Genomic DNA, 57,671 nt, shown 5'->3' on the forward strand with positions numbered 1-57,671 from the left:
GTAATAAAAGAGCTTTTTCTGCTTATACTATTGTTTACCATACGCTGGGGAAGAGGCGTTAGTTCCGAAAAACTGGAAGAGATTTTATGGGCAGACAAGTCTGTTGGCAGCGCCAGAAACAACAGATCTGTAAGTATTGCAAAGCTGAAACTGCTTCTGGAAAGCATGGATAGCTGTGAGGTATCTAAAGAGACAGGTTACTGGAAAATGCTGATAGATTACGATAAGATCAGAATAGATTATAAAGAATATCTGAATATTGTTAAGAGCAAAACCGACATCACCAAAATTAAGATCATGGCTCTAACAAAAATTGTATCTAGGGGTGGATTTCTGTCAAATGCAGAATACAGCTGGCTGGATCCTTTGAAGTATGAAATTTCAAACGAGATCATCGATACTTACCTCCATATGGCGGCAAGTATGAAGATCTCGGATGATCCTGAATTTTTAATCTCTTTAGCGGATTGTGTATTTAACTTTGATCCGGTAAATGAAGAAGCCATGGCAATTAAATGCCAGGCTCTTGTATTTTTGGGCAAGCACTCTCTGGCTAAATCTATCTTTGAGAACTTCAATAAAGAATATAAAGCCATTTATGCCGAAAGCTTTAATAAAACCTTTCAGGAAATACTGGGATAATGATTATTTGCCGTAGTTATAGTTCGGCTTACTTCCCATAGTAATTTTAAGCGCACCACCTTTCATAATATCGGCATGCTGTAAATAGCTTTTCTCATATTTTTTCCCGTTTAATAGAATGCTTTGGATATAAATATTTTTGTCGCTATTGTTTACAGATTCAACAATGAATTTTTTACCCCCCTCTAAATTAATTGTAGCTTTGTCAAATAGTGGACTTCCGATGGCATAAGTTCCAGATGCCGGAAATACAGGGTAGAACCCTAAAGATGAAAATACATACCAGGCGGACATTTGCCCGCAATCTTCATTTCCAATAATACCGTCTGGACGATCGTGGTACATTTCTTTTAAAATGCGCCTTACTTTTTCAGCTGTTTTCCATTGCTGCCCACCATAGTTGTACAGATAAGGAATGTGGTGTCCAGGCTCATTTCCATGAGCATACTGACCAATCAGACCCGTCATATCCTCCAACCCTCCCTCGTCCTGAAATGGAAGTGTAAAAAATTGATCAAGCCGCTCATTAAAGGCTTCCTTACCACCAAGTAAGCCGATTAAACCATTTACATCCTGAGGCACAAGCCAATTGTATTGCCAGGCATTTCCTTCTGAGTAAAGTACGTTTTTGCTTTTGAAAGGATCAAAGCCAGGCGTCCAGCTACCGTCTGATAGTTTTCCTTTAAAGAATTTATCAGCCGGATCAAAATATCGCTTATAGTTCTCAGCACGTTTTTTGAAGTTGTTATACTCCGCTGTCTTTCCCATCTTTTGTGCCATCAGAGCGATGCTTCCATCGCCTATTGCATACTCCATTCCTTTGGCGGTTGAAGCCCCTTCTTTATCACTTGGGATTACCTGAAGATTCTTCGCATACTCCAGACCAAGTAAATTCACTTCGGAACTATTCTTTAAAGCTTCAAAAGCCTTTTCACCATCAAATTTTATCCCCTTAAGATAAGCCTCGGCAACAATCTGTCTGCTGGCCATACCAACCATTGTTCCTGTTTCATTTCCCATAAGATGCCAGATCGGTAAGTGCCCCTGCTGATCATAAATGGCCAGCATTGAATTTATCATATCAGCAGCGCGTTTAGGTTGGGTAAGTACATATAGCGGATGAGCCGCCCGATAGGTATCCCAGGTTGAAAAAACACTGTAATTACCGAATATGGTGCTTTTATATACCTTTTTATCGGCTCCCAGATAATCGCCATTATGGTCATTGAACAATGATGGGTTGATCATGGTGTGATACATTGCTGTATAAAAGATCTTCTTTTCTGCGGTGTTTTTAGATTCAACTGTAAGTTTTGACAATTCCTTGTTCCACTTATCATCAGCTTGTTTTACGATCTGTTCGAAGCTCCATTTTGGGATTTCTGCAGTGATATTGTCAAGTGCATTTTCTGAACTTACAGGTGATATGCCAACTTTAAGTTCTAAAATTGTAGGTGCCTCATCAAAATTAAGGAGACCCTTTATGGCTTTATCTGTCGCCGTTTTACCTTGTAAAAGCGTATTGTTATTGTATAAGGAAAAGTTTTTTATGGCAACCGATGATTTAATGGCAAAATAGATCCATTGGTCTTTAGCCCAGCCAGATGATTTACGATAACCTTTGAATGTAAAATCATCTACCTGTTCAATATGGGTATCGGTAGATTGATCATTAATGCCCTCCTTTAAATCGATGATCACGTGTGCTTCTTTTCCTGCAGGAAAATGATATCGATGATAACCTACCCTTTCGGAGGCGGTTAATTCTACATTGATGCCGTTTGCCAGTTTTACTGAATAGAAGCCTGGTTTTACGTGTTCATCTCTATGGGAAAAAAGTGAGGCATAGCCACTTCCGGGAACTTTTTCCTGACCCTTATCTGTTTTAAGGCCTCCGGTGTAAGGCATGATGGCAATATCGGAAAGATCGCCTATTCCTGTACCGCTTAAATGGGTTTGCGCAAAGCCCCTGATTACACTATCCTGGTAGTTGTATCCGGAACACCAGTCCCAGCCTTTATAAAAATTGTCGGGGCCAACCTGTACGCCTCCGAAAGGAACACTGGCTCCAATAAAAACGTGACCGTGTGAGCCCGACCCAATAAATGGATCTACAAAATCCGTTAGCTTTTGACTGTTTTTGCTTTGTGCACTGACTGCATCGGTTATTCCGAAAAGGGCAAGGACTATACAAATACTAAATTTCGCTCTCGTTCTGCAATAAAAAAAATTCATGAATTCTAATTGATGGTTTATTAATGGTTTACATTTGGTGAACTACACAAATAAAGCATCGGGGATTAATTACATCATAATAAATCCTTAATTGCAATAGAATAATGAGAAAGTTTTAAGGGTTCTTAAGTTATTCTGGCAATGTTAAAGAAAATGTAACCATATTATCTACACTATCGTCATGCGAATTCGGATAGACTTTGCTGTCTCTTTTAAAACCCGCCATCTTTAAAACTTTTACTGAACTGATATTATTTGCCGAGGGGAAAGCCGTTATAGTTTTTATTTTTAATTCTTCAAATCCGTAATTTATCACAGCAGCAATGGCTTCTCTCATAAATCCTTTTCCCTGAAAATCGGGAAGCAGTTCGTAACCAATCTCAGCAATGGCATTTTCAGTATCAAAATTCCAGAGACAGATGGTTCCGATTAAAGAGGGGTTGTCAAGTAAAGAAATTGACCAGTAAATACTGGCATTGTTCTCTATAAGTTTTCCAATCTTATAAATATGAGCCAGGGCATCTTCTATGCCAGTAGAAGGTGTTCTGCCCGTCATGGCTGCAATTTTCGGATCAGATCTCAATGCATGAATTTGCAAGGCATCTTGTGCAGATAATTCTCTGAGTACTAGACGGAAGGTCTTTATGACGGGGAAAGTAGAAAAATCAAGGTTTTTCATGAGTAAATAGGGATGTAGGATTATATTAATAACTGCGAAAATGCAAATTTATTTTCTTTCAATTATACATTCCACAAAATAGGCGCTTTTCATTAACAGGGTATAACTGAGCTAATAACCAAGTACCTGCCAGACCACAACAAGATGGGACCAAGCTGTTTAAAAGCTTTAAACAACACTTCAATTTCTCATTCTAATAACTTAACTTTGCATCCTTAATTTTTGGAGATACTTGATTGATGTATAGGGAATTTAAACAGTTAGAACTAGCGAAAATAGGAAAAGAGATACTTGATTTTTGGAAAGCGGAGAACATCTTTGAAAAAAGCATTTCGACCCGCTCAAAATCAAACCCATTTACTTTTTATGAAGGACCCCCTTCTGCGAATGGAATGCCTGGTATTCACCACGTAATGGCACGCGCTATTAAAGATATTTTCTGCCGTTATAAAACTATTAAAGGATTTCAGGTAAAAAGAAAAGCAGGATGGGATACTCACGGACTTCCTGTAGAACTGGGAACTGAAAAAGAACTTGGCATCACCAAAGAAGATATAGGAAAAACCATTTCGATTGAAGAGTATAACGAGGCTTGCAAAAGAACCGTAATGCGCTACACGGATGTATGGAACGACCTTACTGAGAAAATGGGCTATTGGGTAGATATGGATGATCCGTATATTACCTATAAGTCGAAGTATATGGAATCAGTTTGGTGGCTTTTGAAACAGATCTACGATAAAGGTTTATTATATAAGGGCTATACCATCCAACCTTACTCTCCGAAAGCGGGCACAGGATTAAGCTCACATGAGGTAAATCAGCCGGGAGCATATCGCGATGTAACTGACACTACCATAGTTGCCCAGTTTAAATCATTACCAGATACGTTACCAGCTTTCCTGAAAGGGTTTGGAGACATCCATTTCATGGCATGGACAACAACCCCATGGACTTTACCTTCGAACACTGCGCTGACCGTAGGCCCAAAAATAGATTATGCACTGGTAAAAACCTTTAATCAATATACTTACCTTCCTGTTAATGTAATCTTAGCCAAGAACCTAGTAGGAAAACAGTTTAATAAAACATACTTTGAAAGCACTACTGAGGAAGATTTCCGTAATTTCAAAGAGGGGGACAAAAAGATCCCTTATCAGATCTTAACGGAGTGTAAAGGCGCAGACCTGGTAGGTGTTAAATATGAACAACTTTTACCTTATACTTTACCCTACCAAAACCCTGAAAATGCGTTCCGTGTGATCTCTGGAGACTTTGTGACCACAGAGGATGGAACAGGTATTGTACATACAGCGCCAACCTTTGGTGCGGATGATGCTAAAGTAGCTAAAGAAGCAACACCTGAGGTGCCTCCTATRSTANGWTYNGGAWGAGMRTSGATCTCCGGTTCCATTGGTAGACTTGCAGGGAAGATTTACTACTCACGTAGGTGATCTGGCAGGAAAGTATGTAAAAAATGAATATTATAACGAAGGTGAGGCTCCTGAGAAATCAGTAGATGTAGAAATTGCCATCCGCCTGAAAGAAGAAAATAAAGCATTTAAGGTAGAGAAATATGTTCACAGTTACCCACACAGCTGGAGAACTGATGAGCCGCTACTATATTACCCACTGGATTCCTGGTTCATCAAAGTAACTGACATTAAGGACAGGATGTTTGATTTGAACGAGACCATCAACTGGAAACCAAAGTCTACAGGCGAAGGCCGTTTTGGAAACTGGCTAAAAAATGCAAACGACTGGAACCTTTCGCGCTCTAGATATTGGGGAATCCCATTGCCAATCTGGAGAACGGAAGACAAAAGAGAAGAAATATTAATTGGCTCTGTTGAAGAGCTATACAATGCCATAGAAAAGTCTATAGAAGCTGGCTTTATGAAAGAAAATCCTTTTAAAGGATTTGAAATCGGCAACATGTCGGAAGCTAATTATGATTTGGTAGACCTGCATAAGAATGTAGTGGACGAAATTATATTGGTTTCGCCTTCGGGAAAATCTATGAATCGTGAAAGTGACTTGATCGATGTATGGTTTGACTCTGGCGCAATGCCTTACGCACAATGGCATTATCCTTTTGAAAATAAGGATAAAATTGATGAGCAAAAAGACTTCCCTGCTGATTTTATAGCTGAAGGAGTTGACCAGACCCGTGGATGGTTCTATACTTTACACGCTATTGGAGCATTGGTTTTTGATAAAATTGCCTATAAAAACGTAGTTTCAAATGGATTAGTGCTCGACAAAAACGGACAAAAAATGTCTAAACGCCTGGGCAATGCAGCTGATCCGTTTAAGACATTGGAAGAGTACGGCCCGGATGCTACGCGCTGGTATATGATATCTAATGCAAATCCTTGGGATAACTTAAAGTTCGATATTGAAGGAATTGCAGAGGTGCGCCGCAAGTTCTTTGGAACGCTTTACAATACCTATGCGTTCTTTGCCCTTTATGCAAATATTGATAAGTTTGAAATAGACCAGGATAACCTGACTCCGATTGTTGAACGCAGTGAACTTGACAGATGGATCCTATCGTTACTGCAAACATTAATTGCAGAGGTGGATGAGAGCTATGCTGCTTATGAGCCGACAAAAGCTGCAAGAGCAATTCAATCATTTGTGGACGAACACTTGAGTAACTGGTACATCCGTTTATCACGCCGCCGTTTCTGGAAGGGCGAAATGACCGCAGATAAGAAAGCTGCGTATGAAACTTTATATGCTTGCTTAACCAGTATCTCGCAACTGATGTCGCCTATAGCTCCGTTCTTTGCTGACTGGCTATTCCAGAATTTAACTGCAGGAGACGCCACTAATAATGTTGAATCGGTACACCTTGCCCTACTTAAAGAAGCGGACCAGAGCTTGATTGACACAGAACTTAATGAACGTATGCATCTGGCGCAAGACATATCGTCGATGGTATTGTCGCTGCGTAAAAAAACAAGCATCAATGTTCGTCAGCCTTTGGCTAAAATCCTGATCCCGGTACTGGATAATAAATTTGCTGAAAGGGTTGAATTAGTTAAAGAATTAATCCTATCAGAAACGAATATTAAGGATATTGAGTATATTACCGACACTGCTGGCTTCATTACCAAAAAGATCAAACCTAACTTTAAAGCCCTAGGCCCTAAGGTTGGTAAAGACATGAAAATGGTTGCCGAAGTGGTAAACAGCTTGACGCAGGAACAATTGAGTCAGTTTGAAAATGAGGGAAAATACCAAATTACTGGCACTAATTATGTTATCGAGTTGAGCGACGTTGAGATCATTGCTGAGGATATACCAGGATGGCAGGTAACTAATATGGGTAACTTAACTGTTGCTCTTGATGTTACGATAACTGACGAACTGAAACAGGAAGGATTATCACGTGAACTAATTAACAGAATTCAGAATTTAAGAAAAGAACTTAATTTCGAAGTTACAGATAGAATTACTGTGACTTTACAAAACCATAATTTAGTAGCTGCAGCTGTAGCTCAAAATAAAACATACATTTGCTCGGAAATTTTAGMARAWRARKTTWAAWTAAYNNARAMARWWTAGNTAATSGAWNAYRWWRWAKTAMWMRWTKMKRTTGNNAAWYAMWAATTWYKATKGMMAAANCWAYAAWNAWYAWGGWWWWNGNTAMARWMACNAGKWAYTCTRWCWGTNAACTNNAAGAATTTAAAGAATTGATTCAGGAAAAATTACGTATGGCCAGAGAAGAGTTTCTTGACTTAACGAACTCTCTAAGCAGTCCTAATTCTAACGGAACAGAAGATACTTCTGGCACTTACAAAACGCTTGAAGATGGTTCTGCAACTCTTGAAAAAGAACAATTAAACCAGCTGGCTGCACGTCAGAAAAAATTCATTGAGAATTTAGAGGCTGCATTGGTGCGTATTGAGAATAAAACTTATGGTATCTGCAGAGAAACAGGCAAACTGATTCAGAAAGAACGTTTACGCGCTGTACCGCACGCAACTTTAAGCATGGAAGCCAAACTGAAGCAGTCGTAATGAAAGGCTACACAAAACCTTTATTAATAATTTTCCTGGTTTTGCTTGCTGATCAGGTTTTAAAAACCTGGATCAAGACCAATATGTTTATGGGTCAGGAGTTCAAGATCATTGGCAATTGGTTTATTATTCATTTTACGGAAAATAACGGGATGGCCTTTGGACTTGAGTTTGGCGGGGAGTTTGGTAAGCTTGCCTTATCATTATTCAGAATAGCAGCCGTTGCCGGTATCGGTTATGGATTACACTACCTGATCCAAAGGAAATACCATCGTGGTCTTATTTTAAACGTGGCATTGATATTTGCGGGTGCACTGGGAAATATTATAGATTCAGTACTGTATGGCGTAATATATGGTTATGCAGGATGGTTTCATGGAAGAGTGGTAGATATGTTCTATTTTCCTATCTGGGAAGGTCATTTTCCTTCGTGGTTTCCAATATGGGGCGGAGAAGATTTTATCTTTTTCAGACCTGTATTTAATATCGCAGACGCGGCCATCTCGGTTGGTGTAATCATCATACTTGTATTCCAGAAGACTTATTTTAAGGAAGAATTTAAAGAAGAAATTGGCCCTAATAATGAGATAGTTGAAGAATAATTTTATGATTTGTGCAAATGATTTGTGGAATTGGTATGGTAATTTCATCTAACTATTAAATACACAAAAGAAAAACATTTATCATTATGAAAAAGTTATTAACCCTTGCCTTCGTTTCCTTATTAAGTATAAGCGCTATGGCTCAACAAGTAGATTTAAGAAAAAAGATTAGCGTTAGTGGTTCTGCGGAAACCGAAGTTACTCCAGACATTATTTACATCAGTATCTCTTTAAAAGAATATTTAAAGGATAACAACAGTAAGAAAAAAGTGGAGATCACAACTTTGGAAAGTCAGTTGTATGCTGCGGTTCAAAAAGCAGGTATCGACAAAGAAAATCTAACCATCAACAATTTATCAAGCTATGCTATCGTCACAGAGAAGAAGAAAAATCCTGATTATCTGGCGAGTAAACAGTATCGCTTAAAAGTATCTGATTTGAATAAATGGAATGACATCATTGGTTCTATTGACCCTAAAGGAATCGCTTATACCAATGTTGACAGTTATGATTATTCAAAAATTGAAACACTTAAAAAAGAACTGAAAATTAAAGCACTACAGGCTGCTAAAGAAAAAGCATCTTACCTGGTTGAAGCCCTTGGAGATAAGTTAGGAAGTGTAATTGACATTCAGGAAGTGAACAATGAACAATATCCGCAGCCAATGTATCGTAATGTGATGATGATGAAAGCTGAAAGTGCTGATATGGCAGGAGCTGCTGCACCGGAGATTGACTTTAAAAAAATAAAACTGAACTATATAATGAATACCGTATTCGAAATTAAATAGTATTAGTGACTACTTGAGTATACAGTTTTAATAAAATACCTTTAAAAAACCTATCAATAACTTTTGGTAGGTTTTTTGTTATTTAGATAATATCACAAAATTCAAATCGTATGAAAAGATTAATTTACTCTTTAGTGCTAGTTTTCACATTGGCAATCAGCGCAAACACAGTTTCTGCAGCAGGAAAGACAGACAAGATTAAAACTGAGATGACTGCCGAGCAGCAAATTCAGCTAAAACAGATCACCGACCGTGTTCAGGAGATCCGTTCAATGGACAAATCTCAGTTGTCAAAAACTGAGAAGAAAGAGTTACGTAAAGAATTGAGAGGATTGAAAAAACAAGCAAATGCGTTAGGTGGCGGTGTTTACCTTTCAGTTGGTGCAATCATCATCATTATTTTATTATTAATTCTTATTCTATAGAATACCTTATTTACATCTACCTATAAAAACAGCTTCCCAATTGGGAAGCTGTTTTTATTTTACGAGGTTTTGATCTTATTTAATCAATGTATTCAAACCCGGTATATTTTACCAAAGCTTCTGGAATTTTAACTCCTTTTTCAGTTTGGTTATTTTCAAGAATAGCCGCAACAATACGAGGTAGTGCCAATGCACTTCCATTTAATGTATGCGCCAATTGTGTTTTACCAGAAGCACCTTTAAATCTTAATTTAAGTCTGTTACTTTGGTATGTTTCGAAGTTAGATACTGAAGATACCTCTAACCAGCGCTGTTGTGCAGCGCTCCATACTTCCATGTCGTAAGTCATTGCAGAGGTAAAGCCCATATCGCCACCACACAAACGCAAAACACGATAGTGCAGACCTAGCTCCTGAAGTAATGACTGAACATAAGCGCTCATGTCTTCCAGAACTTCATAAGATTTATCAGGATGTACAACCTGTACTATCTCAACTTTATCGAATTGATGCAAGCGGTTTAACCCACGTACATGCGCGCCATATGATCCTGCTTCTCTACGAAAACATGGTGTATATGCTGTGTTTTTTATAGGAAGCTCTTCTTCCTTTAAAATCACATCACGATAAAGATTGGTTACAGGCACCTCAGCTGTTGGGATAAGATATAAATTATCTACTCCTGCATGATACATTTGTCCTTCTTTATCTGGCAACTGTCCGGTACCAAATCCCGAAGCTTCGTTAACTAAATGCGGCACTTGCATTTCCCGATAGCCCTTTTCTGTTGCATGATCTAAAAAGAAATTAATAAGTGCTCTTTGCAAACGCGCGCCCTTCCCTTTATATACCGGAAAACCTGCACCGGTTATTTTTGTACCAAGCTCAAAATCTATAATATCATATTTAGCAGTCAATTCCCAGTGTGGCAGTGCACCTTCTGGCAAATCGGCGGGATTGCCATGTTCATAAACAACTTCATTATCTTCAGCTGCACTTCCTTGTTTTACAAGGTGATGTGGCAGGTTTGGTAGTTGTACGATCAAACCATATAAAGCGTCTTCCACTTCTGTCAGTTGATCTGAAAGGTTTTTATGCTCTTCCTTATTTGACGTAGTTTCTGCTTTAAGTGCTTCTGCTTCTTCTTTCTTACCGCTACGCATTAGTTCACCAATCTGTTTTGCAGCTGCCTTCGCTACGGCCGAAAGGTTATCCAGCGAGGTTTGAACTTGTCTTCGTTCTTCGTCAATTTTAATAATTTCATCAACCAGTTCTGGGTGCTTAAAATTACGTACACTTAGTCCTTCTAAAACTTTCTCTCTATTTTCGCGGATATAGTTAACTTGCAGCATTATTTTATTTTTTAAACAAAGATAATAACTTAACTCGTCATTGCGAACGCAGTAGCACAATACGAGACCTAATAATTATGGAAGGTAAACTATTTCTTGTGCCCACCCCTATTGGAAATCTTGAAGACATGACCTTCAGGGCGATCCGGATTTTAAAAGAAGCCGATGTGATCCTTGCAGAGGATACCCGTACCAGTGCCCCTATGCTGAAGCATTTCGGGATCGATAAAAAAGCGTATTCACATCACCAACACAATGAACATCAGGCAACTTCAGAAATCATAAAGTTTTTGAAGGAAGGTAAAATGGTAGCTTTGATCTCCGATGCCGGAACACCTGCAATATCTGATCCTGGTTTTTTTCTGGTTCGGGAAGCAATTAAAAATGATTTGGCAGTAGAGTGTTTGCCTGGAGCTACAGCATTCGTACCTGCTCTGGTAAACTCAGGGTTACCTTCTGACTCTTTTGTTTTTGAAGGCTTTTTGCCGGTAAAAAAAGGACGCCAAACACGTTTTAAAAAACTGGCTGAGGAAGAAAGGACAATAGTATTGTACGAAAGCCCCCACAGGCTACTTAAAACACTTGAGGAATTCGCACAGTATTTGGGCGCAGATCGTCAGGCATCGGTAAGTCGTGAGTTAACCAAGCTTTATGAAGAAACTGTGAGAGGCACTTTAACCGAAATTAAATCACATTTTGAAAACAATATATTAAAAGGAGAATTCGTAATTTGTATTGCGGGAGCTGAAGAAGTAAAAAAGAAAGCTAAGTATGATCGCGACAATTAGGGTTCAATTTTTGATAGCTGACTACTGAAATGATTATAAGAAAATAACATGATATTAATAGATAGATTTTTAAGTGACGAACAGGATCCTAAAGCTGTAGAAAAAGTTTTAGGTAAACTAAATGATATGTTAACCAGCAATGAGGAACTGATTTACATGGCTGTACAAAAAAAGCCTGCAGTAAATCTTTTACCCGATTGTATTGCAGTAAGTAACAAGCGTATCTTCTATTGTGAACCTGGCAATTTTGGGATTACCATGAATTTTAAAGACATTTCTTGGAAGAGCATTAAAGAGGTTTCTTTTAAAGAAGAATTGTTTGGCTCTAAATTCATTTGTGTGCCTTTACATGGTGAAAACATCATTACGGAATACATTCCCAAAGTACAGGCCCGCAAGTTATACCAGGCTGCATATGAGCAATTAGAAAGTTTTAAAGAGCAACAAAGACAACTTGATCTTGAAGAAAGAAGATCATCGACGTCACCAGTCACTGTAAATACGCTACCTGCTCCAGAGCCCGTGGAGGAAGAAGAGCCCCAAGCATTCTTTTCTCCATCCCCTGCTGTGCCTGCAATACCGGTAGAAGAACCAGAAGATGAAACTACATTGAAGCTAAGAAAATTAAAAAGCCTGTATGATAAACACCTTATCACGCAGGAAGAATATGAAGCTAAAAAAGCTGATATTTTAGATAGCTTATAATGAAATTCAAAAACACTGCTCTCCTTGCTTTACTAAGCGCGTTTTTAATGTGGCTGGCATGGCCTCCTATTAAGTTTACAACTCCCTTATTACTGGTTGGTCTTGTTCCATTACTTATTGCCTTAGAAAGGATTATACAAAGCGATAATCCTAAAAAAGGGAAGCATGTTTTCCTAACCGCAGGATTAACCTTTCTGATTTGGAATACCGCATCTATTTATTGGGTGTATAATGCCATAAGTTCAGTAAATGGCCCTGTGGTATCTTTCTTTGTTTCGCTTATCCCTTATGGCTTAGGAGCACTGCTCATGACTTTTGCTTTCTGGTTATATTACAGACTGGGTAGGCTGGTAAATAAATACATTGCCTATTTGGGGCTAATATGCTTTTATATTGCAATGGAGTTTTTGCATCAGAGCTGGGACCTTTCTTTTCCATGGATGAATTTAGGGAATGGCCTATCAGGCATGCATCAGCTTGCACAATGGTATGAATACACTGGTGTTTATGGTGGTACATTCTGGATACTACTAAGTAACATTATTACTTTTGAGGCCTTTAAAGTGCTTAAGCCAGGTGCTGCTAATGGCTTTGCCCGATTCAAATTTGCACTTTTATGGGTTGTAATTATTGCAGTGCCGATTGCATTGTCCTTAACCTTATACTACGAGTACGAGGAAAAAGAGGTCCCTGTCAACGTAGTCGCTGTGCAACCCAATATAGATCCTTATAAAAAGTTTGGTGGTATTTCTGCAGGTGAACAGCTTAAAATCCTTACTCATTTATCCGACTCCGTTGCTCAGCCAAGTACCGAATATTTTATATGGCCTGAAACAGCAATTCCAACTGAATCTGATGAGGACAGAATTCGTACAAGTTCCGAATTCCTGGATGCCCAGAAATTCCTTGAAAAATACAAAAATGGCAGCATTATTAGTGGCATTGAGAGTATTAAGTTCTACAACGACAAACAAACACCTTCGGCCAGACAATATGATAACAGCACCTATGTAGATGTTTTTAATGCGGCATTACAGATAGAAAACTCCGCTAACGTGCAATTCTACCATAAATCTAAATTGGTCCCGGGGGTAGAGAAAATGCCTTTCCCGGAAGCGCTATCTGTATTGGGCCCTGTTTTCGAAGGCTTCGGAGGCACTGTCGGTGGTTATGGCTGGCAAAAAGACCCTCAAGTATTTTATTCGTATGGTGGAGTCGGTGCTGTGCCTGTAATTTGCTATGAATCGATTTGGGGAGGTTGGGTAGCCGAAGCTGTTAAGAATGGGGCACAGTTTATTGCTATTTTAACCAATGATGGCTGGTGGGGAAATACATCAGGAAAAGACCAGCACTTGTTATATGCCAAGCTAAGAGCTATAGAAACCCGCAGGTATGTAGTAAGATCTGCTAATACTGGTATTTCTTGCTTCATTAATCAGAAAGGCGACATTATACAGCAAACCAAATGGTGGACCAAAACAGCCATTAAAGCAGATATCAATTTAAATGATGACCTTACTTTTTATGTAAGAAATGGCGATTTTATTCCTAAAATCCTATCTGTATTGGCTGGCTTGTTTGCACTAATTATTCCTTACAGAAAGTGGGTTAGAAAGTAACTAAGAAAGATACTTTCCAACTATGGGCATTCTGCGACCCATACCAAATGCTTTTGGAGAAACCCTTAATATCGGCGGTGTTTGATAACGCTTGAACTCAGCCGTATTTACCATTTTAATGATCCTTCTTACCAGCGCATCATCATAGCCTTGTGCGATGATTGATGATGAACTTTGCTTTAGCTCTATATATTGAAACAGTATCTTATCAAGGATATCGTAATCAGGTAATGAGTCTGAATCTTTTTGACCTGGCCTAAGTTCTGCCGACGGTGGTTTAACAATGGAATTTTCTGGTATTACCACTCCGTCTTTATTAATATAATAAGCCAGTTGGTAAACCTGGGTTTTGTATACATCTCCAATTACGCCAATTGCGCCGCACATATCACCATATAGCGTACCATAGCCTACCGCGCATTCACTTTTGTTTGATGTATTTAGAAGGATATAGCCAAACTTATTAGACATAGCCATCACAATGATCCCTCTGCATCTTGCCTGAATATTCTCTTCTGTAAGGTTAAACGGTAATCCTTTAAAAGCAGACGCCATCATGTTGTCAAACGCATTGGCCGCTTCTTTAATTGGAATGATCTCATGCTGACAACCAATATTTTTAACCAGGTCAAGTGCATCCTGAATAGAATGGTCAGACGAGTATTTTGAAGGCATTAACACCGCCATTACATTTTCAGCCCCTAAAGCCCGACATGCCAGAGCGCATACAATAGCTGAATCTATACCCCCAGAAAGGCCCAATACTGCTTTTTTAAAACCCGACTTTACAAAGTAATCTTTAATACCCAAGACTAAAGCTTCGTAAATCTGCTCTATGTCTGTAATAGTTCTATGTGTTTTGGGCGTATATCCTTTAATTACATCACCTTCAACTTCATAGATTTTTAACTCTTCTTTAAAATAAGCCATTTCATCCAGAAGATTACCTTCTCTATCAAATGCTAGGGAACCACCATCAAATACGATCTCGGTTTGCGCACCTACCTGATTTACATACAATAAAGGAAGTTTATATTTTTTAGCATTATCGGCCAAAACCACTACCCTTTCATCATCATGGCAATATGAAAATGGTGATGCGGCAATATTGATCATCAGATCAGGACTTTGCTTAATCAATTCATCCATTGGATTGGAAATATACAATGGATTGTTGTTAATGTTCCATAGGTCTTCGCAAATGGTTAAGGCTATTTTGCGGCCCTTAAAAGTTATGCATTCGAATTGAGTAGCGGGCTCAAAATAACGGTATTCATCAAATACATCGTAATTTGGAAGCAATGCTTTTTTTGCAATAGCTTTTACCTTTCCTTCCTCAATAAAATATGCGGCATTGTATAAATCTTTACCTGCAAGCACTTCGTTTCTAACTGGTAAACCGACAATACATGCAATAACTTTACAATGCGCAGCGATTTCTTGTGCCGCAGTTTCACATAGGCCAATAAATTCATCGAATTCCAAAAAATCACGTGGTGGATAACCACAAATAGCCAGCTCAGCGAATACAACCAGATCAGCACCTTTATCTTTCGCCAATTGGATGTGGTCGATTATTTTTTTTGTGTTGTATTCAAAATTACCAATGTGATAGTTGAGTTGCGCCAGTGCTATATTCATGTGATTGTAATTGTAGAAAGTCCTGCTAGGTAAATTTATTAAAAGAAAACACCAAAATTAATACCCAGGTAATGATTACGGATATTATTATTTTTATCAGTGGTAATGTCAGTAAAGCCATTGTTATACGTTAGTCCTGCTGCAATACTTGTATTCCCACTTAGATCGAACTCTGCTCCTGCACCTAATATTAAGCCCGCACGATATAGTTTAATCGTTTTTGAAATGTTTTCATCCCGGGAACTTGACTTTCCTGCGGCATCGGCATCTTGTTTGGCTCCGATATTAAAGTCGTTTGATAAACCAAATTGACCGTACCAGCGGATATCGTTAATTTTAACAGTTTTTAGTTTAATTGTAAGTGGCACTTCGATATATTGAAGTTTATACTTAAGTTCATATGGTATTTGAGTTGGAGGAGTAGTTTCTTCGGTAATTATCTGCGTGCTTTTACCATTAATTGTAGTGATGGTAAGACCTGTTGCAAAACTATAATTCTCGGCAAAATTAAAATCACCCATTAAACCATAGGAAAATCCAAGAGCAACTCCATTACTTTTACCCACTTGTGGTTTTACCCATCCTATTGTCGGATGAGCTGTTAATCCGAGTCTGAAACCGTAATATGGAGATGAAGAATCTTGTGCAAAAACGCTTCCTGTTACAAACAACAATAATATCGCGATAAATGTGTGTTTCATATAAATATATTTTCCTTTAATGCCTATGAAGCTTGAATAAACTTACTTTATATTTGTTTACAATGATATATAACGTAAAATTCCACCAAAGCTATCTATTTTTTCTATTTGTGTCTGCTTTTTTTTCGTCACTACTGGTTTCATGTACCCAAAGTACTAAACCTGATGTTAGCGCACTACATTTAGATGTAAAAATTGCCCGGTTTGACAAGGATTTATATGCCGGAAAATCTAATAACCTCAATGAGACCAATGCGTTCCTGATAAAGAAATACGGTGCCTTTTACAATGACTATGCGCATAGGATGGTTGGTAACTTTGACTATACAAATCAGGAAATTTTAACCACCTTATATCAGGATTCAGCCTACTCAGATTTAAACAAAGAGGTAGATAGTATTTTTAAAGACATTACACCCATAGAAAAAGACTTATCTCAAACATTTAAATACATCCTTTACTATTATCCTAAAGCAAAAATTCCTCAGTTCATATCTTTTGTTTCTGGTTTTGCGATACAGACACCAATTGGCGATAACTACATGGGCATTGGCCTGGATATGTTTATGGGGAAAAACAACAAATTTTACAAAGCTATAGTACAAAGTGTACCAACTTACCTTTCCCGACGTTTTATTCCTGAATACATTGTTCCGCGAATAACTGAGACTTATGCACGAGAAGAACTGTTTCATGAACGGGACGAAGACAGAACCTTACTTTCAAAGATGATTCATAACGGAAAAATTTTGTACTTTATGGACAAGGTGCTTGATGAGAAAGTTCCGGATTCAGTTAAAATAGGATACACTCAAAAACATTTAGAATGGTGTAAAACTTTTGAAAGTGACATTTGGGCCTATTATCTTCAGAACAACCTATTATTCGAAACCGATTATCAGAAGATACAGGTGCTTTTGAGCGAAGGCCCCTTTACGCCCGGGCTTGGAGAGAAAAACGAGTCTGCTCCTAAACTAGGTATCTGGACCGGATGGCAGATTGTAAGAAAGTACATGCAGGAAAATAAAGATGTTACCTTACAACAATTGATGGCTGAACAGGATGCTCAAAAAATATTAAATTTATCAAAGTACAAACCTAAATAATGCTACATGACTAAAATAGGAATCGTATTATCTGGTGGCGGAATCAGAGGAGTTGCACACCTGGGTGTTTTAAAGGCATTTGGAAATGCCGGCATTAAGTTTAGTCACATCAGCGGAACCAGTGCAGGTTCAATTGCAGGAGCATTATTTGCTTCAGGCATCGACCCTGAGGATGCTTTAAATATTTTTATAAGGACCAAACTCTTAAAATTTCTTCGACCTGCGGTGGGCTCACTGGGCTTAATCAATATTGAAAATACATCAAGTTTATTTAAAGAGTACTTTCCTGATGATAGAATTGAAAGCCTAAAGATCCCACTTACCATTGCTACAACTAATTTTAGCAAAGGAGAACTGGTATACTTTGACAAAGGGCCTCTGATCAGAACCATTCAAGCATCTAGCTGTATTCCGGGGATATTTAAACCAATTATAATAAATGATGAGATGTATGTTGACGGGGGTATTTTAAATAACTTTCCGGTTGAACCTTTATTAAATAACTGCGATTTCATTATCGGATCGTCATGCAACCACTTAAAACCCGTTGACAAAATCACCAAGATTACAGCCTTAATGGCAAGAGCGGGTCTAATGTCTGTAAATAAAGATATGGAAGAAAAGGCCGCCTTCTGCAATGTGCTGATTGAGCCAAAAGGAATGGGTGAGATCAGTACTTTTGATATGAAAAAAGCCGAAACTATTTATTGGCTTGCATATGAAGAAACATTGAAAACCATTAAAAGCAATGAAAGCCTAAAGAATCTCCTAAAGGTTCCGATTAAAGAACTGGAGTAGCTTTTAGAGAAACTAAAGCATCACCATCCATAACTGGAATAGCCTGGCAAAGATTTAACTGCAAACAGAACCTTACATCTTCTTCTATATTTAATTCAGCCAGTCTGTGGCTGTGAGAAGATTTATGAAGATAACTCCTAAGATCATCTTTAGCCAAGTTATATAGATCTTCTGCAGCTACCGAAGAATCATCAAAATGAGTAAACTCCTTGCGCAACTCGGCAACAACAGCCCCTGCAAACAGTGTATCTTCCAGATTGAATTTATCTTTCCATCCGGCACAAAGTAATAAAACACTTTTATCCTGAATTTTAAGCCAGTTGCATAAGGCCTGTAGATTTAAAAAAGAGCCCATCACTACTTGATGTGCTCTTTTTCTTGCCATATGAAGGGCTTTTGTCCCATTAGTAGTTGTAAGCACTACAGTTCTGCCACCAACCTTTTCAGTTGTATAGGAGAAAGGTGAATTCCCGAAGTCATATCCTTCTACTACTTGTCCGTCACGCTCTGCCGCCAGTAAAAACCCTTTATCAGAATAGTTAAGACAATCTTCAACGTTTGCTACCGGTATAATTGCAGTTGCGCCGTTATCTATTCCATATACGATGGAAGAAGTAGCTCTGAGTACGTCAATAACTACAACAATGCTATCTTCAATAGCATACAGATCTAATAATGCGGGCGTTAAACAAACTTCTATACTTTTTTGCATCGACAGAATATGGCTTTTATTTATAAAAAGGGAATTTAACTACTTTGGCTTTAATTTTATTATTACGGATATTGATAAAAATCTCCGTTCCTTCTTTATCCATGCCTTTTGAAATGTATCCCATTCCTATTGCCTTTTGTAAAGACGGAGATTGAGTACCAGAAGTAACCTTACCAATTACATTTCCTTCTGCATCAACTATTTCATAATCATGACGAGGTATCCCCCTGTCAATCATTTCAAATCCCACAAGTTTACGTGCAATACCTGCTTCTTTTTGAGATAATAAAGCATCTGAGTTGGTAAATTTCTTAGTGAATTTAGTGATCCATCCTAATCCTGCTTCAATTGGAGAGGTAGCGTCATCAATATCATTTCCATATAAACAAAAACCCATTTCTAAACGTAAAGTATCACGGGCACCCAAACCAATGGGCTTCATATTGAAAGGTTTGCCTGCTTCAAAAATAGCATCCCAGATTTTATCAGCGTGTTCGTTATCAAAATAGATCTCAAAACCACCAGCACCTGTATAACCGGTTGCAGAGATCACAACATTATCAACACCGGCAAATGTACCTTTTACGAAGTTGTAATACTCCATAGAAGCAAGATCAACGTCAGTTAACCCTTGCAAAGCTTCAGCCGCTTTAGGTCCTTGTATAGCAAGCAAAGATGTTTTATCAGAAATATTATGCATTTCTACACCCTTATCATTGAATTTCTGAATCCAGTTCCAATCCTTATCTATGTTAGATGCGTTAACAACCAGCATGTATGTTTTTTCGTCTATACGATAAACCAATAAATCATCAACAATACCTCCATCTTCATTTGGAAGGCAAGAGTATTGGACTTTCCCATCATAAAGTTTCGAAGCATCATTGCTGGTAACATGTTGAATTAAGTCTAGCGCATTCTCGCCCTTTAAAATAAATTCGCCCATATGGCTAACGTCAAAAACGCCAACGCCGTTTCTCACCACAGCATGTTCTGCATTTATGCCTTCGTATTGAACTGGCATATTGTAACCTGCAAATGGCACCATTTTAGCCCCCAAAGAGATGTGTTTATCTGTTAATGCGGTATTCTTCATATTATATATCTGTAAAAACGTGGGCAAAGGTATATAAAATTTAAGCACTTACTAACTTTTGGTATATATTCAACATCCTTTTAGAGATGGAAAAAAAGTCGTGATCACGCTCTACCGTTTTTCTTGCATTTTCACCAATTTCACGCCATTTCTTAGGGTTGGTGATACATTGCAGTATAGACCTGTAAAACTCGTCGGCAGTATTGGCTATAAGAATATCTTTACCATGTTCGCACTTGATTCCTTCGGCAGCCATGCTTGTTGCAATGATACATTTACTCATGGCCATACCTTCGATAATCTTTACCCGCATCCCACTGCCAGACAGCAGCGGAACTATCATAATCGCTTTAGAATTTATAAATTCTATTGCGTCAAAAATTTCACCCTCTACTACCAGGTTTTCAGAGTCATATTCAAAAAACTCTCTGGGCATGTTTTTTCCAGCGATATAAAAACGCAGCTCACTACTCAATTTTTCTATATCCGGCCATATCTCATCAAGAAACCATTCTAATCCCTCTTTATTTGGTCGCCAATCCATAGCCCCTAAATGAAACAATGTAGGAAAGCTGGTTTTAGAGGGGTCTGTAACATATTTTTTAAAATCTAGCGCTACCGGAAAAACTTCAAGAGCCGTTTCACAACCAAACCGAAGAATACTTTGCCTGTCTTGTTCACTTATAGCAAAGACCTGGTGAAATCTGTTCATCTGTTCGGTTTCATAAACCTTTAAACGGCGGGCAAGAAATTGTAAATACATCCGTCTTGGCGTAAATTTTTCCGTTCTTGCAATACGCTCCCAAACATCAAACTCTATATTATGTGCTCTATAAACCACTTTGGCCTTACTATTCGCTTTAACAATATCCAGATAAGGCACTACAAACAGTCCCTCGAATTGAATAATATCAAATTCATTTTCTCTTAAAATATCTTCAAGCAGTTTAGCTGCCTCATCGTCAAAATACCTTGAAACGTTATAAGACTGATTAGAGAAAACATTAAATAGCGCACCCCAAACATTCACCTCAGTATCCAAGCTAAAGGAATGGAATTTTATGCAGTCAAAAACAGGGTCGTAAATATCATCCACATCAACTCTGTGTTTATTAGTGTTAATGCTAAATAAGGTTATTTCCAGGCCAAGTTGTAGTAACCCCTTAATAGTGTTATAAACTACTATGGGGTATCCGCTATTTGGCGGAAAAGGGACCCTATTTGTCAGAATTAATATTTTCAAATCATGTGAAAATACTAATTATCCTTCGTTTTCGGAAAATAGAGCCAGTTGCGGATTGCTAATTGTGAAAGTTTTACGGTGAAATGGCGACAATCCATGTTCTAAAGCAGCCATCCGATGTACTATTGTTGGATACCCTTTATTTTGATGCCACTGATAATGAGGATATTGTATCGATATATTTTCCATAAATTCATCTCTATGGGTTTTAGCAAGAATAGACGCTGCTGCAATATTTAAATATTTACCATCTCCTTTTACAATGCAGGTATGAGGAATATTTGGATATGCTTTAAATCGGTTTCCATCTATGCTTAGGTATTCCGGCCTTACAGCGAGCTTCTCTACGGCTCTGTGCATCGCAAGGAACGAGGCATTGAGGATATTAATCTTATCTATTTCCAGGTGATCCACTTCTGCTACAGCCCAGGCAATTGCCTCCCTTTCTATAATCACTCTTAAATTACAGCGCTGTTTATGAGTAAGCTTTTTAGAATCAGTTAACTCTCCGGCAATAAAATCGGAAGGTAAAATTACTGCAGCAGCAAATACTGGCCCTGCCAAGCAACCTCTCCCTGCTTCATCACATCCGGCTTCTAGTAATTCGTTCTGGTAACAGTTCAATAGCATATTACAACAAAGTTAGTAAATTTAATAGTTGTGGTTACACTGAGATATTTTGCGACTTCACATCAAACGCATCTCTCAATCCAATGGCTAATAAATTAAAAGCATATACCGTAAGCATAATTGCAAGTCCAGGTAAAATAGCCAGGTAGGCAGCATCCATAATAATGTATCCGTAATGCTCCTTTATCATGCCTCCCCAGCTAGCCATCGGCGGCTGTGCTCCAAAACCTAAAAAGCTCAATCCTGTTTCTAAAAGTATTGCTGAGGCGAAATTTGCAGAAGCAACCACAAGTATCGGACCGGCAATATTAGGCAAGATGTGCTTTACGATGATTCTTGGAGTTGAGTATCCAAGTGCCTTTGATGCTTCTACAAATTCTACCTCCTTTAATGCCATTACTTGTCCGCGTACCAAACGTGCCACATCAACCCAGGTAGACAGTCCTACTGCTATAAATATTTGCCAGAATCCTTTACCCAGTGCAAAGGAAATTGCAATGACCAGTAGTAGCGATGGCAATGACCAGATCACGTTCATAAACCAGCTAATTGCGGCATCAGTTTTACCTCCAAAATAACCCGCCAAGGCACCTAAACTAACTCCAATAAAAAGCGAAATAAGTACAGCCATTAATCCTACCGACAATGACACGCGAATGCCGAGGATCAATCTACTTAACAGATCTCGACCATAAACATCTGTCCCCAGCCAAAAAGTCTGTGTATAGCGATTATTCCCCTTAACTAAAAGATAACTGGTTTCCTCTGCCTGTTCATCATCGCCAATATATTCTCTTGCATAAACTTTGCCCTGGCTTTCGCGATAAGAAGTAATAGGTATGCTCTTAAAATCTGCCTCCTGTCCGTAAAGCATCTTCTCAAAGAAATTAACTTTCCTAATGTTCTTATTTTTACTAACAATTAAAAAGTCAAAGGTTCTGCCCGGTTTCTTATTTGTAAGCTGAAGATGCATGGTATTCGCATTCGGGGTTTGATCAGGAGTGATTGCATAACCAAGAATGCCCATAATGATGAGCGCGATAATAAATAATAACCCTCCAAAGGCTAGTTTATTTTTCCTAAACCGTTTCCAGACTTTTCTTGAAGGGCTAACGTGTGCTTCCACTATTTTACCATTCTCCCTTTCCAGTTGTATTTCCCGGAGTTGCCGGCGACACCAATATAAACGATGTAAATCATATGCAATATGTTTAATACAGGCAGCAGAAGCAATAATTTTCGCCTTTTTGCAAAACCAGTCACATCATATAAAAATAAGAATTCAACTAATATTTTTGCTAGTACTTGAAATATTGCCAATTTAAAATAGAACCCTATAAACAAGCCGATACCCAGATTCATAAGCACACTAAGGTTGAACAACCATATGCAAACACCCAGAACAATGATCGATTTATTTTTATACCTGGTACTTTTTGAAGCCCAGCGCTTCCTCTGTTGAATAAACTCTTTTAAAGTGGGTTTCGCATGGGTATAAACAACAGCCTCCCTATTCTTTAAAAACCCAACATTATTATCGAAGCGAGCTGCTATTTTATGCAAAAGCAATTCATCATCACCAGAGGCCAGATCATCAATCCCTTTAAACCCGCCTACCTCATAAAAAGCATCCTTCTCATAAGCCAAATTGGCGCCATTGCAAGTAGAGGGTTGTTTATTTCCTATTGTTGATGCACCCAAACCTATTAAATAAAGAAACTCCAGCGATTGGGCCCGCTCAAAGAAACTTTTCTCTTGAAAATAAGCGACCGGTGAGGAGATCATTTTATAATTCCCTGCCTCATAAAATTGGATTACCGTTTTTAACCAATCAGGCCCCATTCTGCAATCGGCATCTGTAGTAATTATCAACGTACCGGTCGACTGTCCTATAGCAGTCTGTATCGCTTTTTTTTTATAGGAGTTTAAAGCTTGATCCTCATTAAGGCAAATTAATTTTACACCGCGGCTTGCATACGATCTTATAATTTCAGCGGTATTATCTGTAGAGTGATCATCGATGAAGATAATTTCTGTAAGTTCCTTATTATAGTTTTGCGCAAGCAGATCATCAATGGTTTTTGAAATATTTGTTTCTTCATTACGTGCAGCTACCAGAATTGACACGCTTGTTTTTCCTTCACTTCCCGAAGACTTAAAATACACCAGGTTATGCCACCCTTTAATAAAGGCAATAACCACTATTACATATAAAATAGTTAAGAAAGAGGAGAGGTAACTAACTGCGCTGAATATTTCCAAAGAAATTAAGTTTAAAAACGAAATAAGTGCCTAATATAGCAGGAATTATAATATTTATTAGCCAGATACCAGCAGTGCACGCTATAACCGCAATATTCTGATCTGTTATAAAGCCAAAAAAGTAAGATGCGGTAACGCTTCTAACCCCTATATCAAAAAGATCAAGGGAAGGTAAAGTCGACTGCACGAAAAACAAAATACTCACCATCATCATGATATCCAGATAATGTAATTCAGGTATTAGCCAATAGAAAAGGATAAAGTATTGGGTACTAAACACAACATATCTTGACAAGCAAAACAGCAATATATTTAGCAGTTCCCTTTTCTGATATCTTGCAAGAATCCCATAGAATCTTTTGTATTTACGCGTAAAACGCATGGACACCAAAATTCCATTTAACCATTTTATGTTAAAATAGAAGATGATAAAAAACAAGCAGAACATTATTGAAAGGATTACCAGGGCATAAAACAAACGGTAATCTATATTTACAAACTTGTAGATGAAAATACATAGGGCAATTGCGCCAAACACATTGGTAAGTACCATCTGGCCTATATTCCCCACTGCCATGGCCACTACACCTACAATCCTTCTTTTAGGCGATAGGAAGAAGACCCGGCCACCATATTCTCCGATTCTGTTGGGTGTAAACACTGCCCAGGTTAATCCACAGAATACAGATTCAATAGATCTCCAAATGCTAATTTTCTCTATCCCTGAAACTAACCTTCTCCACTTTAGCGCTTCCAGCCCCCAGTTCAAAAGCATAAGAACAATAACCGCAGTCATTACCAGGATGATTTCGGATTGAGGAATTTGCTTTAATAGATTTTTAAATGAGTTTAAATTCTCATTATTTGACAGTTTGTTGTAAATGATCCAAAAGGCAAATACAACAATTGCTGTTTTAATGAAGTAAGAAAGTATTTTTTTGTACCGCGATGTCAACTTTTTTGCATTTACTATCTGCAAATATGCTTAATATTGTTTTATGTTGGCTGAAAAAAAGGAAAGGGTGATCATGGGCATAGACCCGGGAACTTCAATAATGGGATATGGAGTAGTGCTGGAGAAAGGAAGCAAAATTGAATTAATCACCATGGGGATCGTTAGGATGGATCATATGGATGATCACTTTTTGAAATTACAGCGCATTTTTGAAAAAACCATTCTGCTTTTGGACGAGTTTAAACCTGATGTCTTAGCATTAGAAGCTCCTTTTTATGGGAAAAACATTCAGGTTATGTTAAAATTAGGTCGGGCACAAGGTGTAGCAATGGCAGCGGCCCTATCCAGAAATATCCCAATTGCAGAATATGCACCGCGAAAAATCAAACAATCCATAACAGGGAACGGCAATACAAGTAAAGAGCAAGTGGCTGCTATGTTACAGCGTCTATTAAATTTTAAGGAAACACCCGAATTTCTGGATGCTACGGATGGTTTAGCCGTTGCTGTTTGTCATTCTTTTCAGAGGGTAAGCACCAGCGGAGCAGGTAAATCCTACTCCGGCTGGGAGGCATTTGCCAAAGACAATAAAAAACGACTTAAGCAGTAACCTGATTTGCGTTAGCAATTTTTCTTTTGCGATAATATTTAAAGCTGAAATACGCTGCTGTACCAATTAGTATCCAAACCCATAAATTCATTGCAACAAGTATAAATTCTTTAAAGATATACCATCCGTTTTGAAAGCTTAATCCCAATCGTGTAAAGAAGTTTGGACGATAGCTATATAAATCATCATTTCCAACAAGAATACTTTTAACAGTATTGTCCTGATAAAAATTAAGGGTAATTGTACTGTACTGAACTTTGCTATTGATCATCAGGTTTTCTATCTTTTTATCTACATAATCATCTTTAAGAGATAGCGAGGTTTCTACATTATTACTTTTCTTATTGGCATGTTTATTAAGTTGTTCTACAGCCTCAACCCTATTTTCATTCTTTAGTTTATTACTCAGATAAACAATGCTTTGATCATCCATTTTAAGCGACTGCTGATCTATAAAAACAGCCAGCTTTGCCACTTTGTTGGTAAACTCATCTAGCTTATCTGAAGGAACTTTCGCTATTATTAATCCTTCTGTTCGATAAGAAGTGAGCTCCAGTAACGAGTCTGTAGAATACTTTACCTTTTCTGTTTGTTGAATATTACTTTGAACGGTGAACTCTGCAATGGTTCCTCCCTCTGCTTTTACTGCCGAGCTTAACTTTTCTTTCGTATTCTGGACATCCTTAACCCTGAAACGCATATCTGCAGTCTTGATGATCTTTTCACTTAACAGTGAATCTGTTGTCTCCAGATTTGTACTTGTAGCATCTGAATTTTCTAATTTTGAATCTTTATTACTGTTGCACGAAAACATGGCTATTGCAAATACACAATAGATTAAATATTTTTTCATAGTATTAACGATTAGGTTTTTTCCTTAATACCAAATATTAAATTAGGTAACCTAAAAATTTCGCCAAATAAGATCAACTTTGCTATAAATCATATAAACGTTACAAAAAAACGTCCTCACCAGCTTTTGCTAATGAGGACGTTCTTAAAAAGAATAATTTTATATTCTTATGCGTCTAATATTTTGAATACGCCTTTACAAGCGATGATAGCACCAATTAAAAGTATTGCCCATGAGATAATAGACAATGTGGTAGAGTCACCAGCAAAGCGTAAAAATACGCCCAAAATACCAACTAAAATCCCAACGGTCATCAACTTATAAATTGAGATCTCATTAGCTCTTTTCATGCTTTCTGTATTGTGTTTTGGTGTCTGTTCCATTTTACTGTTTTTATTTACTGCGCAAAAATAATATTTTTTAAACTAATACAGCATATTACGCTGATCTTTTTAATCAATCAATTTTATCCGTTCAAAGCAGCTGCACCACTTACAATCTCTGTAAGCTCTGTGGTAATTGCAGCCTGACGAGCCTGGTTGTAAGAAAGCTTTAAGGCTTTCAACAAGTCACCCGCATTTTCAGTTGCTTTATCCATTGATGTCATACGGGCACCATGCTCAGAAGCATGAGAATCCAATATAGCTTTGAACAATTGAATCTTAATTGACTTAGGTATTAACTGCTCAACTATTTCCTCCTGAGAAGGCTCTAAAATGTAGTCCACGTTAGTAGATTTCTCTTCTGCCGCATCCTGCCCACTAGTTAATGGAATTAATTGTTCCGTTGTTAAAATTTGAACAGCAGCATTTTTAAATCTGTTGTATACCAATTCAACTCTATCATAATCGCCTTTGGCAAAGCCTTTCATGATAGCATCAGTGATCTTGGTTACATTTTCAAAAGTAAGATCAGCATATACCTCGTTATTGTTTCCAATTACGTTGTAGCTACGTTTTTCGAAGAAATCCTGAGCTTTCTTACCTATTGCTACTATACTTACATTACCATTTTTTAACTGTTCGCTATACTTCTCGGCAATTAAATTATTAGTAGTTTTAATTACGTTCATATTAAACGCGCCAGCTAAACCACGGTTAGAAGAAACCACAATGATCAAAACCTTGTTAGGCTCACGCTCTTGTATAAAAGGTGATGATGATCCCTCTAAATTAGCAGAAAGATTTCCTAAGATCTCTTTTAGCTTGGTAGCATAAGGACGTAACTGTATGATAGCATTAGTTGCACGCTTCAACTTAGCAGCCGAAACCATTTTCATGGCTTTGGTAATCTGCTGAGTAGATTGTACCGATGCTATTCGAATTCTTACTTCTTTTAAATTAGCCATTCTTCTTTATCTTCAGTTCAGCTTTATTAGTATTTACTTGAAAGCTCTTTAGCCACAGTTTCTAATACTCCAGTGATTGAATCATCTAATTTACCAGCTTTTAAAGCTTTTAAAGTTTCTGGATGACGCAACTCTAATTGTTGTAAATATTCCGCTTCAAACTCTCTTACTTTATTTACAGGAACTGAACGCATTAAGTTTTTAGTACCGATGTAAATAATAGCAACTTGTTTCTCAACAGTCATTGGAGAGAACTGACCTTGTTTCAAAATCTCTACGTTACGTGAACCTTTATCAAGAACTGACTTAGTAGCAGCATCAAGATCTGAACCGAATTTAGAGAACGCCTCTAACTCACGGTATTGAGCCTGATCTAATTTTAATGTACCTGCAACTTTCTTCATCGATTTGATCTGCGCGTTACCACCCACACGTGATACCGAGATACCTACGTTAATTGCCGGACGAACACCAGAGTTGAACAAGTTACTTTCTAAGAAGATCTGACCGTCAGTAATTGAAATTACGTTGGTAGGAATATATGCCGAAACGTCACCGGCTTGAGTTTCGATAATAGGTAATGCAGTTAATGAACCACCACCTTTAACGATACCTTTTAATGATTCCGGTAAATCGTTCATTGCTTGTGCAATCTCGTCATTCGAGTTGATCTTAGCAGCACGCTCTAATAAACGACTGTGAAGATAGAACACGTCACCTGGATAAGCCTCACGACCTGGTGGACGACGTAACAACAATGACACCTCACGGTATGCAACAGCTTGTTTAGATAAATCATCATAAACAATTAAAGCCGGTCTTCCAGTATCACGGAAAAACTCACCTATCGCTGCACCTGAGAAAGGAGCATAGAACTGCAATGGAGCAGGTTCAGCAGCAGAAGCAGCAACAACTACTGTATATGGCATTGCACCGTTCTCTTCAAGAGTACGTACAACGTTTGCTACAGTACTTGCTTTTTGACCGCAAGCTACATATATACAGAATACAGGATTACCTGCTTCATAAAATTCTCTTTGGTTAATAATGGTATCAATACAAACAGCTGTTTTACCGATCTGACGATCGCCAATAACAAGCTCACGCTGACCACGACCAATAGGAATCATCCCATCGATAGCTTTAATACCAGTTTGTAAAGGCTCAGTTACCGGCTGACGATAAATCACACCAGGTGCTTTACGCTCAATCGGCATTTCGTAAGTTTCACCTAAAATAGGTCCCTTACCGTCGATTGGCTCACCAAGCGTATTAACAACACGTCCTAGCATACCTTCACCAACTTTAATAGAGGCAATTTTCTTAGTACGTTTAATAGTATCACCTTCTTTGATTTTGTCCGAAGGGCCCAATAGAACCACACCAACATTATCTTCTTCAAGGTTCAAAACAATACCTTGCAAGCCGGTTTCAAATTCAACTAATTCGCCCGATTGAACTTTAGTTAAACCATAAACACGGGCAATACCATCACCCACCTGCAATACGGTGCCAACTTCTTCAAGTTCTGCTTCTGATTTGAAGCCCGCCAATTGTTGCCTGATAATTGCCGATACTTCGTCTGGTCTTACCTCTACCATAATTTTATATTATTTCTTTTGTAAATTCAGTATATGTTATCTCTTATTATATTATCTCAGGAATTAAACAATTCCCTGAGCAAATTCCTTTTTAAGTTTATTTAAACCACTTGAAATACTTGCATCAAATTGTTTATCTCCAACTTTTAAAATAAAGCCACCAATTAATTTGCTATTAACTTTTTCTTTAACAACAACTTCATTAGCGCCTACTTCTTTTTTAACAATAGCTACAATTTCAGCTCTGCTTGCAGGTGTAAGTTCAACTGCCGATGTTACATCTGCAGTAACTATACCTTTAATAAAGTTGTATTGAGCAATAAAAGCTTTTGCTGTACCAAACAAAATCGCAGAACGACCTTTGCTTACAACCAATTTCATAAAGACTTTTGTAACCTGATGAACCTTAGAGCCAAATATATTTTCTAAAATTCCGGCTTTTTTATCTAAAGGAACTATAGGGTTTTTAAGGATAGCTTCTAATTCAGAATTATCATTAATTACTCGTTCTAAAAGAACCATATCATTTTTGATTTCTTCTAAAGCATTTTGCTCTGTAGAAAGATCTATTAATGATTTGGCGTATCTCGATGCTGCTTTATTTTCTGACATTTTCTTTGGTATATCTAGCTAAACAAACTATCAATTAGTTTAATTCAACATCTTTTAAAAGATTAGCAACTAAATCCTGCTGTTTTGCTTTATCTTCAAGCTGGCTACGTAATACACGCTCAGCAATCTCTAAAGATAAAGTTGAAACCTGACTCTTAAGTTCTGCTAAAGCAGCTTTCTTTTGATTTTCAATTTCAATTTTAGCTTTCTCAATTAACTTAGCACCTTCGTTATGAGCTTGCGTTTTAGCTTCATGAACAATACTATCTTTTAGGGCTTTAGCCTCTTTTAAGATATGATCGCGTTCAGCACGGGCTTCTTTCATCAACTCCTCGTTCTGAGCAGTTAAACGAGCCATCTCATGTTTCGCAAGTTCAGCCTTATTTAAAGCTTCATCAATTGATTGCTCACGTTCATGAATAGCAGCAAGAATGGGTTTCCATGCAAATTTCTTAAGCAATATTAATAAGCAAACAAATGCGACTGCTGTCCAAAAAACTAATCCTATGGTAGGGGTTACTAATTCCATTTTATATAATACTTTAAACTTATTCTACTTTATTAAGGCAGGTAAATAACCAATCGTTAAATACCTGCCTAAACTTTTTCAGTTTGAGTTATTAAACACCTAAGCCTAATAATGCAACTACCACACCGAATAAAGCAGCACCCTCAATAAGGGCAGCAGCAATAATCATTGCAGTCTGAATTTTTGATGCAGCTTCTGGCTGACGAGCAATACCTTCCATTGCTTTTCCACCTACCTGACCGATACCGATACCGGCACCAATTACTGCTAAACCGGCACCTATCGCCGCGATTGAACCTACCATAACTAATTTAATTTATATAATTTGTAAAAAATAGTTTCTAATTAATGATGCTCTTCTACTGCCATACCAATAAACAAGGCAGTAAGTAATGTAAATATAAAGGCTTGTAAAAATGCTACCAGTAATTCCAACACATCCATAAACAATACGAAAGCAACAGATACCGGCGCAATAGCCAATGTTTTAAAAATAAATATCAATGAGATCAAACTCAATACGATAATGTGACCTGCAGTAATGTTAGCAAACAAACGAACCATTAATGCAAAAGGTTTAGAAATCACACCTACAACCTCAACTACAACCATAAGTGGCCATAACCAGAAAGGTACGTTAGGTAAAAAGATGTGCTTCCAGTAATATTTGTTACCGTTGATATTCACAATAATCATGGTAAACAATGAAAGAACAAATGTTAATGAGATGTTACCAGTTACGTTAGCACCTCCCGGGAAAATAGGAATTAAACCTAAAACGTTATTAATCCAGATAAAGAAAAACACGGTTAACAGGTAAGGCATAAACTTAGCATGCTTATGTCCGATATTTGGTTTAGCTATATCATCTCTTACGAAAATAATAATTGGCTCAACAAATGATTGTAAACCTTTAGGTGCTTTACCAACGCGTTTCTTATATGCACCGGCAACTGATATAAATATGATCAGAATAACTGCTATTGCAACAAACATTGCAGCAACATTTTTGGTGATAGAAAAATCAAGAATTTTAGATGAAGCTGCCTCGTCTACCTGGCCATCGGCTCCAACAATTTTAATCTTGTCTTCAACCAAACGATAAGTGTTTTTCGATCCGGTATAATCATGCTCACCATGATGAAAGTTACCAGAAGAGAAAAATTCTACACCAGCTGGAGTGTATAATATTACAGGAAGAGGAACTGAAAGGTGACCCCAAAGATGCCACATATGCGAATCCGCAATGTGCTCCATAATTACCTTGGTTGGTTCAAATTTCTTCTCACCATGCCCGGCGCCATGAGCACCTTCAACATGGGCCGCAGTTACGGCAGTATCAGCAGAAACAACTGCAGTATCCGCTTGAGCAAAAACTCCAGACGAAACCGACAGAAACGCTAAAAAAAGCGCAAAAACAACAATTAACCTTTTCACTTTAAACTCAAAAACGTGGCTACAATCCATTTAGTCGCAGATTTTTACTATTTATTTTGGTGGCGCAAGTTACGTAACAAAGAGTATATTTCAAAGAAGCTGAACAATAAATATAAAGAAAAAAAATTCAGCACAAAAATCAGCCCCTTTTCCTTAGCATTTAGACTGTAAATCAGCACAAAAGCCAAAGAAAAAAACATTTTCACTGCAATAGACCCCATAATGGCCATTATTCCAACTTCAGGATTACGTTTAAGGCCCAAATCAACACAGAAATAAGCGATGTAGGTTATGATAGCAAAGAAGAAATATACCAGCCAGAATTTACTGGTCAAAATCCGGGTATCGGGAAAAACGATTGGCAACAGGTAGGCTATACCAGCCAAAACAACACAATAAAATAAGTAGGAAATAGTAAAACGTGCTAGGCTCAAAATCTATATTTTTTACAAAAGTAGGTATTTACCTTGGCTTAAAACAATAGACTTCAGTTTTTATTCAACTGTTTTACAACCTGATACATGGCAGCCCCAACGCCTATCAAACTAAATACTGCAGTAATAATACGCGTTTTACTTCCTCTGTATTCATCAATTTTATAGCCTATAAATGCAAAAACTCCTATCGTAGCAAGCATTTGAAAACTAATTGAAGAGTATTTAGCAAATGTGTTTAAGCCTTTTTTCTTTTCCTCAGGATCTACCATAAAGTGATATATTAAATAAAATGGGTTTTGTTAAGAAGTTATTGATGAATAAAATACTTTTGTATATATTTTGTTTTTATTAAGCATCAACTTAATCTATATTTTTTGAAAAATTACGCGATCTACAATTTAAAGATAATATTATTTAGCTTATGCCTCTGCATAATATATTCCTGCAGCTCTCAAAAAGATACCGCTTCGAGCAGGGGTATGCAAAACTTAACTGCTCGCTATAATTATATCTATAACGCTAAAGTTCTCTTAATAAATCACCAGCAGGAAATTACAGAAACTCATGTTGATAATTACGATCAGATACTACCGGTTTATTTAGGTCCTGAAACCGACAACAATGAAGTAAGCACCTCTCTGAACCTAAAGCCAATGGATGATATTGTTAAAAAAGCCCAAACAATCATCCTGGAAAAAAGCCACAGCAACTATATTGACGACGCATATATATTGTTAGGGAAAGCCAACTTTTTTAATGGCAACTATTTTAACGCTACAGAATATTTTGATTATACTGCTAAAACTTATAAAAGCAATGTAAATAGCCAACTGGAAGCACTCAATTGGAAAGCCCGCAGTCTTATGCAGCTAAAAAGAATCAGTGAGGCCAATAAAGTATTGGACACACTGGAATCTATTCTTCCAGATATTAAGAAGAAAAGCAACCTTGCTGAACCATTTGCCACACTTGCCCAAATGTGCATTTACCTTGATAACAATGCTGCTGCCATTTCCTATCTAAAAGATGCAATTAAAGCTGGTACAGGCACAGATAACAGAATACGTTGGACCTACATACTAGCCCAGCTTTATGAACGACAGAAGAACTACCCTGATGCATTAATAAACTATAGAAAAGTAGTAAAAAGTAATGCCCCTTTCGAAATGTATTTCAACGCTAATCTTAATCAAATTAAGCTAAGAACACTTCAAGGAGGCCCGCAGAAATCGAATAAACAGGGTCAATTACTCGCACTCCTAAAAGACGACAAAAACCTGGATTACAATGATCAGGTATATTTTCAAATCGCTGAAAGCCATGCTGAAGATGAAGAATATACTGAAGCACTAAAAAACTATCATTCATCTATTCAAAAAAGCACCACAAATCAATATCAAAAGGGCCTTAGCTATTTAAGGATCGCTGATTTAAACTTCAAAGTTTTTAAAGACTACCTTAAAGCCAAGTCTTATTATGACAGTACGGTTAATACCCTTCCTAAAGACTACCCGGGATACGAGCTTATTCTTAAGAAAAACCGAAATCTGCAATATTTAACCAACAGGTATCAAATTATAAGCGTCGAAGACACCTTACAAAGCATTGCAAAATTGCCAGAGGCAGACAGGGATGCAAAAATACAACAGCTTGCAACTCCCGTAGCCACAACTCAACAGTCTGCAAACACCAATTCAGCTTCAACAGCAGGTTACCAACCAAACTATGGCCGTAACAACACTGCCCAGCTACAAAGCTCTTTTTATTTTAGCAATCCAGCTGCAGTAAGTATAGGATTTTCAGACTTTAAAAGAAAATGGGGAAATAGAAAGTTAGAGAACAACTGGCGTCAAAGCATTAGAACCTCGGCTCAGGAAACTTCACAGGAAATTGCGAATAACATTAGTACCTCAACTGAGCCCGACGAAACTGCCCCTGTTGTTAAAGACCCTCAAACCCTAATAAAACAATATACCGATGCGTTGCCTGTTACACCGGAACTTCTTGCAAAATCCAATCAAAAGATCATTGATGCTTACTACGAAATAGCAAGTTTCTACTTACAGGAACTCAATAGCCCTAAAGAAGCAGCAGAGGTTTATCAGTTGTTATTGAGTAGATTTCCTACCAACAATCATTTGGCAGCAACCTATTATAGCCTGTTTTTAATTAACAAGGGTGTTGATGAAGCAAAATCTGCAGATTTCAAGAACAAAGTTTTAAAAGATTTTCCTTCGTCCATGTATGCGAAAATCATTATAGATCCTTCATTCTCTTTAAAGCAATCAGAACTTGAAACGGCAACAAACAAACAATACAACGATCTATTTGAGCAGTACTTAAAGAAAGATTTCAATACCGTAATCAATCGTGTAAATGAAATCTCGAAAAGTAGCACGAGCAGTTTCCTTGCGCCACAGTTTGCATACTTAAAAGCAATTGCAATTGGGAGAACAAACAAAGTAGATGCCCTGTTAACCGCTTTTAGTAGCATAACTGAGCAATTTCCAGATGACAAACTGATCACTCCTCTTGTTAAGGAAAATGCAACTTACATCAATGATCATCTCTCCGATTTTCAGAAAAGGGATACTGCACTGATAGATTTTGATCCTAACGAACCGCCTTTTTTCGGCCCGGTCAAATCAATGCCAGCCGTTGCCAAAGCGCCGGAACCAGTTACTTCTCAAAAACCAGATCAAACTGCAAAAGTTCAGGAACCAGTTAAGGCTGCATCCCCTCAGCAAGGAACTCCAGATATGCCTAAAGCTGCCGAAGTAAAGGTCGACGGCCCATTCAGCACAGCAACATCAACAGTTTACTATTATGTAATAGATGTATCCGATGCCTCATTAACACTAAGCTCGTCACGTTTTGGTATTGGTCAGTTTAACCGCGGAAACTATGGCGGCAGTGGTCTAAAACACCAATTAAAAGAATTTGACAATGATCAACTCATTTATGTGGGGAACTTTACTAATTTTGACGAGGCAAAAACCTATGCATCCGGAATCACTCCACAGCTAAAACAAATCATGAAAGTTCCCGTTAATATCTACACAAGTTTCATCATCAGCAAAGAGAATTTCGAAAAACTTACCAGTAAAGCTTTGCTGGATAAGTACATAGAATTTTATAAAAACAACTATTAAAAATGAGGAAAGCACTTTCGCAGGAAGACATCAGAAAGTATAACTTTACATTATGGAAATTATTAATCGGGGGAATAATTCTCTTTTCCCTGTTTATCATTTGCATCGGGTTTGGATTATTTGGAGAGCTCCCATCATTCAGAGATATTGAACACCCTAAAAGTAACCAGGCATCAGAAATTGTAACTGATGATGGCAGGGTTCTAGGCACCTATTTTGTGCAAAACAGATCAAATGTTACCTATCCGGAAATCTCAGAAAATGTAATTAATGCATTAATTGCAACCGAGGATATCCGATTCAGAGACCACTCAGGTATCGATTTCAAACGTACCTTTACTATATTTTTTTATGCCCTTGTAGGTAAAAAACAAGGGGGTAGTACAATTACCCAACAGCTTGCTTTAAACCTGTTTTCTGAAGAAGGAAGACAAAAAAACTTTGCAAAGCGTATTTTACAGAAGTTTCAGGAATGGGTTATTGCCGTAAAACTTGAGCGTAACTATACCAAAGAAGAAATTATAGTCATGTACCTTAACACTGTAGAATTTGGCAACCAGGCATATGGCATCAAATCCGCCGCAAGAGTTTATTTCAACACTACCCCAGATAAACTAAGCGTTTCACAAGCAGCAACGCTTGTCGGTATTCTTAAAGGAATCACCAGGTACTCACCTACACGTAACCCTGAGCGGTCTTTAGCCAGAAGAAATACAATTATGGGATTAATGCTAAAAGAAAACCTGCTTACCCAGCAACAATTTGATGTGGAGCAACAAAAACCACTCGGCTTACACTTTAGCGCAGCAACTGTTAACGACGGCATTGCGCCATATTTCAGAGCTGTTTTAAAGAATGACATCAGAAGAATATTTGAGGAGCGTTCTATAACAAAACCTGATGGAACTCCGTATGATCTTGACAGGGATGGGTTAAAGATAATTACAACCTTAAATTACGACATGCAGGTTGCAGCTGAAGACGCGCAAAAGGAATACATGAAAACCCTTCAGCAGTCGTTTATAAACAGCTGGAAAGGGCGAAACCCATTCAAAGGAAAAGAAGCCCAGATAGAACAGGGTGTTAAAAGATCTGACAGATACAGAGCTTTACAGCTTGAAGGTAAATCGGAAGCCGAAATTAAAGAAGACTTTAATACTCCTACCCGTTTAACCATCTTTACCTGGAAAGGAAATATAGATACCCTAATGAAGCCTATTGATTCCGTAAAGTACTACAAAATGCTTTTAAGAAATGCAATGATGGCCATGGATCCGCAAACAGGATATGTTAAAGCCTGGGTTGGTGGCATTAATTACGAGCACTTTAAATACGATCAGGTTAAAATGGGTACAAGGCAGGTAGGTTCAACAGCTAAACCATTTACCTATGCCGTAGCAATTGAAAACGGTTATTCTCCGTGCTTTTCTGTGCTTAACGAACCGGTTACAATAGAAGTTCCGGGAAGTCCACCATGGACTCCACGTTCCGGCGGTACTGTTCCCGGCTACCTGACTTTGCAAAAAGGACTTGCGCTTTCGCAAAACTATATTGCTGCTTACCTGATGAAACAAGTAGGCCCTACTGCAGTAGCTACACTAGCTAAAAAGATGGGTATTACATCAGAAGTACCAGCTTACCCGTCCATATCTCTTGGTTCATTCGATGCTTCTGTTTATGATATGGTTGGCGCTTACAGTGTTTTTGCTAATAAAGGTATTTGGACAAAACCAACCTATATTCTAAGAATAGAAGATAAAAACGGTGTGGTCTTACACAGCGAAAAACCAATCCCTGTTCCGGCAATGAACGAAGAAGTGGCCTATGTGATGACCCGTATGCTTAGAGGTGTAGTTACCAACGGAACTGGTTGGAGGTTAGCTGGCAGGTTTGGCATCAAAACTCCAATTGGCGGTAAAACAGGAACAACACAAAACAATTCCGATGGATGGTTTATGGGAATCAGTCCGCAATTGGTTGCAGGTGTATGGACCGGTTGTGAAGACCGTGCATTTCACTTTACCAGTACTGCACAAGGTGATGGAGCTACAACGGCTTTGCCTATTTTTGCCGGCTTTATGAAACGTGTGTATGCAAACCCTAAATTAAATATCTCTAAAGCAGATTTCGAACCTCCTAAAAGCGGTGTCTCCATCACTTTTGACTGTAACCAGTATCAGCAGCAGGAGCAAAAAACTGAGCTTGATGAGAAATTAGGTTTTTAACCAACTTAACCTACCTTAGTGTCAATGAGTGCTTTTGAATATAAAAAGGCTGTTAGTGATATTCCTCATAAACCCGGCGTATATCAGTTTTGGGATACCGAGGGCATTCTAATTTACATTGGTAAGGCAAAAGACCTAAGAAACAGGGTTGGCTCCTATTTCAATAAGGATAATCAAATGAATGGAAAAACAAGGGTACTTGTTTCCAAAATCAGAAAAATATCCTTTACCATTGTTGATACTGAAATTGATGCCTGGCTACTCGAAAACAGCCTCATAAAAAAGCATCAGCCAAGGTATAATATCATGCTTAAGGATGATAAAACATACCCATGGATCATCATCAAAAAGGAAGCCTTCCCGCGTGTATTCTGGACAAGAAAAATGGTTAAAGATGGGTCTACCTATTTTGGCCCTTATGCCTCTGTTGGCATGATGCATACCATACTTGACCTAATTAAAGAAACATACCCACTTCGTACCTGCAACCTCCCGCTTACCGATAAAAACATTAACGAAGGCAAATTTAAAGTTTGCCTGGAGTATCAGATCGGCAATTGTAAAGGCCCTTGTCAGGCTTATCAAACGCATGACGATTACGACAATAGTATAGAGGAAATCAAGGATATCCTTAATGGAAAAATAGGAAATGTAATACGAGATGTAAAGCAGGTTATTAAAAACTCTGTTGAACAGCTAAACTTTGAATATGCCCATCAATACCAGCTAAAGTTGCAGGTACTTGAAAAATACCAAAGTAAGTCTACTGTAGTAAACAGTGCCATTACCAATATCGATGTAGTAAGTATTGCTTCCGATGAGCGGTATGCTTTCGTAAATTACCTGAAGGTAATGAACGGTAGTATTATTCAGACTCAAACCATCGAAATCAAGAAACGATTAGATGAAACTGATGAAGAATTACTGACCATCGCTATTACAGAATTTAGAACAAAATTCCACAGTACCTCTAAGGAGATCATTGTACCTTTTGATATCGTGCTTCTCGATAACAATCTGAAGTTCACTGTACCTAAACTGGGTGAAAAGAAAAAGCTACTTGAGCTCTCTCAAAAGAACGTATTGTTTTTCAAAAAAGAGAAGTTAAACCAGTACGAAAAACTCAATCCTGATTTAAGAACTGACCGCATCCTTACGCAAATGCAAAAGGATTTAAGGCTAACTCAATTACCAAAACATATAGAGTGTTTTGATAACTCCAATTTTCAGGGCCAGTATCCGGTATCTGCAATTGTAGTTTTTAAAGATGCCAAGCCATCAAAAAAAGACTACAGGCACTTCAACGTGAAAACAGTTGAAGGGCCTAATGATTTTGCCACAATGGAGGAAGCTGTTTACAGACGATATAAGCGCATGTTAGAAGAAGAAGGAACATTGCCCCAACTTATTATCATTGACGGCGGTAAAGGCCAGTTATCATCAGCATTAACAAGCTTAAAAAAACTGGGTATAGACAAAAAAGTTACCGTAATTGGAATTGCCAAGCGTTTGGAAGAATTGTATTATCCCGGAGACTCTTACCCACTTTATCTTGATAAAAAATCTGAGACCCTAAAAGTGATTCAGCAACTAAGAGATGAAGCGCACAGGTTCGGTATCACCTTCCATAGAAAAAAACGAGATCAGGGAACATTAAAAACCGAACTGGAACAAATAGATGGTATAGGCAAAACCACTGCCGATAAGTTGTTAAGACATTTCAAGTCGGTAAAGAAAATAAAAGAGGCATCAGAAGCAGCACTTGCGGAGGTGTTAAACAAAAAACAGGTACAAACCCTGCTCAGTCACTTCAAACAATAGGATATAAACTTTACGCAAAAGTATAGAAACATGTCATCTCGACTTTAGGCGAGATCTCTTGAACTATTCAAGCAAGAGATCTCGCCTAAAGTCGAGATGACGAAAAAGTTAAAACAAAATCTGTTCTAATACTCCCAAAGACTCTGTTCAAAATCAGAGATCGATTTCTTTATCCGTTCAGACTCATAAAGCTTTCTAGGATCTTTAGGATCAGTAAGTCCTAACATGTCCGTAATATTTTTATTTCCCGGATTGGTTTCTTTAACAACATAACTCGAGAACAATCTTCTAATAAAAAAGTCATCAAAAGTTAAAGTAGAAGCATCATTACCTGGATTGTTAAGGCGTTTTTTACTTAACAGTTCACGGGCATCATCATAATAAACCCAAAATACAGGTTGCCAATGTCCTTCAACCTCTTTCATTGGCGCAATACCAACTATTCTTGGTTCAAAAATAGAACGCTTAGAATCCAGAATCCAATCTTCCTTTATTCTGTATTTTAAAAACTCATCTGATCTTAATCTTCTTAAAGAAGGTTCAGCAATTTTACCCGTTGCAGAATCAGCTACGCCTTCACTTACCCCTCTTGCACTTTGCAAAGCCTCCTGGGCAGTCAAAGCAATGCGAAACGAATCATTATCATCCAGAATCTTCCCGGCGGTAGTATCTTTATTAGAATATACAGTTAACTCTTCATTACCAATCGCTTCCAGTAAAATATCAATTAATTTAGCATCTTCAGCTTTAAGAACGGAGTTAATAGTGTCTCTTAAATCAATTTCACGCCAAATTCTTTTGGCATAATAAACATCCTCTTCCCTTACATCTGCATATGGAACCATCACATTACTATCGATGTCCTTTCTTACCGCAAAGCCATCCTTTGGAGGTGTTTTAATCTTAGTTTTCTTAAGCGAATCCACCTTAGCCGGAGCTGCAGGAACCTGTGCAAATGCACCAATACTTAACAACAATAATGCAACAATACCTAAGACATTTTTCATAATATTTTATTTTGCTACAAATGTAATTCCGTCTAAAACTTTTTGTCTTCCATCTGGCCCTTCGCAAACAATATCCTTAAAGATAACAGTTGCATTTGGTTTAATAGAATTTAAAGCCCCTTTAATCTGTCCGTTAAAACCACCACCATTACATGAAATGGTAACCGCATCGGCTTTTGGGTTAATAAAGGTAGCAGAAAATCTGATTACCCTGAATTTAACATCGAAAACGAAATCTTCAAGCTGTGTCTCAATTCCCCCGGCACCTTCTAACCATTCCAAAGGAACATTACCTCCGGCTTTTCCTTTTACATATGCTCTTGGTGTAGGCAATCCTTTAACTCTGAATTGCTGAGAACCCAGATTTAATGTTTTACCTGCATTAGTAGCAGAAACATTAATGCTTAAAGTTTTACCAACCTGTCCACCATCAACATTAACAGTATACTTACCATTACCGCCAGAAATAGATCCACCTGAAATAGAAGCACGAACACTTTCTAAAGGAAAACCAGCTGCAGAAACAGAAAATGGATTAGGGATCCCTGCATAAATAACATTCATTTTATCTGGCGAAACCGTTGCAGAAGGCTTAGCTACCTGATAGCTTTGTTCAGCAGTAGGATATTCTTCAATCTGTCCGTCGGTTTGTCTAACGCGGATGATCGCTTTCCATCTAAAAACACCAACACTGCCGGTGCTACCAGAATAAGTTCCTTTACCCTCTTTAACAGACAAAGCGTTTCCACCAACCGAAATTTCCGGATTAGATCTAGAGTCACTAGCCGTTAAGAAAACCTGAGCGGTATACGGCTGACCTTGTACCACATATGAACTTGGCGCTACAGCAACCGCTTCAAACTGATCTAAATTTACAAGTGCTTTATCCATGTTGCCGAATAATTTCTTTACAATCTCAGCTTCTGCATTTTTAACATCAGACTGTATCTTAGTTAAAATTGTATTTGCAGCAGTAAGCGGAGTACCTTCACTAAAGTTAATGTCCTCCCACTTTTTATTGCCGTTGATATTTTTCTCAGCGTCCTTAGCCTCAAGGGTAAAGGTTACACCTGCACGATCTTTTTTATCCAGCAAGGCAATTAATTTCTCACGGGTTTCATTGATCTTAACTTTAAGCTTCTGCCCCTCTTTCTGATTAATCATAATACCCTGCGCAATATCCAGATTTGCTCTTTCCACAAGATCCCCAGTCTCCTCATCAATCCCTTTTCCTTCAGCATTAAACTTATCTTTCAGCTTCTGTACGTAATTATTCAACTCATCAGCATATGCTTTAGCTTTATTGGCCTTTTCCCATATTGGCTGAGCCCTTGCCGGCTCATCTTTAAGTTTCGTGTTTTGAAATGATGTAAATAATTGCTCAATGCCTGTATTTACGTTAGTTTTTGAACTAACTAAACTATCATTGATATTTTTAAATGCATTTAATATAGTATCTGATACGTTTAGGGCGAGCATAGCTAACAATACCAAATACATGATATTGATCATCTTCTGCCTCGTTGTCTGTTTTCCTGCGGCCATTCTAAATAGGTCTGTTTGGTTAATTAATAAATAAAATAATTACTAACTATCCGCGTGGCTGGTTCATAGCAGATAACATATTGCCATAAATAGCATTTAAAGATGACAGGTTTTTAGCCAATTTGCCTACTTCATCTTTAAACTGTTTAGAATCTTCCATTGATTCATTAAAGTTGTTCATCGTAAGCGATAAGTTCTGGTAAAACTTATTCATAGATTTCAAATGAGCACTCGAATCCTGTAGTTCTAATTCATATACAGCATTTAAAGCCGACAAGTTCTTAGCCAATGTATTTACCTGCTCATGGTAAGACTTAGAGGCAACATTGCTCTCGCCCATTTCTACCAATTGAGAAGTAGCCCTTTCAAATGCATTGTTGAGGCTATCAAAGCTTGCCGAAGCACCTTTGATTTTACCCGTAAATTCAGCTGTTGCAGTTGAAACATCAGCTACATTAGATATAGCAGCAACTTTATCGCCAAAAGTACGTAAACCCGTACCCAGGCTTTCGATCAATTCAGGGCCAATTTTAGCGTCTACAAGCATCTTATCTAAGGCCGCAGTTGAAGAAAAACTTGCAGCAGGCGCAGCAACCGGTCTGGCCGAAGCTTTAGGAAGTTCACCATCAAAATCGTCTCTTAATTCAGGATATACCCTTTCCCAGGCTGGTTCTGGATCAGGCTGAATAAATCCGGTTAGTGCAAAAAGAATTGCTTCTACCCCTAATCCGGCACCAATCATATAATTACCCCAAACACCACCCAGGTGCAGGATTTTGAAAAGTGCTCCAAGAATTACCACACTAGCACCAAGCGATATAGCTAAGTGCATCTTATCAAATTTTCTATTTGCTGCCATTTTATTAAAATAAGGATTTTCGATTTTTGGGTTTTGTTCGTTTAGTTTTTATAAGAAATATCAGTTCCAGGATATGAAGAAATACATCTGAAGCCAATATAAGATCTTGCTTCATCCTGATACTCATAAGTACCAACAGCGTTTTGCAGGAAGAAACCTATGTCTTTCCATGAGCCCCCCCTTACAACCTTACGTTTTTTGTATTTGCTGTCGGCAGTTTTGGCTACATATGTAAAATTAGGATTAAAATCGTGCAGCATTGGCGCTGCTGATGGGTTGTAAGCTGTTATGGTCCATTCTGCAACATTACCAGCCATATTATATAACCCGTAATCATTCGGAAAATACGATTTTACGTTTACAGTATACAGTCCACCATCATCTGAATAGTTTCCACGTCCAACTTTAAAGTTTGCCTGCATGCATCCTTTAGTGTTACGCACATATGGCCCGCCCCAAGGATATTTTGTTTTCACATTACCGCCTCTGGCAGCATATTCGAACTGAGCATCGCTTGGTAATTGGTATTCAGGTCTTGAGTTAAGCGGTTGTTTCCTTGCTACCGCTACTGATTCATAGAAGCGCGTACGCCATACACAAAATGCAGAAGCCTGCTCCCAGTTTACACCAACTACGGGATAATCGTCGTAAGACGGATGGTTAAAATAAGTTTTAACCATTGGGTCATTCTGCGAATACGAATAATCCACTTTCCAAACCATCGTATCCGGATAAACTGCAATAGATGGGTGGTGATTAGGATTAGAAGGATCAGGCAAATCGGTATAGGTAACAATAAAATCCTGTCTCTTTTTAGAAGGATCATTTCTTCCTTCAGCAGCAAGGTCAGTGCTTACATAGCTGTAAGCATATCTTAATTTTCTGATATCAATTTCATTTCTTCCGGGAATCGCATCCGCTCCGCTATAATACATGTCGGTTAGCTTACTGCCGTATCCGCCATTTTTATTACTCCACAGTTGTGAACCGTTACCAACTTTTCTCCAGTCGATATTTCTTGTCCCACCAAGAGGAGTTGAGCCTGCCGGTCCTTGCGGTTGTGCCTGAAAATAGTTCGGCGCACCAGATGGGCCTAAACTAGTTACAGCAATTGAATCTCTTACCCAGTTTACAAACTGCCTGTACTCAGCATTTGTAATCTCGGTTTGATCCATAAAAAATGCACTAAAGGAGGTCATTTTACTAGGCGAGCTCTGAGAGTTATTAATGTCCTCATCAGATATACCTATAAGGGTTCTGCCAGGAGGTATGTAAACCATACCTAAGGGGATCCTATTATTTCTGAATTTTTTATTGTATACACCAACCAGTTCTCCCTGGCCTCCCTTTCCGCAACTAGAAAGTAATATTGCAACAATAAAAAAACCTAATAAGTAGCTGTTTCTCATAATTAGCGTCAAGCAATTTCCTAACAATTTTATCAATAATGATTGATATATACAATTATTAAGGGGGAAAATATGCTTAAAAACTAAAATGAACAGAATTTAGTTCAAATGAACTCAAAAAATATAGTTTAACGAAATAACGATTAACTTTATGTTAATCGTTATTTGTTAGACTTTTTAATATAGTTTTCTATAGCCATAATCATAGAAGGAGCCTCCGGTGAAGGAGCTGCAATGTCTACAATAAGGCCTGCATCTTTAACAGCTTTATGGGTATTTACTCCAAAAGCGGCTATGCGAGTATTGTTCTGTTTAAATTCAGGGAAATTAGTAAATAACGATTGAATGCTTGATGGGCTAAAGAACCCGATCACATCATAAAAAACTTCGGCCAGATCAGAAAGATCCGAAACAACTGTTTTAAATAATACAGCCGGAGTAAAATCATAACCATTCTTCTGCAAGAAATTCATAGTATCCTCAGTAGCTACATCAGAGCAAGGGTAAAGGAACTTTTCACCTGCGTGTTTTTTCAAAACCTCAGCTAAATCTGCCGCAGTTTGCTTTCCAAAAAAGATCTTGCGTTTTCTATACTGAATGTATTTCTGCAGATATAAAGCAGTAGATTCTGAAATACAAAAATACTTCAGATCGGCAGGAACTTCGTACCTCATTTCTTCACAAATTCTGAAAAAATGATCAACGGCGTTTCTGCTGGTAAATACCACGGAGGTGAAATCACTTAATGTAATTTTATCCTTTCTAAAATCCCTGGCAGGTACTCCTTCAACATGAATAAATGATCTGAAATCAATTTTCAAGTTATACTTTTTTGCCAAATCAAAGTAAGGAGATTTCTCTGTTTCTGGTTTCGGTAATGTTATTAAGATACTCTTTACCTTACGCAACCTATCTTCTGTCTTTTCTTGCATTTTACAAATTACACGGTTATAATCCTATTGCCTTGATTAAAATTAATATAGGGCAAATTTCGAGGGCACAAAAGTACAAAAACAAATAGACTTTTGAAAATCGATGATGAGATAAAATATTAACCCCTGCCCTTATGAACTGAAAAGCAAAGATCACGCCTAAAAGTATAAAAGAGATCGCAATGTAGTATGGACCATACTTTAAGGGGGATAATGCGAATGCAATAACCAGTGGAATGAAGATTAAAGAGAGGTTAAAATAACTCAAATATAATATTGTAACATATTCATTAACCGGCTTCTGAATGTCAAAAAGGTACCCTAATATCCTTAAAATAACTATTTTCATGATATATAAAACCACAATAAGAATAGAAATGCTCAGGTAAAACTGGAACCCTGTACCCGGAAAGGAGATATGATAAAAGCCAGAAACTAGGTAAAAAAACATACCTATTGTAAAACCAAACTGAACAAATAAGAGCAAAAAAGGCCACGATGTAAACAGATTATCTTCTTTATTAAGATTGTTCAAAACCCTGTTACTAAAAAAGGATTGTACAATTGTTTGTAACTGTTTATTAAAGGATATTTTTAAAACTGCAAACAAAACCAAAAGCAAGGCTACTATAGCTGGAACCCAAACTGAGCCCTTTGGCACTGGTTTGCCCAATCTGTATTTACTCACCTTCATTGCGGTAAGCTCTCTATATCTGTTAATAAGATCAGAACGGCCTACAACATTTGCCTTAATTATGCTATCCATAATCATGTGTTTACGGATCATTGAATCAGGAAAAAGCCAAGTGTGGGTCATTATCGAATCCGTAACAAATTTCTGACGGGCAAGAAAAGCCGGATCCTTTACAAATTTGCGGGTGTAAGTAATTGACGCTACAACACTATCCGCTGTCTGTGGTACTGTCTGTGCATAAGTCTGGCTATAGCCGAAGGCAAAAAATAAGGAGACAATTAGTATAACACGACTCAAATTCATCGCTCCAAATTTAGATAAAACTTTTGAAGATCGTACCACTAGCATTGGTAATGAGCCCCAGCTGGTTCCACACTGGTTTGAAACTGCTTCGGGATTGGTGCGGGTAAGGGTACCTTTTTTCCCAGCCAATCTGCTCTCAGTTGCTCATTCTGTCTTGATTCAGTCCAAGCCCAGTTTCCTTACAGCACGGTCTGAATACATAACCAGATATACCTTTTCTATAGTAAAAAAATACTTATCTTTAATTAACCCTATAATGTTTAAGTATGGATCCCTACAACTCGGTTGTTAAAAAAATGGCACCAACTGAAGCACTTCAGGCTTTTGTATCTGAATATGTTTTCCGAATACTTACCGTACCAAAAGGCCATCATGTTGTTAAAGCGATGCCTTTACGGGTAATGGGCTCAATTGATTTCTTTTTGGGCGACAGTTTCGAAACTATTAATTGTAACTCTAATCAGACTGAGCCCTTTGCAAGATGTACCATTCGCGGTCCGCGTACTCATAAAAAATATACCATTTCAATTAATGGACATTTTATTTCTTTTACCATTAAATTTAAACCTGCCGGCCTGTATCGTCTATTAGGTATTCCTGCAAGTCTTTTTTGTAATCAGGCTGTTGATGGGCAACTGCTATTTGCCAATATGTTTAAAGAAATAACCGAAAGGCTGATGTCTTGTAATACCATAAATGAGTGCGTAGAGATTGTAGAGCCTTACCTACTGCAAATGGCATTAAAACATGCCAAAATCTATCCTTCTAAAGCGGTAAATCAAATGACAAACCTGATCCTTACCAGTAAAGCTCTAGTATTTTTGCCTAAGGTGTCCCTATCGGATAGGCAGCTGGAAAGGAATTTTGCAAAAGAAATTGGTACTACCCCTAAGTTATATAGCAATATGGTTCGCTTTGAAAACCTGCTCCGTTATAGAATTGATTTCCCAGATAAAAGCTGGACCGAAATAGCTTATGAGTTTAATTACTACGATCAGATGCATCTTATTAAGGCCTTTAAAAGATTTCTTGATATTACTCCAAGCGATTTCCGTCCGGGAAACTTTGCCATTTAATCTATTTTGAAACATCATTTTGTGCTTAATATGCTAGCAAAAGATGTCGCTTTTTTACTATTAAATTCGATAATACCACTTGAAATTTGGATATACTTCCATTAAATATCCATCTATGAAAACTCATCAATCAATATTATTACCAACACTAATATTGTTGGGACTGGGGATGTTGATGTTGCTCACAGTAGCATCAATATTAAGTTGATCAGATATTAATATGACCTCTGCAAAAAAGCTTAAATGATTCTATAACTTTTGAAGTTCTGCCATGCAGCTGAATAAACTGGAAAGTGCGAAACATCTCGATTCCTTTAACATCTACAATACTAAGTTCATTCCTTTTCAGTTCTCCAATAATGGTTTGCATTGACAAAAATGCCGCAGCTTCTGAATGAAGCAGATATTGTTTTATGCTGACATTACTTTCCAGTTGTAATTCAATTTTGAGATCTTTTAGGCTTATACCAGCTTCACTTAATGCTTTTGAAATAACATCGAGTGTCCCCGACCCATGTTCTCTAAGTACTAATTGCAAATCAAGTAGCTGATGGGGCACGATTTCTCCTTTTTGAGCCAATGGATTGTCAGACTTTGTAACCAAGACCAACTCATCATCACTAAATTTTTCATAGTTTATCTGTGGATAATGCATCTGCCCTTCTACCATTGCCACATCAATTTTACCATCTATTACCAGTTGTGTAATAGATTCTGTATTCCCTCTGGTAAATGTAAATATGATTTCGGGGTAAGCAGCTTTAAATAAAGCAAGAATTTTAGGCATGAAGGTTTGTGCCAACGTTGTACTTGCTCCTATACGAAGGTTACCCCTAAGTCCATCGCTTAACTGAGCCAGGTCGTTTTCGATAAGCAAATAGATTTCAAATATTTTCGCGGTATGCTTTAATAAGACATTGCCAGCCGATGTTAAGGAAATATGATTTCCGTTCCGAACAAACAAAGCCATATTTAACTGTTTTTCGAGCTCTCGGATATGTCTGGTTACTGCAGGCTGTGTAATAAACAGTTCCGCAGCTGCTTTAGTAAAGCTCAATTTTAGTGCAACAGTTTGAAATACTTGTAACCTGAAATCGAATATCATGCAGCCAATATATAAATATCCATAGAATTATGTAATGACCTTTAATAACTTTTTGTTATGACCTATAACTATAAACATCTTTTGCATTAGCTTCATTAATGCCATCTTTGGGTAACACACAAATGAAAAATTATGCTAGTAAACCAATTAAAACTCTTCGCCATTATTGGCATCACTGCTTTAATCTGCAGTTGTAATGAACCGAACAAACCAACACAACAGAAGGATTTAAGCGAACCAAAACCCATAGCTATTGTTAATGAGGTATGGCAGGCTCCTGATGAGCGTACAATACCAAAAAATGCCAACGGCGAAATGATCCGCTATGGTAAAGATTTGATTGTAAATACTTCTGCTTATTTTGGACCTAAAGGAAGATTGGGTAAATTTACTAATGGATTGAATTGCCAGAATTGCCATTTAGATGCAGGTACAAGGATATTTGGAAATAATTACGCTGCTGTTATGAGTAGTTATCCGAAGGTTACTGCACGCTCAGGAAAAATAATCAGTCCTGCAGCACGGATCAAAGGCTGTTTCGAACGTAGCCTGAATGGTACGATGCCAGATTCTACTTCCAAAGAAATAAGAGCAATGCTGGCTTATATGGAATGGCTTAATCAGGGAGTTGAAAAACCGGAAGGCATGTATGGAAGGGGGACAGAAAAAATAGCGCTGCTAAATCGTCCTGCCGATCCTAAAAAAGGCGCATTGCTATATTCCTCAAAATGCAGAAGCTGTCATGGTGAAAACGGTGAAGGCATTGCCGCAGCCGGAGCCAGGACCTTTGTTTATCCACCGCTATGGGGCAAACTAAGTTATAATGATGGCGCTGGACTTTATCGCCTCTCTAATTTTGCGGGCTTCATTAAGAACAATATGCCTTTTGGTGCTTCTTACAAAAATCCAATATTAACAGACGAAGAATCATGGGATATAGCCGCTTTTGTTAACTCACAGTATCGCCCTCGGAAAGATCAACAAAAAGACTACCCTGATTTAAAAAAGAAACCTGTAGATGCTCCATATGGCCCGTACGGGGATCAATTTTCAGAAAAACAACATAAATACGGCCCCTATCAGCCAATTAAAAATGCACACAAAACAAAAATATAAATGAAAAATTTAACCAAGTACATCTTTGCAATATTTGCAATCTTATTATTTACTGCCATCAAACCGGCAATGGCTCAAAACAGTCAGGAATTTCAATCGGCAAAAAGCAAAAACAAACAATATTATGCGCTTTATGCACTAAATAGCGGTGATGAGCAAAAGATAGCCGGAACACTAAGAAATATTAAAAATGCATTGGAAGATCCTCGTTTAAAGGGAAAACTTCATATTGAGCTCATCGCCTTTAGCGGAGGCGTGGCGGTTTATGACAAAAAAGGCCCCTTTAAAGAAACTTTGCTCGATTTAAAATCCCGTGGAGTAGATCTTGTTCAATGTGAAAATACAATTAGGGAGCGCAAAATTGAGAAGAGCTCTTTGTATGATTTCATTAACTATGTTCCCAGTGGTAATGGTGAAATTATCTTGCGCCACTATGAAGGATGGGCAATTGTCCATCCGTAGTATTTTTTAAAATGACGGTTTAAACCCCAAAATAATGAGCAAATTAAAACTAATCATACTTATACTAACAGCAGTGTTTTTCAATAATACTAATATCATGGCTCAGGATCATCGTTTCGATCCGCCATGGAATACACCTCCCGATGCAAAGGTGCAGTTTACAATTCCGGGAATTGACAATATACCCGATATTTATGGCGATATAAATGACCCTCAGCTGGTTGTATTTTTTGCAGGCAACCAGTTTATGGTTATTGATGATTTAATGAAATCATTTAAGCTTAAATACCCCCAGTATACCCGTGTATTTGCAGAAACTCTCCCACCGGGAATTTTAGCAAAACAGATTGAAGCAGGTAGCATCGTTATTGGCAACATGCGGATAACATTAAAGCCGGATGTATATACTGCTGGTAAAAGCAGAATTGATGAAAGTAAGGACTGGTTTAGCAGAATTGAGCTTTATGCTAAAAACAAACTGGCTATAATGACCCGAAAAGGAAACCCTAAGCAGGTAAATAAACTGGCCGACCTGGGCCGCAGCGATGTACGTGTAAGCATGCCTAATCCTGAATGGGAAGGAATTGGAAAACGCATTGAGGAAGCATATAGAAAAACAGGTGGAGAAGCGCTTAGAAACACCATTATGGAAACAAAAGTTAAGGATTCGACAACATACCTCACTCAAATTCATCACAGGCAAACACCTATGCGCATTTTATACGAGCAAAGCGATGCAGGGCCTGTTTGGTATTCTGAAGTACATTATCAGAAAATGATTGGTCACCCGATTGAATACATCGAGATTCCCGAAAACGAGAACATAAAGGCCCAGTATTATGCCGGGCAGCTTAAAAAGGCACCGCATCCTAAGGCGGCTAAAGATTTCATGGATTTTCTTGTTAGTAAAGAAGCCCGCGCCATTTACAGCAAGTACGGATTTGAGCTCCCTTAAAAAGGAGTTCAAATTTAATTAATTTTCTTCTTTAAGCGGACTCACTTTAATGGATTTAAATTTCACTTCACCATGCTTGGCGTAGAACCACAGAAACCCGCCCTTCTGTTCTGGAGTACGGTTTACAATGCATCTTTTGTTGTCAATTGAAACATCTATAATATCGTCTTTTACTATTACATCAAGCTTAATGGTTTTGTTTAAACCACTAACGGCTCTTATCATGGTATTACCAAGGCTTACCGTCTGGTTATTTGGCGAGAAGTTAAGTCGGTAACCAGCCTCTGCCTTTTCACGTGATCTTAAGTACAGTCCGTACTCATCAACCGAACCAATTGTTTCTATTTCCATAGTAATCCGACTGTTTAGTGGAATAGCCTCTGCATGGGCTGCTCCTACACCATTAGGTGCTTTAATTGAAATACCGTTTTTGCTGATAATAGAAGCGTACAAATCAGCAACCAGATCAGGTTGAATCTCTGTTCCGGTTTCAGGGATCATCTCTGCAGGGAATTTTGAGCTTAGGGTTCCATCGGCTTCCTGTAGGATTTCGCGAAAGATGGCATTACCGCCAAACCTTTCTCCTCCATCATCCTTATTTTGATCTCTTGAAGGAATCCATGCGGCTGCAATGCGTCTGTTGTCTTTAAATTCAGCAGTCTTAACAACGTTTGTCCACGACTCATTGATGGTTTGGTAACGGGGCTCTTCCCATGGGCCATAAGGGCTTTTAGATTTTACATAATAGGTATCTCCATTGTCGCCATACACCAAATAATACCACCCATTCCATAAGAAATAATCAGGGCACTCTGGGACTGATGATTGTCCGGTTAATACTGGATCAAGTACAGTCCAATTCTTTAAATCTTTGGAAGTAAGGTGTACCAAAGCACCACCTGCATGCCTCAAGACAGAATTCTCTTGCCAGCTGGATACGAACAAATGAAACTCTCCTGTTTTCTCATCTACAAACACCTTTGGGTCTCGAAAATCTCTTTTGCTATAACCCGGAGCTGAAGTATAAAATGGATTTGGCTTTTGCTTGTCGAAGTTAATGCCATCACGGCTTATTGCGTAACTCAGCTGTTCGTTTACCTGCCCTTCCTTGTTGATTAGCCGTGTTGCATAAAAAGCATAATATTTATTTTTATAATACACGATGGAACCTGTACAGATGGATTTTTCCCACTCCTCATCAATTCCAAGTACTACAGGATGTTGCTTCCAGGTTTTTAGATCTTTTGTGGTACTTAAGGCCCATTGATGGCCTCCCAATCCCTTTAAGCTGGCATGATGTGCAGAATCTAAAAGCCAGTAAAATGAGTAAGTGCCGTTTCGCGAAAAAGGCATGCAATCACCAACAAACAAATCACCTTTAGGCCTCCAGTATTGAAGGTTCTTAGTGTGTTGAATTCTAGGATCGTACCGCACACCAAGCTGCGCCATAAGGCTATTGGCCGCAAAAACGATTAGCATTAATAGTAAACATCTTTTCATATGTGTGGTTTAAAGTAAGGTTCTTATTTGGTTTTACCTGAAGCCATACCAATAAGTTGTAGCAGCACAGTCGGCTTCGCCATGTGCCCAGCCCAACATTTCCAGATCATATTTAAAGTCTGTTTTAAAAGTTACGCCATCAAGGTTTCTTGTTCTGGTAAAAGTATTATGACCGTACGAATCTTCAGTATCAGCCCGAGGTGCATTGGCAAAAGGAGATTGATAAAGCGCCACGGGTGCCCAAGAAGTATTGTAGTAATCTTCGGCTCCTGTGCCAAATTCTGAAGGGAAGGTTTCACCGTCTACATATAATTTCTGATCACCCTCGCCATACCAGGTATGCATGTGATTTAATACTGCAAAACTATCTCCAAGGAAGATGCCTTTGCCTTTAATTTTGCTAAGCTGCCATTCAATAGCTCCAGATGTCTCATCCCATTTCTTTATCGGGACTTTTTCTGAAAACTTCCAATGTGCATGAAAATACATACTGTTGGTGTTCCATGAGTAAGGTTGACTGATTGCTTTTAATGTGATGGAAACCGACTGATCGCTCTGGTTTTCCAGTGATACAGTAGCCGATTTCTGATAAGGCATAGTCCACCTGGATATAATTTTCCCATCAGCTGTAACAGTCCTATACCAGCTTTGCAAGGGCTTGCCACCTACTCCTGATCCTGAAAAATCACCGATCGGACATTCAACACTTTGTTCGCCATCAAACTTGATCTTTAGAATGGTTGACCTCAATAGCTTCTCTAGATTTTGCTTATCCTGAGTTGAAACTTCAATGCTTAAGAATTTAACTGCATTTGCTCCCTTGGGCAGATTTACGGATGCCGTTTGCTTTGGTGGAATAGTTTGATTTATTAATGATTTTTTTCCTTTAATAACATTTACAGGATTTAAAAGCTGTTCGTTAACCTTATCTAGTAAAGTGGTTAAACTTCTAGCCTCCTTTAAACTAAATGTTCTAACAGTTGTATTTGGGTCGTATTTGCGGAAATTGATTTGATAATATCTGGGTTCCTTTATTTCGGGTTGTGCATCTTCCCATGTAACCTTACAATGTTTTGCGTACGGCATTGGTAAGTAAAGTGTACTGCCTCCTTTTTCTAAAGGTTGATAACTGGAATGGGGAATTAATAAAGCGGGGCCGGGCTTTAGATCAATCTTCATCAGATCGTAAGATGGTATAACAATCTCTGGATTGGGATTATTGTCAAAATAAATCCTGAGTTTACCTGCTCTTTTAAAAGTGGTTAGCCAGAAACGCACCAATGCACCCGGGCCTTCCTGATCGAGCATAACATATTCTTTATGTCCTTCGTTCTGCTCTACCCTTATAAACTGCGAGTTATCGCCATTGGCAAACCATCCGGGTTTATCCGGCGAAATAGAATGACGATCGTAACTGCTGGCCTGACCAGCACTGTAATAAAGCTTGGGCCAATAGGTAACAGCATTAAAATCTGTCATTTCCTTAAGCAGCGAGGCTGTGGATACCGTCTGCGAGCGTCCAATAAATCCTGCAGCTATCAATAATACTGTTAAAATACCTGTTGTAAATTTTTGCATATGATTAAATCACTCTACTTTTTGCCAGAAAAATCAACCTGCACAATATTCTTACTTGGCTTTATCCTGAAAACCGTTTTATTATCTGGCTTACTAAAGGTACCTTTAATTGCTGTAATAGAATAGTTCATTCCTTCAAACTGACAATCAATTTTATTGGCATTGATTGCTTTAAAAGGGAGCACTGCATTTTCTGCAGCGGTCATATCTAAGAACCAGTTGATAGGCTTACTTCCTTTAACACTTAATGTCATTTGCCTTTCATCAATATCCATTACCAACGATGCAGCCTTGTTTTTTAAAGGCCATGCGATGTGTAATTTTCCCGTAGTCGGACTTTCTATAACAGGATCACCCCCTTCAAGCAACACTTCTTTACCATTCTCCAATGCTTTAAAACGCATACCCGCTATAGTGCCAGGTTTACTCCAGATATAGCCGTCTACAAAAGGAAGCGTAAAGAAAGAACACTCATTAGAGGTTGCCTTATCTTTGGTATAAACTGATGGGAATTCCTCATTAAATAGGTGAATATCACGAAAGTTTAAAGATCCGTTTTCCCACAGTAAATTAACCCTATAGAACCTGCTATTAAACCATACTGTTTTACGGTTGCTTCCTGAAAGGTCGGTATTTATTGTAACAGAAGTTGCCGGGGTTACTTTGTAATTATCTTTAAACCACTGTCCGGACGCTGCCAGTGTTTCTACTTTTACTTTTTTCTCGTCTCTAAGCTTTGCAATTAATGGTAACTGAATTTGAAAGCCTTTTGACATTGCATCCCAGGTAAACGAATTCTCCTGAYNCCGSMKGRGWKTMKRCMWRKKNNNTARACTSNTYCTTYAAMRAATTYKTTRMMGRASYNASTTTRYMMWKRTMKNNAAWCCMCTNNCCGGMMKCWGSMKRWRYWKNCTCAAGTGTAATTACCCCTTGTCTGTCTGTACCCAAACCATTATCGTATTGACGGATCGGATCGCTCCCAAGCATTCTAAAAATAGGAACAGGCAATTGGTTCTTTTCATTTTGTGCCGGCATGTATGAATTTATTTTGCTTGGATAGTAAGCCTGATTCCAATAACCACCCCATAAAGTATAACCATCTGTACCTACCTGATCTTTGCAATTGCTGGATGCTATAATGTGATATTTTTCGTACAGGTAAGTTAAGGTGTGAGAATCAATGAACCACGAGCCTACGGATTTAGGATAGTAGCCAAAAATACTTTTAAAATCGGCCATATAAACGTCTGCTAGCTTCTCACGTTCTTCTGGAGAATATCCTGTTGAAAAGCCGATATCAGCATGCCAGTCCCATGGGTAACGGCCACGCCATTTCAGTCCGGCTTTCTCTACCATTGGTTGTGGGATTTCCCACCAGGCGCCAATTTCAAATGCATCCTTAGGTAAGCTTTTTAACAGCTGTTGATAGCGGCTGTCCATCAAGGCATCGTACTGTAATAAAAAAGTTCCTCCTAAGTGGTACTTTTTCATCATTTCTACTTGCTTAACTACCGTTTGATAAAGCACATCCTGAGTAATCTTTGGATCTCTGGGCTCAAGCAAACGGATAAAATTCACGATATTGATGATCTTTGGTTTTGGCTTTTCCTTGGTGTGACCAGAAAGTGGACTTGCAATACCTGCAAGGAAGCAAAGTAAAAAAAGTAAGCTTGTTCTCATTGGAATATAAATGGTTTTCTTCAATTACCACAAATTTAACGCTATGAAATCCTTAACCATCCTGTACTGTTCTGTCCTGATAAACAGGTATCAAAAAGTATAAAGAAAATGTTCTTTACTATAAAGGCACTACTTTAATTTCCGGTTAGCTTTGATAATATTCCGAAAATTCAAAATGATGAGACTTACCCTGATACTTTCCTTTTTTCTGTTTCTTTTTCATGATGTTTGTTTTTCTGTTGAATTAGTGAACCGTGATATTGAGTATAACGTTAGTGCCAAAACAATTACAATCACTGTTCCTGATAAAAAAACATCAATTACAATTGATTACTCAAATGGCTGTGTAATTAAACAATTGAGTTTAAATGGGAAAAATACGCTTTCCTCGTCAGGGGTGTATACCGGAATCAGAACAAGTAACGCAACCTTCTCATCGGGCGAAGACAATAAGCACATCACTGTTACTAAAAATGCAAATGGGGTAACGTTAAGTGGCATTGGTTATGKAAATGGGGCAATTTCAGTGAAAGAAATATGGGATTTTAAATTGAATGGCAACAAGATAATTTGGGATATCACACGTGATTATGATAATGATGCTAATCTTGAAGATATGGCATTTCCTAAATGGAATTTTACTGACCTATCAGTCTGGAAAGGAGGAATTATGGATAATGGAGGCATGGTTTGGTGTAAATACCTTAAACAGGTAAACGACACCTATGGAGTACATACAGGTGAGGTAACATTCTGGAATACCGAATCTGGAGATGCTTTGCGTATTACTGCAAAAACCGATAAAGGCAAAGAAATTGCTTCCAAATATTCACATAGCGATAAAAATGAGTTTACCTATACGCAGTTAATCACAGATACACAACTGAATCAGCGCTACGATTTAAGCAGGTTTGTTTCGCAAAAGGCTGATGTATTTGCTCCTTTTGAAGTTAAAAAAGGAAGAACTAAAGTAAGTTTTGAATTACACTATGTGGATTATAACCGTGAGTATTCAAGGGGAACATTGGCTGGCATAGACGCGGTGGCGGTACGGGAACTGCTAAACACAACTGGGCGATATGGTGTTGTAGATAATAACATAATAGGGGCAAATGGCTGGTTAACCAATTGGAAATGTTTGCATGAACCTTTCTTTGCCCAGATCGGAATGGCAGTTAATGACCAAAACTATACCAACAACATGTCGGCAACGCTTGATCAGGAGCGGGATCAGGCCATGCTTAGCGATGGCCGTGTTCTATCCCGCTGGCACAATGCTGCTGGTGATGAGATACCGGGAACATACAATGCTAAAACCGGATATTACGAAGCAATGTGGGGTTATACAATAGACTCTCAAACAGGTTACGTGATTAATACCAGTGAGCAATTTGATTTAAACGGAAATGTCGATTGGTTGCGGTCTCATCAGTTGAGTGCGGAAAGGGCTTTGGATTGGTTAATCAAACGTGACTCGAACAACAATGGGATTTTTGAAATGATGAATGATGGTATTGCAGATAAAAAAGCAAGCGACTGGTTAGATATTGTTTGGGCCAGTTTTGAGAATTCTTTTGTAAATGCACAGATGTATGAGGCATTGACCCTGTGGTCTAAATGCGAAAAAGTATTGGGCAACCAGCAAAAATCAGATCACTATTCAGCAATAGCTTCTCGCTTAAAAACCGCTTTTAACAAGCCGGTTGAGGAAGGTGGATTTTGGTCGGCGGCTAAACAGCAGTATGTATATTGGCGAGACAAAGATGGCTCTGTACATGGAGATAATCTGGTTACTCCTGTAAATTTTGCAGCTATA

The 57,671-nt window shown here is 38.1% G+C and carries 50 protein-coding genes and 2 pseudogenes (2 of these 52 running past the window's edge); 21 read left to right on the forward strand and 31 right to left on the reverse strand.

The window, feature by feature from the left end; genetic code table 11:
- Positions 1–642 carry the end of a galactose oxidase gene (locus N824_RS24035; protein ID WP_152542451.1) on the forward strand. The gene continues 1,899 nt to the left of window position 1, outside the view, so 642 of the gene's 2,541 nt are visible here — the last part of the coding sequence; its start codon lies off the left edge, out of view; the stop codon is at positions 640–642.
- 3 nt (positions 643–645) lie between these two features.
- Here the strand turns inward: N824_RS24035 and N824_RS24040 are convergent, their stop codons facing one another.
- A complete protein-coding gene (locus N824_RS24040; protein WP_048907637.1) occupies positions 646–2,877 on the reverse strand; it encodes a GH92 family glycosyl hydrolase in 2,232 nt (743 codons plus the stop codon).
- Between the two features lie 130 nt (positions 2,878–3,007).
- Positions 3,008–3,556, reverse strand: coding sequence for a GNAT family N-acetyltransferase (locus N824_RS24045; RefSeq protein WP_048907638.1), 549 nt, complete (start codon positions 3,554–3,556; stop codon positions 3,008–3,010).
- A 239-nt stretch (positions 3,557–3,795) separates the two neighbouring features.
- Here N824_RS24045 and N824_RS38100 point away from each other — a divergent pair.
- From N824_RS38100 to N824_RS24070, 6 genes and pseudogenes are all read left to right on the forward strand, one after another.
- A pseudogene (locus N824_RS38100) lies at positions 3,796–5,010 on the forward strand (class I tRNA ligase family protein).
- Positions 4,970–7,129: pseudogene (locus tag N824_RS38105) on the forward strand (class I tRNA ligase family protein). Before N824_RS38100 ends, N824_RS38105 begins: the two co-directional pseudogenes overlap by 41 nt.
- 149 nt (positions 7,130–7,278) lie before the next feature.
- Positions 7,279–7,584, forward strand: coding sequence for a TraR/DksA C4-type zinc finger protein (locus N824_RS24055; protein ID WP_235207263.1), 306 nt, complete (start codon positions 7,279–7,281; stop codon positions 7,582–7,584).
- The gene (locus N824_RS24060) at positions 7,584–8,186 is read left to right on the forward strand and encodes a lipoprotein signal peptidase (protein WP_048907639.1); all 603 of its coding nucleotides are present in this window, start codon (positions 7,584–7,586) and stop codon (positions 8,184–8,186) included. Before N824_RS24055 ends, N824_RS24060 begins: the two co-directional genes overlap by 1 nt.
- 86 nt (positions 8,187–8,272) lie before the next feature.
- Entirely contained in the window at positions 8,273–8,977 is a 705-nt protein-coding gene (locus N824_RS24065; RefSeq protein ID WP_048907640.1) for an SIMPL domain-containing protein, read from the forward strand.
- 110 nt (positions 8,978–9,087) lie between these two features.
- Positions 9,088–9,402: a hypothetical protein gene (locus tag N824_RS24070; RefSeq protein WP_048907641.1), complete on the forward strand. Its 315-nt coding sequence runs from the start codon at positions 9,088–9,090 to the stop codon at positions 9,400–9,402.
- Between the two features lie 79 nt (positions 9,403–9,481).
- On the opposite strand, the gene serS is transcribed toward N824_RS24070, so the two are convergent.
- Positions 9,482–10,753 (reverse strand): serine--tRNA ligase, encoded by a 1,272-nt coding sequence (gene serS / locus N824_RS24075; protein WP_048907642.1) that lies wholly within the window; start codon positions 10,751–10,753, stop codon positions 9,482–9,484.
- A gap of 77 nt (positions 10,754–10,830) precedes the next feature.
- On the opposite strand from serS, the gene rsmI reads away from it, so the two are divergent.
- Genes rsmI through lnt form a run of 3 tightly spaced genes read left to right on the forward strand, consistent with a single transcriptional unit; the run spans position 10,831 to position 13,865 of the window.
- A complete protein-coding gene (gene rsmI / locus N824_RS24080) occupies positions 10,831–11,541 on the forward strand; it encodes a 16S rRNA (cytidine(1402)-2'-O)-methyltransferase (protein ID WP_048907643.1) in 711 nt (236 codons plus the stop codon).
- Between the two features lie 48 nt (positions 11,542–11,589).
- On the forward strand, positions 11,590–12,246 hold the full coding sequence (locus N824_RS24085) for a PH domain-containing protein (protein WP_048907644.1): 657 nt from the start codon (positions 11,590–11,592) through the stop codon (positions 12,244–12,246).
- Complete coding sequence (lnt, locus tag N824_RS24090) at positions 12,246–13,865, forward strand: apolipoprotein N-acyltransferase (RefSeq protein WP_048907645.1); 1,620 nt, start codon at positions 12,246–12,248, stop codon at positions 13,863–13,865. Before N824_RS24085 ends, lnt begins: the two co-directional genes overlap by 1 nt.
- Here lnt and N824_RS24095 read toward each other — a convergent pair whose 3' ends face one another.
- Positions 13,866–15,506: an NAD+ synthase gene (locus tag N824_RS24095; protein ID WP_048907646.1), complete on the reverse strand. Its 1,641-nt coding sequence runs from the start codon at positions 15,504–15,506 to the stop codon at positions 13,866–13,868.
- 38 nt (positions 15,507–15,544) lie between these two features.
- Entirely contained in the window at positions 15,545–16,207 is a 663-nt protein-coding gene (locus tag N824_RS24100) for a porin family protein (RefSeq protein WP_048907647.1), read from the reverse strand.
- Positions 16,208–16,269: 62 nt separating this feature from the next.
- On the opposite strand from N824_RS24100, the gene gldB reads away from it, so the two are divergent.
- Both gldB and N824_RS24110 read left to right on the forward strand, forming a co-directional pair.
- Positions 16,270–17,313, forward strand: coding sequence for a gliding motility lipoprotein GldB (gldB, locus tag N824_RS24105; protein WP_048907648.1), 1,044 nt, complete (start codon positions 16,270–16,272; stop codon positions 17,311–17,313).
- Positions 17,314–17,319: 6 nt separating this feature from the next.
- Positions 17,320–18,111: a patatin-like phospholipase family protein gene (locus tag N824_RS24110; protein ID WP_048907649.1), complete on the forward strand. Its 792-nt coding sequence runs from the start codon at positions 17,320–17,322 to the stop codon at positions 18,109–18,111.
- Here the strand turns inward: N824_RS24110 and N824_RS24115 are convergent.
- Genes N824_RS24115 through N824_RS24145 form a run of 7 tightly spaced genes read right to left on the reverse strand, consistent with a single transcriptional unit; the run spans position 18,095 to position 25,009 of the window.
- A complete protein-coding gene (locus N824_RS24115) occupies positions 18,095–18,823 on the reverse strand; it encodes a 2-phosphosulfolactate phosphatase (RefSeq protein WP_048907650.1) in 729 nt (242 codons plus the stop codon). The two genes, N824_RS24110 and N824_RS24115, sit on opposite strands and share 17 nt — an antisense overlap.
- A 16-nt stretch (positions 18,824–18,839) precedes the next feature.
- Entirely contained in the window at positions 18,840–19,919 is a 1,080-nt protein-coding gene (gene gcvT / locus N824_RS24120) for a glycine cleavage system aminomethyltransferase GcvT (protein WP_048907651.1), read from the reverse strand.
- A 40-nt stretch (positions 19,920–19,959) separates the two neighbouring features.
- The gene (locus N824_RS24125) at positions 19,960–21,162 is read right to left on the reverse strand and encodes a glycosyltransferase family 4 protein (protein ID WP_048907652.1); all 1,203 of its coding nucleotides are present in this window, start codon (positions 21,160–21,162) and stop codon (positions 19,960–19,962) included.
- Between the two features lie 18 nt (positions 21,163–21,180).
- Positions 21,181–21,792, reverse strand: coding sequence for a ribonuclease HII (locus N824_RS24130; RefSeq protein WP_048907653.1), 612 nt, complete (start codon positions 21,790–21,792; stop codon positions 21,181–21,183).
- A 34-nt stretch (positions 21,793–21,826) separates the two neighbouring features.
- Entirely contained in the window at positions 21,827–22,918 is a 1,092-nt protein-coding gene (locus N824_RS24135; protein ID WP_048907654.1) for an ABC transporter permease, read from the reverse strand.
- The gene (locus tag N824_RS24140; RefSeq protein WP_048907655.1) at positions 22,918–24,054 is read right to left on the reverse strand and encodes a glycosyltransferase; all 1,137 of its coding nucleotides are present in this window, start codon (positions 24,052–24,054) and stop codon (positions 22,918–22,920) included. Before N824_RS24140 ends, N824_RS24135 begins: the two co-directional genes overlap by 1 nt.
- Complete coding sequence (locus N824_RS24145; RefSeq protein WP_048907724.1) at positions 24,032–25,009, reverse strand: hypothetical protein; 978 nt, start codon at positions 25,007–25,009, stop codon at positions 24,032–24,034. Before N824_RS24145 ends, N824_RS24140 begins: the two co-directional genes overlap by 23 nt.
- Positions 25,010–25,052: 43 nt before the next feature.
- On the opposite strand from N824_RS24145, the gene ruvC reads away from it, so the two are divergent.
- A complete protein-coding gene (gene ruvC, locus N824_RS24150) occupies positions 25,053–25,619 on the forward strand; it encodes a crossover junction endodeoxyribonuclease RuvC (RefSeq protein ID WP_048907656.1) in 567 nt (188 codons plus the stop codon).
- Here the strand turns inward: ruvC and N824_RS24155 are convergent.
- The 9 genes from N824_RS24155 to N824_RS24200 all read right to left on the reverse strand — a co-directional run bounded on the left by N824_RS24155 (position 25,609) and on the right by N824_RS24200 (position 32,705).
- Positions 25,609–26,472 carry a DUF4349 domain-containing protein gene (locus tag N824_RS24155; RefSeq protein WP_048907657.1) on the reverse strand — a complete coding sequence of 288 codons (864 nt, stop codon included), beginning with the start codon at positions 26,470–26,472 and terminating at the stop codon, positions 25,609–25,611. The genes ruvC and N824_RS24155 overlap by 11 nt on opposite strands.
- Positions 26,473–26,639: 167 nt before the next feature.
- On the reverse strand, positions 26,640–26,855 hold the full coding sequence (locus tag N824_RS24160; protein WP_048907658.1) for a hypothetical protein: 216 nt from the start codon (positions 26,853–26,855) through the stop codon (positions 26,640–26,642).
- 83 nt (positions 26,856–26,938) lie between these two features.
- Positions 26,939–27,820, reverse strand: coding sequence for an ATP synthase F1 subunit gamma (atpG, locus tag N824_RS24165; protein ID WP_048907659.1), 882 nt, complete (start codon positions 27,818–27,820; stop codon positions 26,939–26,941).
- 26 nt (positions 27,821–27,846) lie between these two features.
- A complete protein-coding gene (gene atpA / locus N824_RS24170) occupies positions 27,847–29,421 on the reverse strand; it encodes a F0F1 ATP synthase subunit alpha (protein ID WP_048907660.1) in 1,575 nt (524 codons plus the stop codon).
- Between the two features lie 63 nt (positions 29,422–29,484).
- Positions 29,485–30,033 carry an ATP synthase F1 subunit delta gene (atpH, locus tag N824_RS24175; protein WP_048907661.1) on the reverse strand — a complete coding sequence of 183 codons (549 nt, stop codon included), beginning with the start codon at positions 30,031–30,033 and terminating at the stop codon, positions 29,485–29,487.
- Between the two features lie 34 nt (positions 30,034–30,067).
- Positions 30,068–30,562: a F0F1 ATP synthase subunit B gene (locus N824_RS24180; RefSeq protein ID WP_048907662.1), complete on the reverse strand. Its 495-nt coding sequence runs from the start codon at positions 30,560–30,562 to the stop codon at positions 30,068–30,070.
- A gap of 91 nt (positions 30,563–30,653) precedes the next feature.
- A complete protein-coding gene (atpE, locus tag N824_RS24185; protein ID WP_048907663.1) occupies positions 30,654–30,866 on the reverse strand; it encodes an ATP synthase F0 subunit C in 213 nt (70 codons plus the stop codon).
- Positions 30,867–30,907: 41 nt separating this feature from the next.
- Entirely contained in the window at positions 30,908–32,029 is a 1,122-nt protein-coding gene (atpB, locus tag N824_RS24190) for a F0F1 ATP synthase subunit A (protein ID WP_048907664.1), read from the reverse strand.
- 457 nt (positions 32,030–32,486) lie between these two features.
- A complete protein-coding gene (locus tag N824_RS24200) occupies positions 32,487–32,705 on the reverse strand; it encodes an AtpZ/AtpI family protein (protein ID WP_048907666.1) in 219 nt (72 codons plus the stop codon).
- A gap of 210 nt (positions 32,706–32,915) precedes the next feature.
- Between N824_RS24200 and N824_RS24205 the strand changes: the two genes are divergently transcribed.
- Genes N824_RS24205 through uvrC form a run of 3 tightly spaced genes read left to right on the forward strand, consistent with a single transcriptional unit; the run spans position 32,916 to position 39,634 of the window.
- Entirely contained in the window at positions 32,916–35,588 is a 2,673-nt protein-coding gene (locus tag N824_RS24205; protein WP_235207264.1) for a lipopolysaccharide assembly protein LapB, read from the forward strand.
- A gap of 2 nt (positions 35,589–35,590) precedes the next feature.
- Positions 35,591–37,813 (forward strand): penicillin-binding protein 1A, encoded by a 2,223-nt coding sequence (locus N824_RS24210; protein WP_048907668.1) that lies wholly within the window; start codon positions 35,591–35,593, stop codon positions 37,811–37,813.
- A gap of 24 nt (positions 37,814–37,837) precedes the next feature.
- Entirely contained in the window at positions 37,838–39,634 is a 1,797-nt protein-coding gene (uvrC, locus tag N824_RS24215) for an excinuclease ABC subunit UvrC (protein ID WP_048907669.1), read from the forward strand.
- A gap of 125 nt (positions 39,635–39,759) precedes the next feature.
- Here the strand turns inward: uvrC and gldN are convergent, their stop codons facing one another.
- From gldN to N824_RS24245, 6 genes are all read right to left on the reverse strand, one after another.
- Positions 39,760–40,641, reverse strand: coding sequence for a gliding motility protein GldN (gene gldN, locus N824_RS24220; protein WP_048907670.1), 882 nt, complete (start codon positions 40,639–40,641; stop codon positions 39,760–39,762).
- 6 nt (positions 40,642–40,647) lie between these two features.
- Positions 40,648–42,186, reverse strand: coding sequence for a gliding motility protein GldM (gldM, locus tag N824_RS24225; RefSeq protein ID WP_048907671.1), 1,539 nt, complete (start codon positions 42,184–42,186; stop codon positions 40,648–40,650).
- Between the two features lie 46 nt (positions 42,187–42,232).
- Positions 42,233–43,045 (reverse strand): gliding motility protein GldL, encoded by an 813-nt coding sequence (gene gldL / locus N824_RS24230; protein ID WP_048907672.1) that lies wholly within the window; start codon positions 43,043–43,045, stop codon positions 42,233–42,235.
- A gap of 41 nt (positions 43,046–43,086) precedes the next feature.
- Positions 43,087–44,454 (reverse strand): SUMF1/EgtB/PvdO family nonheme iron enzyme, encoded by a 1,368-nt coding sequence (locus N824_RS24235; RefSeq protein WP_048907673.1) that lies wholly within the window; start codon positions 44,452–44,454, stop codon positions 43,087–43,089.
- A 161-nt stretch (positions 44,455–44,615) separates the two neighbouring features.
- On the reverse strand, positions 44,616–45,386 hold the full coding sequence (locus tag N824_RS24240; protein WP_048907674.1) for a uroporphyrinogen-III synthase: 771 nt from the start codon (positions 45,384–45,386) through the stop codon (positions 44,616–44,618).
- Positions 45,387–45,402: 16 nt separating this feature from the next.
- A complete protein-coding gene (locus tag N824_RS24245) occupies positions 45,403–46,512 on the reverse strand; it encodes a DUF4271 domain-containing protein (protein WP_235207266.1) in 1,110 nt (369 codons plus the stop codon).
- Between the two features lie 137 nt (positions 46,513–46,649).
- Here N824_RS24245 and N824_RS24250 point away from each other — a divergent pair, with 137 nt between their 5' ends.
- Complete coding sequence (locus tag N824_RS24250) at positions 46,650–47,459, forward strand: helix-turn-helix domain-containing protein (RefSeq protein WP_048907675.1); 810 nt, start codon at positions 46,650–46,652, stop codon at positions 47,457–47,459.
- A 208-nt stretch (positions 47,460–47,667) separates the two neighbouring features.
- Here N824_RS24250 and N824_RS24255 read toward each other — a convergent pair whose 3' ends face one another.
- A complete protein-coding gene (locus tag N824_RS24255; protein WP_048907676.1) occupies positions 47,668–48,564 on the reverse strand; it encodes a LysR family transcriptional regulator in 897 nt (298 codons plus the stop codon).
- A gap of 132 nt (positions 48,565–48,696) precedes the next feature.
- Between N824_RS24255 and N824_RS24260 the strand changes: the two genes are divergently transcribed.
- From N824_RS24260 to N824_RS24270, 3 genes are read left to right on the forward strand one after another with little or no spacing between them, the layout of a single operon-like run.
- Positions 48,697–49,680, forward strand: a complete 984-nt coding sequence (locus N824_RS24260; protein WP_084498437.1) for a c-type cytochrome — start codon at positions 48,697–48,699, stop codon at positions 49,678–49,680.
- Entirely contained in the window at positions 49,681–50,142 is a 462-nt protein-coding gene (locus N824_RS24265; protein WP_048907677.1) for a DsrE family protein, read from the forward strand.
- A 34-nt stretch (positions 50,143–50,176) separates the two neighbouring features.
- The gene (locus tag N824_RS24270) at positions 50,177–51,097 is read left to right on the forward strand and encodes a substrate-binding domain-containing protein (RefSeq protein WP_048907678.1); all 921 of its coding nucleotides are present in this window, start codon (positions 50,177–50,179) and stop codon (positions 51,095–51,097) included.
- A gap of 18 nt (positions 51,098–51,115) precedes the next feature.
- Here the strand turns inward: N824_RS24270 and N824_RS24275 are convergent, their stop codons facing one another.
- Genes N824_RS24275 through N824_RS24285 form a run of 3 tightly spaced genes read right to left on the reverse strand, consistent with a single transcriptional unit; the run spans position 51,116 to position 54,951 of the window.
- Positions 51,116–52,597: a family 43 glycosylhydrolase gene (locus N824_RS24275; protein ID WP_048907679.1), complete on the reverse strand. Its 1,482-nt coding sequence runs from the start codon at positions 52,595–52,597 to the stop codon at positions 51,116–51,118.
- A gap of 33 nt (positions 52,598–52,630) precedes the next feature.
- A complete protein-coding gene (locus N824_RS24280; protein WP_048907680.1) occupies positions 52,631–54,175 on the reverse strand; it encodes a glycoside hydrolase family 172 protein in 1,545 nt (514 codons plus the stop codon).
- Positions 54,176–54,189: 14 nt separating this feature from the next.
- Entirely contained in the window at positions 54,190–54,951 is a 762-nt protein-coding gene (locus N824_RS24285; protein WP_052334262.1) for a hypothetical protein, read from the reverse strand.
- 1,079 nt (positions 54,952–56,030) lie between these two features.
- Here N824_RS24285 and N824_RS24295 point away from each other — a divergent pair.
- Positions 56,031–57,671: the 5' portion of a hypothetical protein gene (locus tag N824_RS24295; protein WP_048907681.1), read on the forward strand. Its footprint extends 852 nt past the window's final position; the window shows 1,641 of its 2,493 coding nt (coding positions 1–1,641); it begins with the start codon at positions 56,031–56,033; its stop codon lies beyond the right edge, outside the window.

It is taken from the genome of Pedobacter sp. V48 (genome assembly GCF_000523515.1).
Classification (GTDB): domain Bacteria; phylum Bacteroidota; class Bacteroidia; order Sphingobacteriales; family Sphingobacteriaceae; genus Pedobacter.

What these genes read in the sequence shown, in the direction of transcription:
- N824_RS24065 (WP_048907640.1), top strand. Translation starts at nt 8,273, where the DNA reads ATGAAAAAGTTATTAACCCTTGCCTTCGTTTCCTTATTAAGTATAAGC.
- N824_RS24205 (WP_235207264.1), top strand. Translation starts at nt 32,916, where the DNA reads ATGCAAAACTTAACTGCTCGCTATAATTATATCTATAACGCTAAAGTT.
- uvrC (WP_048907669.1), top strand. Translation starts at nt 37,838, where the DNA reads ATGAGTGCTTTTGAATATAAAAAGGCTGTTAGTGATATTCCTCATAAA.
- gldN (WP_048907670.1), bottom strand. Translation starts at nt 40,641, where the DNA reads ATGAAAAATGTCTTAGGTATTGTTGCATTATTGTTGTTAAGTATTGGT.
- N824_RS24070 (WP_048907641.1), top strand. Translation starts at nt 9,088, where the DNA reads ATGAAAAGATTAATTTACTCTTTAGTGCTAGTTTTCACATTGGCAATC.
- N824_RS24270 (WP_048907678.1), top strand. Translation starts at nt 50,177, where the DNA reads ATGAGCAAATTAAAACTAATCATACTTATACTAACAGCAGTGTTTTTC.
- N824_RS24280 (WP_048907680.1), bottom strand. Translation starts at nt 54,175, where the DNA reads ATGCAAAAATTTACAACAGGTATTTTAACAGTATTATTGATAGCTGCA.
- N824_RS24285 (WP_052334262.1), bottom strand. Translation starts at nt 54,951, where the DNA reads ATGTCAAAAGGCTTTCAAATTCAGTTACCATTAATTGCAAAGCTTAGA.
- N824_RS24060 (WP_048907639.1), top strand. Translation starts at nt 7,584, where the DNA reads ATGAAAGGCTACACAAAACCTTTATTAATAATTTTCCTGGTTTTGCTT.
- N824_RS24255 (WP_048907676.1), bottom strand. Translation starts at nt 48,564, where the DNA reads ATGATATTCGATTTCAGGTTACAAGTATTTCAAACTGTTGCACTAAAA.
- atpA (WP_048907660.1), bottom strand. Translation starts at nt 29,421, where the DNA reads ATGGTAGAGGTAAGACCAGACGAAGTATCGGCAATTATCAGGCAACAA.
- N824_RS24055 (WP_235207263.1), top strand. Translation starts at nt 7,279, where the DNA reads ATGGCCAGAGAAGAGTTTCTTGACTTAACGAACTCTCTAAGCAGTCCT.
- atpH (WP_048907661.1), bottom strand. Translation starts at nt 30,033, where the DNA reads ATGTCAGAAAATAAAGCAGCATCGAGATACGCCAAATCATTAATAGAT.
- N824_RS24130 (WP_048907653.1), bottom strand. Translation starts at nt 21,792, where the DNA reads ATGCTATTGAACTGTTACCAGAACGAATTACTAGAAGCCGGATGTGAT.
- serS (WP_048907642.1), bottom strand. Translation starts at nt 10,753, where the DNA reads ATGCTGCAAGTTAACTATATCCGCGAAAATAGAGAGAAAGTTTTAGAA.
- ruvC (WP_048907656.1), top strand. Translation starts at nt 25,053, where the DNA reads ATGTTGGCTGAAAAAAAGGAAAGGGTGATCATGGGCATAGACCCGGGA.
- N824_RS24115 (WP_048907650.1), bottom strand. Translation starts at nt 18,823, where the DNA reads ATGCAAAAAAGTATAGAAGTTTGTTTAACGCCCGCATTATTAGATCTG.
- N824_RS24155 (WP_048907657.1), bottom strand. Translation starts at nt 26,472, where the DNA reads ATGAAAAAATATTTAATCTATTGTGTATTTGCAATAGCCATGTTTTCG.
- atpB (WP_048907664.1), bottom strand. Translation starts at nt 32,029, where the DNA reads ATGGATTGTAGCCACGTTTTTGAGTTTAAAGTGAAAAGGTTAATTGTT.
- gcvT (WP_048907651.1), bottom strand. Translation starts at nt 19,919, where the DNA reads ATGAAGAATACCGCATTAACAGATAAACACATCTCTTTGGGGGCTAAA.
- N824_RS24275 (WP_048907679.1), bottom strand. Translation starts at nt 52,597, where the DNA reads ATGAAAAGATGTTTACTATTAATGCTAATCGTTTTTGCGGCCAATAGC.
- N824_RS24045 (WP_048907638.1), bottom strand. Translation starts at nt 3,556, where the DNA reads ATGAAAAACCTTGATTTTTCTACTTTCCCCGTCATAAAGACCTTCCGT.
- N824_RS24250 (WP_048907675.1), top strand. Translation starts at nt 46,650, where the DNA reads ATGGATCCCTACAACTCGGTTGTTAAAAAAATGGCACCAACTGAAGCA.
- N824_RS24110 (WP_048907649.1), top strand. Translation starts at nt 17,320, where the DNA reads ATGACTAAAATAGGAATCGTATTATCTGGTGGCGGAATCAGAGGAGTT.
- N824_RS24040 (WP_048907637.1), bottom strand. Translation starts at nt 2,877, where the DNA reads ATGAATTTTTTTTATTGCAGAACGAGAGCGAAATTTAGTATTTGTATA.
- N824_RS24160 (WP_048907658.1), bottom strand. Translation starts at nt 26,855, where the DNA reads ATGGAACAGACACCAAAACACAATACAGAAAGCATGAAAAGAGCTAAT.
- lnt (WP_048907645.1), top strand. Translation starts at nt 12,246, where the DNA reads ATGAAATTCAAAAACACTGCTCTCCTTGCTTTACTAAGCGCGTTTTTA.
- gldL (WP_048907672.1), bottom strand. Translation starts at nt 43,045, where the DNA reads ATGGCAGCAAATAGAAAATTTGATAAGATGCACTTAGCTATATCGCTT.
- gldB (WP_048907648.1), top strand. Translation starts at nt 16,270, where the DNA reads ATGATATATAACGTAAAATTCCACCAAAGCTATCTATTTTTTCTATTT.
- N824_RS24200 (WP_048907666.1), bottom strand. Translation starts at nt 32,705, where the DNA reads ATGGTAGATCCTGAGGAAAAGAAAAAAGGCTTAAACACATTTGCTAAA.
- gldM (WP_048907671.1), bottom strand. Translation starts at nt 42,186, where the DNA reads ATGGCCGCAGGAAAACAGACAACGAGGCAGAAGATGATCAATATCATG.
- atpE (WP_048907663.1), bottom strand. Translation starts at nt 30,866, where the DNA reads ATGGTAGGTTCAATCGCGGCGATAGGTGCCGGTTTAGCAGTAATTGGT.
- N824_RS24210 (WP_048907668.1), top strand. Translation starts at nt 35,591, where the DNA reads ATGAGGAAAGCACTTTCGCAGGAAGACATCAGAAAGTATAACTTTACA.
- N824_RS24240 (WP_048907674.1), bottom strand. Translation starts at nt 45,386, where the DNA reads ATGCAAGAAAAGACAGAAGATAGGTTGCGTAAGGTAAAGAGTATCTTA.
- N824_RS24085 (WP_048907644.1), top strand. Translation starts at nt 11,590, where the DNA reads ATGATATTAATAGATAGATTTTTAAGTGACGAACAGGATCCTAAAGCT.
- atpG (WP_048907659.1), bottom strand. Translation starts at nt 27,820, where the DNA reads ATGGCTAATTTAAAAGAAGTAAGAATTCGAATAGCATCGGTACAATCT.
- N824_RS24100 (WP_048907647.1), bottom strand. Translation starts at nt 16,207, where the DNA reads ATGAAACACACATTTATCGCGATATTATTGTTGTTTGTAACAGGAAGC.
- N824_RS24265 (WP_048907677.1), top strand. Translation starts at nt 49,681, where the DNA reads ATGAAAAATTTAACCAAGTACATCTTTGCAATATTTGCAATCTTATTA.
- N824_RS24095 (WP_048907646.1), bottom strand. Translation starts at nt 15,506, where the DNA reads ATGAATATAGCACTGGCGCAACTCAACTATCACATTGGTAATTTTGAA.
- N824_RS24235 (WP_048907673.1), bottom strand. Translation starts at nt 44,454, where the DNA reads ATGAGAAACAGCTACTTATTAGGTTTTTTTATTGTTGCAATATTACTT.
- N824_RS24180 (WP_048907662.1), bottom strand. Translation starts at nt 30,562, where the DNA reads ATGGAATTAGTAACCCCTACCATAGGATTAGTTTTTTGGACAGCAGTC.
- N824_RS24260 (WP_084498437.1), top strand. Translation starts at nt 48,697, where the DNA reads ATGCTAGTAAACCAATTAAAACTCTTCGCCATTATTGGCATCACTGCT.
- rsmI (WP_048907643.1), top strand. Translation starts at nt 10,831, where the DNA reads ATGGAAGGTAAACTATTTCTTGTGCCCACCCCTATTGGAAATCTTGAA.